The sequence below is a fragment of the Stutzerimonas stutzeri genome (genome assembly GCF_024448935.1).
GTDB classification, from domain to species: domain Bacteria; phylum Pseudomonadota; class Gammaproteobacteria; order Pseudomonadales; family Pseudomonadaceae; genus Stutzerimonas; species Stutzerimonas stutzeri_AO.
This window is the reverse complement of sequence record NZ_JAMOIE010000020.1, coordinates 1-56,330: the sequence shown is the minus strand read 5'-3', so window position 1 is coordinate 56,330 and position 56,330 is coordinate 1. Positions and strand designations below refer to the sequence as shown.

The 56,330-nt window shown below is 60.2% G+C and carries 58 protein-coding genes and 1 pseudogene; 23 read left to right on the top strand and 36 right to left on the bottom strand.

What is annotated here, in order from left to right; translation table 11 throughout:
- The first annotated feature begins 31 nt into the window (after positions 1 to 31).
- Complete coding sequence (gene cmoA / locus NA637_RS08425) at positions 32 to 775, top strand: carboxy-S-adenosyl-L-methionine synthase CmoA (protein WP_256071845.1); 744 nt, start codon at positions 32 to 34, stop codon at positions 773 to 775.
- Positions 772 to 1,734 (top strand): tRNA 5-methoxyuridine(34)/uridine 5-oxyacetic acid(34) synthase CmoB, encoded by a 963-nt coding sequence (gene cmoB, locus NA637_RS08420; protein ID WP_256071844.1) that lies wholly within the window; start codon positions 772 to 774, stop codon positions 1,732 to 1,734. Before cmoA ends, cmoB begins: the two co-directional genes overlap by 4 nt.
- On the opposite strand, the gene NA637_RS08415 is transcribed toward cmoB, so the two are convergent.
- Positions 1,731 to 1,940, bottom strand: coding sequence for a hypothetical protein (locus NA637_RS08415; protein WP_256071843.1), 210 nt, complete (start codon positions 1,938 to 1,940; stop codon positions 1,731 to 1,733). The two genes, cmoB and NA637_RS08415, sit on opposite strands and share 4 nt — an antisense overlap.
- 203 nt (positions 1,941 to 2,143) lie before the next feature.
- Here NA637_RS08415 and NA637_RS08410 point away from each other — a divergent pair, with 203 nt between their 5' ends.
- Both NA637_RS08410 and NA637_RS08405 read left to right on the top strand, forming a co-directional pair.
- On the top strand, positions 2,144 to 2,470 hold the full coding sequence (locus NA637_RS08410; protein ID WP_256071842.1) for a hypothetical protein: 327 nt from the start codon (positions 2,144 to 2,146) through the stop codon (positions 2,468 to 2,470).
- A 17-nt stretch (positions 2,471 to 2,487) separates the two neighbouring features.
- Entirely contained in the window at positions 2,488 to 2,697 is a 210-nt protein-coding gene (locus tag NA637_RS08405) for a DUF2905 domain-containing protein (RefSeq protein WP_256071841.1), read from the top strand.
- 41 nt (positions 2,698 to 2,738) lie between these two features.
- Here NA637_RS08405 and pdxJ read toward each other — a convergent pair whose 3' ends face one another.
- The 11 genes from pdxJ to rpoE form a co-directional block, all read right to left on the bottom strand.
- A complete protein-coding gene (pdxJ, locus tag NA637_RS08400; RefSeq protein ID WP_256071840.1) occupies positions 2,739 to 3,485 on the bottom strand; it encodes a pyridoxine 5'-phosphate synthase in 747 nt (248 codons plus the stop codon).
- Positions 3,478 to 4,170, bottom strand: coding sequence for a DNA repair protein RecO (recO, locus tag NA637_RS08395; RefSeq protein ID WP_256071839.1), 693 nt, complete (start codon positions 4,168 to 4,170; stop codon positions 3,478 to 3,480). Before recO ends, pdxJ begins: the two co-directional genes overlap by 8 nt.
- 87 nt (positions 4,171 to 4,257) lie before the next feature.
- Complete coding sequence (gene era, locus NA637_RS08390; protein WP_256071838.1) at positions 4,258 to 5,169, bottom strand: GTPase Era; 912 nt, start codon at positions 5,167 to 5,169, stop codon at positions 4,258 to 4,260.
- Positions 5,159 to 5,851, bottom strand: coding sequence for a ribonuclease III (gene rnc / locus NA637_RS08385; RefSeq protein WP_256071837.1), 693 nt, complete (start codon positions 5,849 to 5,851; stop codon positions 5,159 to 5,161). The genes era and rnc overlap by 11 nt, the downstream gene beginning before the upstream one ends.
- Entirely contained in the window at positions 5,848 to 6,225 is a 378-nt protein-coding gene (locus NA637_RS08380; protein WP_256071836.1) for a DUF4845 domain-containing protein, read from the bottom strand. The genes rnc and NA637_RS08380 overlap by 4 nt, the downstream gene beginning before the upstream one ends.
- 89 nt (positions 6,226 to 6,314) lie before the next feature.
- Positions 6,315 to 7,169 (bottom strand): signal peptidase I, encoded by an 855-nt coding sequence (gene lepB, locus NA637_RS08375; RefSeq protein ID WP_256071835.1) that lies wholly within the window; start codon positions 7,167 to 7,169, stop codon positions 6,315 to 6,317.
- Between the two features lies 1 nt (position 7,170).
- The gene (gene lepA, locus NA637_RS08370) at positions 7,171 to 8,970 is read right to left on the bottom strand and encodes a translation elongation factor 4 (RefSeq protein WP_256071834.1); all 1,800 of its coding nucleotides are present in this window, start codon (positions 8,968 to 8,970) and stop codon (positions 7,171 to 7,173) included.
- 404 nt (positions 8,971 to 9,374) lie between these two features.
- Positions 9,375 to 9,824: a SoxR reducing system RseC family protein gene (locus NA637_RS08365; protein ID WP_256071833.1), complete on the bottom strand. Its 450-nt coding sequence runs from the start codon at positions 9,822 to 9,824 to the stop codon at positions 9,375 to 9,377.
- Entirely contained in the window at positions 9,821 to 10,813 is a 993-nt protein-coding gene (locus NA637_RS08360; protein WP_256071832.1) for a MucB/RseB C-terminal domain-containing protein, read from the bottom strand. Before NA637_RS08360 ends, NA637_RS08365 begins: the two co-directional genes overlap by 4 nt.
- A gap of 8 nt (positions 10,814 to 10,821) precedes the next feature.
- Positions 10,822 to 11,421: a sigma-E factor negative regulatory protein gene (locus NA637_RS08355; RefSeq protein WP_256071831.1), complete on the bottom strand. Its 600-nt coding sequence runs from the start codon at positions 11,419 to 11,421 to the stop codon at positions 10,822 to 10,824.
- Between the two features lie 31 nt (positions 11,422 to 11,452).
- Positions 11,453 to 12,034 (bottom strand): RNA polymerase sigma factor RpoE, encoded by a 582-nt coding sequence (gene rpoE / locus NA637_RS08350; protein WP_019342233.1) that lies wholly within the window; start codon positions 12,032 to 12,034, stop codon positions 11,453 to 11,455.
- Between the two features lie 348 nt (positions 12,035 to 12,382).
- Here rpoE and nadB point away from each other — a divergent pair, with 348 nt between their 5' ends.
- Positions 12,383 to 13,996, top strand: coding sequence for an L-aspartate oxidase (gene nadB, locus NA637_RS08345; RefSeq protein WP_256071830.1), 1,614 nt, complete (start codon positions 12,383 to 12,385; stop codon positions 13,994 to 13,996).
- Here the strand turns inward: nadB and NA637_RS08340 are convergent.
- The gene (locus NA637_RS08340; protein WP_336605496.1) at positions 13,965 to 14,420 is read right to left on the bottom strand and encodes a protein YgfX; all 456 of its coding nucleotides are present in this window, start codon (positions 14,418 to 14,420) and stop codon (positions 13,965 to 13,967) included. The genes nadB and NA637_RS08340 overlap by 32 nt on opposite strands.
- The gene (locus tag NA637_RS08335) at positions 14,404 to 14,658 is read right to left on the bottom strand and encodes a succinate dehydrogenase assembly factor 2 (protein ID WP_045429345.1); all 255 of its coding nucleotides are present in this window, start codon (positions 14,656 to 14,658) and stop codon (positions 14,404 to 14,406) included. Before NA637_RS08335 ends, NA637_RS08340 begins: the two co-directional genes overlap by 17 nt.
- A 153-nt stretch (positions 14,659 to 14,811) precedes the next feature.
- On the opposite strand from NA637_RS08335, the gene NA637_RS08330 reads away from it, so the two are divergent.
- The 3 genes from NA637_RS08330 to NA637_RS08320 all read left to right on the top strand — a co-directional run bounded on the left by NA637_RS08330 (position 14,812) and on the right by NA637_RS08320 (position 17,348).
- Entirely contained in the window at positions 14,812 to 15,759 is a 948-nt protein-coding gene (locus NA637_RS08330; protein ID WP_256071828.1) for a YgfZ/GcvT domain-containing protein, read from the top strand.
- Between the two features lie 45 nt (positions 15,760 to 15,804).
- Entirely contained in the window at positions 15,805 to 16,641 is an 837-nt protein-coding gene (locus NA637_RS08325; protein WP_256071827.1) for an HDOD domain-containing protein, read from the top strand.
- Positions 16,642 to 16,835: 194 nt separating this feature from the next.
- On the top strand, positions 16,836 to 17,348 hold the full coding sequence (locus tag NA637_RS08320) for a DUF4142 domain-containing protein (protein ID WP_256071826.1): 513 nt from the start codon (positions 16,836 to 16,838) through the stop codon (positions 17,346 to 17,348).
- A 38-nt stretch (positions 17,349 to 17,386) separates the two neighbouring features.
- Here NA637_RS08320 and ung read toward each other — a convergent pair whose 3' ends face one another.
- Positions 17,387 to 18,082, bottom strand: a complete 696-nt coding sequence (gene ung, locus NA637_RS08315) for a uracil-DNA glycosylase (protein WP_256071825.1) — start codon at positions 18,080 to 18,082, stop codon at positions 17,387 to 17,389.
- A gap of 224 nt (positions 18,083 to 18,306) precedes the next feature.
- Between ung and NA637_RS08310 the strand changes: the two are divergent.
- The 10 genes and pseudogenes from NA637_RS08310 (at position 18,307) to NA637_RS08265 (ending at position 28,465) form a co-directional block, all read left to right on the top strand.
- A pseudogene (locus tag NA637_RS08310) lies at positions 18,307 to 19,551 on the top strand (ABC transporter substrate-binding protein).
- Between the two features lie 262 nt (positions 19,552 to 19,813).
- Complete coding sequence (locus NA637_RS08305) at positions 19,814 to 20,632, top strand: enoyl-CoA hydratase (protein WP_256071824.1); 819 nt, start codon at positions 19,814 to 19,816, stop codon at positions 20,630 to 20,632.
- Positions 20,633 to 21,403: 771 nt separating this feature from the next.
- The gene (gene rsxA, locus NA637_RS08300) at positions 21,404 to 21,988 is read left to right on the top strand and encodes an electron transport complex subunit RsxA (RefSeq protein ID WP_019342223.1); all 585 of its coding nucleotides are present in this window, start codon (positions 21,404 to 21,406) and stop codon (positions 21,986 to 21,988) included.
- Complete coding sequence (gene rsxB, locus NA637_RS08295; RefSeq protein ID WP_256071823.1) at positions 21,985 to 22,560, top strand: electron transport complex subunit RsxB; 576 nt, start codon at positions 21,985 to 21,987, stop codon at positions 22,558 to 22,560. The genes rsxA and rsxB overlap by 4 nt, the downstream gene beginning before the upstream one ends.
- The gene (gene rsxC / locus NA637_RS08290) at positions 22,557 to 24,842 is read left to right on the top strand and encodes an electron transport complex subunit RsxC (RefSeq protein WP_256071822.1); all 2,286 of its coding nucleotides are present in this window, start codon (positions 22,557 to 22,559) and stop codon (positions 24,840 to 24,842) included. The genes rsxB and rsxC overlap by 4 nt, the downstream gene beginning before the upstream one ends.
- 84 nt (positions 24,843 to 24,926) lie before the next feature.
- On the top strand, positions 24,927 to 25,955 hold the full coding sequence (locus NA637_RS08285) for an RnfABCDGE type electron transport complex subunit D (RefSeq protein ID WP_256071821.1): 1,029 nt from the start codon (positions 24,927 to 24,929) through the stop codon (positions 25,953 to 25,955).
- Between the two features lies 1 nt (position 25,956).
- A complete protein-coding gene (gene rsxG, locus NA637_RS08280; RefSeq protein ID WP_256071820.1) occupies positions 25,957 to 26,724 on the top strand; it encodes an electron transport complex subunit RsxG in 768 nt (255 codons plus the stop codon).
- On the top strand, positions 26,721 to 27,434 hold the full coding sequence (locus NA637_RS08275; protein WP_256071819.1) for an electron transport complex subunit E: 714 nt from the start codon (positions 26,721 to 26,723) through the stop codon (positions 27,432 to 27,434). The genes rsxG and NA637_RS08275 overlap by 4 nt, the downstream gene beginning before the upstream one ends.
- A 103-nt stretch (positions 27,435 to 27,537) precedes the next feature.
- The gene (nth, locus tag NA637_RS08270; RefSeq protein ID WP_256071818.1) at positions 27,538 to 28,176 is read left to right on the top strand and encodes an endonuclease III; all 639 of its coding nucleotides are present in this window, start codon (positions 27,538 to 27,540) and stop codon (positions 28,174 to 28,176) included.
- Positions 28,177 to 28,285: 109 nt separating this feature from the next.
- Positions 28,286 to 28,465 carry a PA3496 family putative envelope integrity protein gene (locus tag NA637_RS08265; protein ID WP_256071817.1) on the top strand — a complete coding sequence of 60 codons (180 nt, stop codon included), beginning with the start codon at positions 28,286 to 28,288 and terminating at the stop codon, positions 28,463 to 28,465.
- Positions 28,466 to 28,665: 200 nt separating this feature from the next.
- Here NA637_RS08265 and gloA read toward each other — a convergent pair whose 3' ends face one another.
- The 3 genes from gloA to NA637_RS08250 all read right to left on the bottom strand — a co-directional run bounded on the left by gloA (position 28,666) and on the right by NA637_RS08250 (position 31,401).
- Positions 28,666 to 29,058, bottom strand: a complete 393-nt coding sequence (gene gloA, locus NA637_RS08260) for a lactoylglutathione lyase (RefSeq protein ID WP_045429378.1) — start codon at positions 29,056 to 29,058, stop codon at positions 28,666 to 28,668.
- 141 nt (positions 29,059 to 29,199) lie between these two features.
- Positions 29,200 to 30,417, bottom strand: a complete 1,218-nt coding sequence (locus NA637_RS08255; protein WP_256071816.1) for an argininosuccinate synthase — start codon at positions 30,415 to 30,417, stop codon at positions 29,200 to 29,202.
- Between the two features lie 87 nt (positions 30,418 to 30,504).
- A complete protein-coding gene (locus tag NA637_RS08250; RefSeq protein WP_256071815.1) occupies positions 30,505 to 31,401 on the bottom strand; it encodes a flagellar protein MotY in 897 nt (298 codons plus the stop codon).
- Between the two features lie 183 nt (positions 31,402 to 31,584).
- On the opposite strand from NA637_RS08250, the gene pyrC reads away from it, so the two are divergent.
- On the top strand, positions 31,585 to 32,628 hold the full coding sequence (pyrC, locus tag NA637_RS08245) for a dihydroorotase (protein ID WP_256071814.1): 1,044 nt from the start codon (positions 31,585 to 31,587) through the stop codon (positions 32,626 to 32,628).
- Positions 32,625 to 33,299: a ribonuclease T gene (gene rnt / locus NA637_RS08240; RefSeq protein ID WP_256071813.1), complete on the top strand. Its 675-nt coding sequence runs from the start codon at positions 32,625 to 32,627 to the stop codon at positions 33,297 to 33,299. Before pyrC ends, rnt begins: the two co-directional genes overlap by 4 nt.
- Positions 33,300 to 33,384: 85 nt before the next feature.
- Here the strand turns inward: rnt and NA637_RS08235 are convergent, their stop codons facing one another.
- The 8 genes from NA637_RS08235 to NA637_RS08200 form a co-directional block, all read right to left on the bottom strand.
- Positions 33,385 to 36,384, bottom strand: a complete 3,000-nt coding sequence (locus tag NA637_RS08235) for an FAD-binding and (Fe-S)-binding domain-containing protein (protein ID WP_256071812.1) — start codon at positions 36,382 to 36,384, stop codon at positions 33,385 to 33,387.
- Positions 36,385 to 36,420: 36 nt separating this feature from the next.
- Positions 36,421 to 37,629, bottom strand: a complete 1,209-nt coding sequence (locus tag NA637_RS08230; RefSeq protein ID WP_256071811.1) for a pyridoxal-phosphate-dependent aminotransferase family protein — start codon at positions 37,627 to 37,629, stop codon at positions 36,421 to 36,423.
- 69 nt (positions 37,630 to 37,698) lie between these two features.
- On the bottom strand, positions 37,699 to 38,886 hold the full coding sequence (locus NA637_RS08225; RefSeq protein WP_256071810.1) for a CaiB/BaiF CoA transferase family protein: 1,188 nt from the start codon (positions 38,884 to 38,886) through the stop codon (positions 37,699 to 37,701).
- Between the two features lie 32 nt (positions 38,887 to 38,918).
- The gene (locus tag NA637_RS08220; protein ID WP_256071809.1) at positions 38,919 to 39,713 is read right to left on the bottom strand and encodes an enoyl-CoA hydratase/isomerase family protein; all 795 of its coding nucleotides are present in this window, start codon (positions 39,711 to 39,713) and stop codon (positions 38,919 to 38,921) included.
- A 54-nt stretch (positions 39,714 to 39,767) separates the two neighbouring features.
- Positions 39,768 to 41,054, bottom strand: coding sequence for a TRAP transporter large permease (locus tag NA637_RS08215; RefSeq protein WP_256071808.1), 1,287 nt, complete (start codon positions 41,052 to 41,054; stop codon positions 39,768 to 39,770).
- Between the two features lie 49 nt (positions 41,055 to 41,103).
- Positions 41,104 to 41,637 (bottom strand): TRAP transporter small permease, encoded by a 534-nt coding sequence (locus tag NA637_RS08210; protein ID WP_256071807.1) that lies wholly within the window; start codon positions 41,635 to 41,637, stop codon positions 41,104 to 41,106.
- A 75-nt stretch (positions 41,638 to 41,712) separates the two neighbouring features.
- Positions 41,713 to 42,690, bottom strand: coding sequence for a TRAP transporter substrate-binding protein (locus tag NA637_RS08205; protein ID WP_256071806.1), 978 nt, complete (start codon positions 42,688 to 42,690; stop codon positions 41,713 to 41,715).
- Positions 42,691 to 43,153: 463 nt separating this feature from the next.
- Entirely contained in the window at positions 43,154 to 43,615 is a 462-nt protein-coding gene (locus tag NA637_RS08200) for a GlcG/HbpS family heme-binding protein (protein WP_256071805.1), read from the bottom strand.
- Between the two features lie 204 nt (positions 43,616 to 43,819).
- On the opposite strand from NA637_RS08200, the gene NA637_RS08195 reads away from it, so the two are divergent.
- On the top strand, positions 43,820 to 44,539 hold the full coding sequence (locus NA637_RS08195) for a GntR family transcriptional regulator (protein WP_256071804.1): 720 nt from the start codon (positions 43,820 to 43,822) through the stop codon (positions 44,537 to 44,539).
- 121 nt (positions 44,540 to 44,660) lie between these two features.
- Here the strand turns inward: NA637_RS08195 and thrC are convergent, their stop codons facing one another.
- The 10 genes from thrC to ffh form a co-directional block, all read right to left on the bottom strand.
- Positions 44,661 to 46,070 (bottom strand): threonine synthase, encoded by a 1,410-nt coding sequence (gene thrC, locus NA637_RS08190; protein WP_256071803.1) that lies wholly within the window; start codon positions 46,068 to 46,070, stop codon positions 44,661 to 44,663.
- A gap of 95 nt (positions 46,071 to 46,165) precedes the next feature.
- Positions 46,166 to 47,470 carry a homoserine dehydrogenase gene (locus tag NA637_RS08185; protein WP_256071802.1) on the bottom strand — a complete coding sequence of 435 codons (1,305 nt, stop codon included), beginning with the start codon at positions 47,468 to 47,470 and terminating at the stop codon, positions 46,166 to 46,168.
- A gap of 115 nt (positions 47,471 to 47,585) precedes the next feature.
- Positions 47,586 to 48,083, bottom strand: a complete 498-nt coding sequence (locus tag NA637_RS08180) for a GFA family protein (protein WP_064481717.1) — start codon at positions 48,081 to 48,083, stop codon at positions 47,586 to 47,588.
- A gap of 108 nt (positions 48,084 to 48,191) precedes the next feature.
- Entirely contained in the window at positions 48,192 to 48,917 is a 726-nt protein-coding gene (locus tag NA637_RS08175) for a disulfide isomerase DsbC N-terminal domain-containing protein (protein WP_256071801.1), read from the bottom strand.
- Between the two features lie 128 nt (positions 48,918 to 49,045).
- The gene (gene xerD / locus NA637_RS08170) at positions 49,046 to 49,942 is read right to left on the bottom strand and encodes a site-specific tyrosine recombinase XerD (protein ID WP_256071800.1); all 897 of its coding nucleotides are present in this window, start codon (positions 49,940 to 49,942) and stop codon (positions 49,046 to 49,048) included.
- A gap of 249 nt (positions 49,943 to 50,191) precedes the next feature.
- Positions 50,192 to 50,542: a 50S ribosomal protein L19 gene (rplS, locus tag NA637_RS08165; RefSeq protein WP_021208319.1), complete on the bottom strand. Its 351-nt coding sequence runs from the start codon at positions 50,540 to 50,542 to the stop codon at positions 50,192 to 50,194.
- A 44-nt stretch (positions 50,543 to 50,586) separates the two neighbouring features.
- The gene (gene trmD / locus NA637_RS08160) at positions 50,587 to 51,363 is read right to left on the bottom strand and encodes a tRNA (guanosine(37)-N1)-methyltransferase TrmD (protein WP_256452112.1); all 777 of its coding nucleotides are present in this window, start codon (positions 51,361 to 51,363) and stop codon (positions 50,587 to 50,589) included.
- Positions 51,345 to 51,881, bottom strand: a complete 537-nt coding sequence (rimM, locus tag NA637_RS08155; RefSeq protein WP_256071799.1) for a ribosome maturation factor RimM — start codon at positions 51,879 to 51,881, stop codon at positions 51,345 to 51,347. Before rimM ends, trmD begins: the two co-directional genes overlap by 19 nt.
- Before the next feature lie 5 nt (positions 51,882 to 51,886).
- Complete coding sequence (gene rpsP / locus NA637_RS08150) at positions 51,887 to 52,138, bottom strand: 30S ribosomal protein S16 (protein WP_045429408.1); 252 nt, start codon at positions 52,136 to 52,138, stop codon at positions 51,887 to 51,889.
- A 181-nt stretch (positions 52,139 to 52,319) separates the two neighbouring features.
- Positions 52,320 to 53,699 carry a signal recognition particle protein gene (ffh, locus tag NA637_RS08145; protein ID WP_256071798.1) on the bottom strand — a complete coding sequence of 460 codons (1,380 nt, stop codon included), beginning with the start codon at positions 53,697 to 53,699 and terminating at the stop codon, positions 52,320 to 52,322.
- 240 nt (positions 53,700 to 53,939) lie between these two features.
- On the opposite strand from ffh, the gene NA637_RS08140 reads away from it, so the two are divergent.
- On the top strand, positions 53,940 to 54,740 hold the full coding sequence (locus NA637_RS08140; RefSeq protein WP_256071797.1) for a cytochrome C assembly family protein: 801 nt from the start codon (positions 53,940 to 53,942) through the stop codon (positions 54,738 to 54,740).
- Between the two features lie 275 nt (positions 54,741 to 55,015).
- Positions 55,016 to 56,299 (top strand): HlyC/CorC family transporter, encoded by a 1,284-nt coding sequence (locus tag NA637_RS08135; RefSeq protein WP_256071796.1) that lies wholly within the window; start codon positions 55,016 to 55,018, stop codon positions 56,297 to 56,299.
- Positions 56,300 to 56,330: the final 31 nt, after the last annotated feature.

The following is a 56,330-nucleotide window of genomic DNA, read 5'->3' as shown; positions in this document are numbered from 1 at the left end:
CCCCTGTTTTCCAGCCTGCCCAGACACCGCCGTGAGCCACGAACCCGATCGCCTGTTCGCCAGGCCCCTCGCCCAACCCCAGGACTTCGTCTTCAACGAGGACGTCGTGCGGGTCTTTCCCGACATGATCAAACGCTCGGTTCCGGGCTATCCCGCCATCGTCGAGAACATCGGCGTGCTGGCCGCGCAGTTCGCCCAGCCGAACACCTGCCTCTATGACCTGGGATCTTCGCTGGGCGCGGTGACGCAAGCGTTGCGCCGGCACGTCAAGGCGGATAATTGCCAGGTGATCGCCGTCGATAACTCTACTGCCATGGTCGAGCGCTGCCGTGAATACCTGCATGGGCAGGACTCGATGTTTCAGGAGCTGCTCCCGGTTGAGGTGATCGAAGCCGACGTGCTTGCCCTGCAGTTCCAGCCCGCCTCGCTGATCGCACTGAACTTCACGCTGCAGTTCATCCCCCCTGAGCAGCGGCCCGCTCTGCTAGGCGCCATCCGCCAGGCGCTGGTACCCGGGGGCGCGCTGATTCTGTCGGAAAAGCTGCGCTTCGAAGACGAGCAGGAGCATGACCTGCTGACCGACCTGCATGTCGCCTTCAAGCGCGCCAACGGCTACAGCGAACTGGAAATCGCGCAGAAACGCAGCGCCATCGAGAACGTGATGAAGCCCGACAGCCTGGACACCCACCGTCAGCGCTTGCTGGAGGCCGGATTCACCAAGGTGGTGCCCTGGTTTCAATGCCTGAACTTCGCCTCGTTGATCGCGCTGCCATGAACCTTGACCTGACACCCCTCGCCTGGCGCCTGGCCGGCACCCCACTGGCCGCCTGGGCCAACGGCCTGCAGGCACAACTCGATGCCAAACTGGCCATCGGCCACGGTGACTTGCCGCGCTGGCGTCGCGCCGTCGATGCGCTGCCTGCTATCAAGCCCACCGCCGTCGAACTGCAAGCGACGTTTCGCCTGGAAGCGGAGTGCGACGAGGACACCCGTGCGGCTACCCAAGACGCCTTGTTCGGCCTGTCGCCCTGGCGCAAGGGACCCTTCGACGTGTTCGGCGTGCATGTCGATACCGAATGGCGCTCGGATTGGAAGTGGCAGCGGGTTTCGCCGCATTTGGCTTTGACTGGCAAGCGCATCCTCGACGTCGGCTGCGGCAACGGCTATTACATGTGGCGCATGCTCGGCGCCGGTGCCGACTCGGTTGTCGGCATCGACCCGAACTGGCTGTTCTTCTGCCAGTTTCACGCGATGAAGCGCTACCTGGAGGAACTACCGGTCTGGCATCTGCCCATGGCGCTGGAGGAGTTGCCGCCCAAGCTCGAGGGCTTCGACACTGTCTTTTCCATGGGCGTGCTCTACCACCGACGCTCACCGGTCGATCACCTGCTGGACCTGAAGGACTGCCTGATCAAGGGCGGTCAGCTGGTCCTGGAAACCTTGGTGATCGAGGGCAACGAACACACCGCCCTGGTCCCGGAAGACCGCTACGCGCAGATGCGCAATGTCTGGTTCCTGCCCTCGGTGGCGGCGCTGGAGTGCTGGCTGCGGCGCGCTGGCTTGGTTGACGTGCGCTGCCTGGATGTCAGCATCACCAGCATCCAGGAGCAGCGCAGCACCGACTGGATGCGCTATCAGTCGCTGCCGGAGTTCCTGGACCCGCAGGATCACAGCAAGACCATCGAAGGCCTGCCCGCGCCGATGCGCGCCGTGTTGATCGCGCGCAAACCCTAACGCTGGACGCGCGCACAACGCTGTTCTTCAACCAGCTGACGCAGCGACGCCTGTGCTTGCTCCATCAAACGCGGGCGGCTCCAATCACGCATCCGCAATTGCCGGTCGCTGAGCGTGAGTAGCCGCCGATCAAGGCGACGCCTGCGCCAGGCCGCAAACCAGTCGAGCGCCAACTCTTGCAGTCCGATGGGCCACATGGCCGGCATATGGACATCCGGCCTCGCGGGCCCTTGCCGCAGACCTTTTGTGCATCTGTCAGTCGTCTGTCCGAACGCTTCATTGCGCCCCCTGACGTGCAAGGTGCGTCGGCGCAGCCAGTGCCTGCCGACCGATATGGCCGGTGAAGTGAGACTGAGCGCGCTTGACGATTCCAACAAACGACTAAGATAGAACGACCCGTTAAACGAAATTGAAGCCCAGCCAATGCCCGGAATGCCCGGAATACCCGAACAGCTTCCCCCAGTCGGCGATGCCGCTATCGGAAATCGATGTGCTCCGCCTCTTTGCTTACCCCAGCGAGCAGTGCGCGGGTCAGGAAGCCGTGATGATCGCCGATCCAGTGGTTGCGCCCTATCCCTTGAGCCTGGTCAAGCCACCGCTCAAATGCATGGACGAAAGCGAAAATCTACCGTTGTTGGGTGTGTACCGGATCAAGCTCTTGTGCGCCCCCGGCTGCAGTGAGCCCCTACAGGTCCTGGCACGGCACGTCGTGGCAGCTTTTGCCGCTTATCACTGAGCAGAACAGGAGGCAATATGGCGAAATGGTTGATCGTCGCAGGGCTGCTCCTGCTTCTGCTCGGCGTGGTGCTTCACTACGCGCCGGGACTGTTGAGCTGGTTCGGCAAATTGCCCGGCGATATTCGTATCGAGTCGCAGCGCAGCAGAACCTTCATCCCCATCACCTCGATGATCATCCTGAGCGTGGTGCTGACGGTTCTGCTGAATATCTTCTTCCGACGCTGACCAGCGAAAGCAGTCTGTAGCAAGCGCAACCGCCCAGCGCGTCAGCCGCGCGCCGCAGCGGTGAGAATAAGATGCTTCATTTCCTTGACGGCCTGTTTGAAGCCAACAAACAGCGCGTGAGCAACAATCGCATGACCAATGTTCAGCTCATTGACGCCGCGGATCGCCGCGATCGCCTCGGCATTATGGTAATGGAGGCCATGGCCGGCGTTGACGATCAATCCATGGCTCAGACCTGACTCGACGCCATCACGAATCCGCGCCAGCTCGCAGGCCCGCTCGGCTACGCCGTGCGCATCGGCATAGCGCCCGGTGTGCAACTCGATGGCCGGCGCGCCAACCCGCGCCGCGGCTTCGACCTGCCGCGGGTCAGCATCGATGAACAACGACACTTCCGCGCCGCAGGCGGCCAGACGCACGACCGCATCGCGAATGCGCGATTCTTGGCCGGCCACATCCAGGCCGCCTTCGGTGGTTAGCTCCTGGCGCGTCTCTGGCACCAGACAAACGTGTTCCGGACGCAGTTGTTCGGCGAAGGTCAGCATTGCGGCGGTCAGGCCCATCTCGAAATTCATTCGGGTCTGCAGCGCATCTTTCATCATCAGCACGTCACGCTCCTGAATGTGCCGACGATCGTCGCGCAGGTGTACCGTGATGCCATCGGCCCCCGCCTCCTCCGCATCTAACGCGGCCTTGACCGGGTCCGGGTAACGGGTGCCACGCGCCTGGCGCAGGGTGGCGACATGATCGACATTGACGCCGAGCAGGATTCGATTGGCTTCAGTCACGCGGGACCTCCTTGATGTTCATGAACAGCTCGCGGCTAACCAGTGGCCGGCCGCCCAGATGCGGTGCCAACGCCTGCCGCATTAAACGCTTTGCGGCGGCCAGGGCCCCCGGCACACTCCAGTCGGCCTCAGCCATCGCCAGGAGTTCCGCACCGTTGAACAGCCCGGGCTGAAACTGACCAACCGGCTCCAGTCCGGTCTCGGGCAACAAGCGATAAAGCCCGCCGCCATGGATAGGCTGGTCAGCGATATCCCGATCCAGCGCAAAGCCGTAGCCGAGTTCGGTCAGCAATCGCCATTCGAAAGAACGCAGGATCGGCTCCAGCGGCCGCTTGTCTGCCAGGGCGGGTAAGGTCGCGGCGTAATGGTCGAACATGATGGGATGGGCATCCTCGGCCGGTAGCAGCCGGATCAGCAGCTCGTTCAGGTACAGGCCACCGAAGAGCGCATTGCCGTCGAGCCAGAAAGCCAAACCCGCGCTCTCCAATCGCCCGACGCTCTTCAGATCACCGCGCCCGCGAAACTCGACCTCCAGCGGTACGAATGGCCGGGCCAGGGTACCCGCCTTGCCGCGCGCACCACGCAGCACTGCCCGCAGCCGCCCCTCGGGGGTGAAGAAATCCACAAGCGCGCTGCTTTCACGATAGGGCCGGCTGTGCAGCACAAAGGCGGTTTGAGCGGTCATGGGATGCAAGTCGTGGGCAGAGACAAATGGAATGCCTTTGCCCGACCGCCAAGGCCGCGGCAGTCGGGCCGAGTCGCGAGCTTAGCGTCAGCTGTAGCCGAGCGAGTGCAGTGCGCGCTCGTCGTCGGACCAACCGCTCTTTACCTTCACCCAGAGGTTAAGCATGACCTTGGAGTCAAACAGCACTTCCATGTCCTTGCGCGCCTCCTGACCGATGCGCTTGATGCGCTCGCCCTTGTCGCCAATGATGATCTTCTTCTGGCCGTCGCGCTCGACCAGGATCAGCGCATGGATATGCAGCACATGACCCTGCTGCTTGAAGTCTTCAATCTCGACAGTGATCTGATAGGGCACCTCGGCACCGAGCTGGCGCATGATCTTCTCGCGCACCAGCTCCGCCGCCAGGAAACGGCTGCTGCGGTCGGTGATCTGGTCCTCGGGAAAGAAATGCTCGCCCTCAGGCAGGTGCGAGGCAACCAGCTTCTCGAACACATCGAGATTCTGCCCGTGCTGGGCGGAGATCGGTACGATTTCAGCGTCAGGAAGCTGCTGAGCCAACCATTGGAAATGTGGCAGCAATTCGCCTTTGTCCTCGACGCGATCAGTCTTGTTGACCGCCACGATGACCGGACCTTCGACATACCGGACACGCTCGAGCACCAGCTGATCCTCTTCGGTCCAGCGCGTGCGATCGACAACGAAGACGACCACGTCGACGTCCTTCAAGGCTGAAGAGGCGGTGCGGTTCATATAACGGTTGAGTGCCGTCTCACCATTCTTGTGCAGGCCAGGCGTGTCGACATAGACCGCCTGAACGGTGCCCTCGGTCTTGATCCCGAGCATATTGTGCCGTGTCGTCTGTGGCTTGCGCGAAGTGATCGCGAGCTTCTGTCCCAAGACGTGATTGAGGAGGGTTGACTTGCCCACATTGGGCCTTCCGACTATGGCAACATAGCCGCAGCGGCTGACGTCTGGGCCTTCGACTCGTTCAGCAGTCATTACCGTTCTCCACGCCGAGCGCTATCAATGCCGAGGCAGCGGCAACCTGTTCGGCAATACGCCGGCTAGCGCCCTGCCCTTGAGGCTTCTCATTGAGCAACGATACCTGGCACTCGACGAAGAACGTCCGGCAATGCGGTTCGCCCTGAATCGCAACCACTTCGTACTTCGGTAGTTCGCATGCCCGCGATTGCAGAAATTCCTGCAGGCGAGTCTTTGGATCCTTGTTCGTATCAACCAGCGTAAGCCCTTCCAGCTCGTTGGCAAGCCAAGCCAGCACGCGGTCACGCGCCGCCTCCATGCCAGCATCAAGATATATGGCGCCAATCAAGGCTTCGAGCGTATCAGCAAGGATCGATTCACGGCGAAAGCCACCGCTTTTCAACTCGCCGGAACCAAGCCGCAGGTATTCTCCGAGCTCGAACCCACGTGCGAGCACGGCAAGCGTTTCGCCTTTAACCAGTCGCGCGCGCAGCCGAGACAGTTGCCCTTCCTTGGCTTGCGGAAAGTGGTTGAACAACGCCTCGCCGGCGATAAAGTTGAGGATGGCATCGCCAAGAAACTCCAGACGCTCGTTATTGCGTCCGGCATAGCTGCGATGTGTCAGAGCCAGGAGCATCAGCTCCTGGTCCTTGAATTGATATCCGAGCCTGCGCTCGAGACGGGCTAACGAAGTGCTCACGGCATCCTTAGGCGATATTCTTTATCGAAGTTCGCCACCAGATCGAGATTGCGGATCAGGGGCTCGCGTTTTTCATAGTCCAAGTCAACCTTGAACTGGTTATTTTCAATCACGACCTTCATCGCCTCTTCGAGGTTCAGGTCGCGAATGCCATTGACGTCCATGCCCTTGCGCACATGGCTATAAAAATCTCTCACGGTGCGGATGTCGGCCGCCTTGTCACTTTCAACCCCAGAGATGATCTTGTCCATGGACATATAGTCAAAATAATGTGGCAGCATCTTGAATGCGGTACTGGCAAAAAACGCCACCAACGCCAGCACCATGATCCAGCTCAGCATGGACAGGCCTTTTTGCGAACGAGCGAAACTCATGTCGACCTCTCTGTCGTACGTTACCCGCGGATTGGGGCTGTCCAAATATAGCGGGCCGGCTCGCCGGAACCGGGCCCTGATTCACAGACTCAGTGAATCAATCCTACCCGCGAAAAATGCGGCAGGTGACTGAACTTCGGATCAGGCCAGCTCATCCATACGGCGAAGGCTTTGCCGACGATATTGCGGTCTGGAACCATGCCGGCCAGTTCGGCTGGAATCGCCGCATCGTGCCAATAGCGGCTGTCGTTGGAATTGTCGCGATTATCGCCCATCATGAAGTAATGGCCTTGCGGAACGCGCCACTCGTGGCTGGCCTCAATCCGATAGCGGGCCATTTCCTTGCGAATAAGGTGCTCCACCTCATCGAGCTTCTCTTGGTAAAGCTTCGCGCTGCCCAAGCTGCCAGGTTCTTCACCGATCAGTATTTCAGGAACCAACTCTCCATTAATGCTCAAACGCTTGTCGCTGCTGTAGCGGATTACGTCGCCAGGCAGGCCTATAACACGCTTGATGTAGTTAATGTTGGGATCGCTGGGATATCTAAACACCATTACCTCCCCACGTTTCGGATCACTGACATCAATGATCTTGGTATCGACCACGGGTAGCCGAATACCATAGGCGAATTTGTTTACCAGAATGAAATCGCCGACCTCGAGCGTCGGAATCATGGAACCGGATGGAATCTGGAATGGTTCGATAAGAAACGAGCGCAGCACCAGGACGATCGCAAGAACCGGGAAAAAGGACTTGCCGTACTCAATAAGAACCGGCTCCTTGTTCAACGCGTCCAGCGTCGATTGATCAGGCTCCCCGGCCTGGCCCTCATAGTTGGCTATCGCAGCCCGGCGACGTGGCGCGAAGATCAGTAGGTCGAGTAGCGCCAAAAATCCACATACCGCAACGGCGATGACCAGCAACAGCGGGAAATTGATCGACATATCAGCTATCTACCTTGAGCACGGCGAGGAAGGCTTCCTGCGGAATCTCAACGTTGCCGACCTGCTTCATCCGCTTCTTACCGGCCTTCTGCTTTTCAAGAAGTTTGCGTTTACGACTTACGTCACCGCCGTAGCACTTCGCCAGAACGTTCTTGCGCAACGCTTTCACAGTGCTTCGCGCGACGACCTGACCGCCCAGCGCAGCCTGGATGGCGACGTCGAACATCTGCCTGGGGATGAGCTCCTTCATCTTCTCGACCAGGATCCGCCCTTTGTAATGCGCATTGTCGCGGTGCACGATCAACGCTAACGCGTCGACCTTGTCGCCGTTGATCAGGATATCCAGGCGGGTGAGATTGGCGGACTGGAAGCATTCGAAGCTGTAATCCAGCGAGGCATAGCCCCGGCTGACCGATTTGAGGCGGTCGAAGAAGTCGAGCACCACTTCGCTCATGGGCAGGTCATAGCGCACCTGGACCTGCGTTCCAAGAAACTGAAGGTCACGCTGAACACCACGCTTTTCCACGCAAAGCGTAATAACGCTGCCCAAATGCTCCTGGGGTACCAGAATATTGGCCCGCACAATGGGTTCACGCATATCTTCAATCGAGGAAAGATCGGGCAGCTTGGACGGGCTATCGACATAGATAGTCTCGCCGTTTTTCAATAACAGCTCATAGACCACAGTCGGCGCCGTGGTGATCAGATCCAGGTCATATTCACGTTCGAGGCGCTCCTGGATGATCTCCATATGCAGCATGCCGAGGAAGCCGATGCGGAAGCCGAATCCAAGCGCATCCGAGCTTTCCGGCTCGTATTGCAGCGCGGCATCGTTGAGCGTCAGCTTTTGCAACGCCTCACGGAAGTCTTCGAAATCGTCCGAGCTTACCGGAAACAGACCCGCATAGACCTGCGGCTTGACCCGTTTGAAACCGGGCAACATTTCAACGTCAGGCGTATTCGAGAGTGTCAGGGTGTCACCAACCGGAGCACCGTGGATGTCCTTGATGCCGGCAATAATAAAGCCGACCTCGCCAGCCTTGAGGTCGGCCGTACTCGTGTGTTTCGGGTTGAACACACCCACGCTGTCGACCTGGTGTACCTTGCCGGTGGACTTGACCAGGACCTTGTCGCCCTTTTTGATCCGACCATGGCGAACGCGCACCAGCGAGACGACACCGAGGTAGTTGTCGAACCATGAGTCGATAATCAGCGCCTGCAGAGGCGCATCGATTTCTCCCGTCGGAGCGGGAATCACAGACACCAGACGCTCAAGTACATCGTCTACACCCATGCCGCTCTTGGCGCTACACGTCACAGCATCGGTCGCATCGATCCCGATAATATGCTCGATTTCGCCCTTGACCTTATCGGGGTCGGCCTGCGGCAAATCCATCTTGTTCAGCACGGGCATTACTTCCAAGCCCTGCTCGATGGCCGTATAGCAGTTGGCTACCGATTGCGCTTCAACGCCCTGCCCAGCATCGACCACCAGCAACGCACCTTCGCAGGCGGCGAGCGAGCGGCTGACCTCGTAGGTAAAATCTACGTGACCTGGGGTGTCGATGAAGTTCAGCTGATAGGTCTTGCCGTCCTTCGCCTTGTAGTACAGCGTGACGCTGTGCGCCTTGATGGTGATGCCCCGTTCACGCTCGAGGTCCATCGAATCCAGCACCTGGGCGTTCATCTCACGCTCAGTCAAACCGCCACACATCTGAATGAAACGGTCGGCCAGGGTCGACTTGCCATGATCGATGTGCGCGATGATAGAAAAATTGCGGATATGACTCAGGTCGCTCACAGCTCAACACTCTAATACGTCGCGAGCCGATTGCCCGCCGAAAATAGCCGCAAAGTGTACCTGATAGGTCTATTCAGTGCCACGCCGGAGCCCGGGACGAGCGTGATCAACCTTCCGCCACTGCAACGCGAACACCACTGCTGCCAGGCCCGCTGCAAGAAAAGCAGCCAGAGAGCCGCCTTTTTGAAGTCGGAACACACTGTTCGGCGAGCTTGAAGATAACGGAATTTGCCCCTCATCGCGCAATATGCGCTGTGAAACTGAACGGTTTCACCGGAACTGCCATCACCTGACCTGAGGCTGTGGCAGAACCCATCACTTGGCTGGCCAGTGGGCTGATCGTGCCAGCGGGGCGTAGCCTGTTATGCCGACAGCCCGCTTGCGAGACGGAATAAACCGCCCGACTACCCAGCCTTGGCTGCCAAAGCCGCACGCAACACGACCGGCTGCAACGCCGGATCGATCGAGGCTTGCTGGCTACGCTCGCGTACCACGAGCCAGGCCACCAGAAAGCCGCCTAGCCCAGCAAGCATCACGTACGGCTCGGTAGCCGAAAGCAGGGAAGCGACGATCGCAAAGATGAACAGCATGATCAGCGGAAAAAGATAGACAAGCACGGCGCCGTGTAGCAACACGCTTTCACGGATACCGACCACAACGGTATCCCCTACGCTAAGCCTGAGATCACACAACGCCAGTATCAAACCGCGGCGTTCGCCAATACCAAGCCGATCAACCAGGCCCTGTCCACAGCCACTCCTCACGGAACAACCGGAACAGGTGCTACTGCGCTCCGTCTCAACCCAAACAGCACCGGGCGCCAACGCAACTACGCGACCTGTCTCCTCGATCATGGCGACGCCTGATCAGCCCCGGCGCGCATGGACAATGCAATTCGCTCCGCCGTGCCTAGAGGAATTTCCCCAATCACAGCAACCATGACATCGCCTCCAGCCGTAGAAATACGCTTCGAGACAGCCACCGTCGGCCCCATTTGGCTGCGCGCATCTTCCACTACAGCACCGTCCAACGGCTCGATAAATACCGATACGCGAGCGATGCCATCACTATAGGACAACCAAGTGACCGACTCTTTTGAAGCGGGGCTCGGACGCACACCTGAATCCTCTTTTGAAGCGGGGCTCGGACGCACACCTGAATCGATCAACTGAAACCCATCCGGCAACCAATCAGAGCGCCATTTCGTTGATGCAGATTCTTTTTGCTCGACTTGCTCGACAGCAAGCGAGACCGGTTTGCAATCCGCCCCCCCTTCCAGCTCTGCTGGCTCCGCTGAACCTGGCGCGAAATGTGTGAACTGAAAGCGCTCAAGCAGTTGCCCGCTTTCATCAAGCAACAACGATTTAAGCGGCAGGGATGTCTCTCTATCGAGATGCAGCTCGAAGCCATAGCGGTGCTGGTCCCGAGGACGCACCGCCAGCGCAATCGTGGGCCGCCCCGCGACCCGGGACTCGCCGATGACCTGAAAACTGTACCACTTGGATAGCGTCTCCGGCTCCAGAGGCTGCCGGCGCCAAGGCGTGGCGTCCCGCACTTGGGTCGCCATGTTCTCGCTCGCACACCGAATCTTTCCGTTGGCGATCACCACCTCTGCAGCGGGACCGTCCAGCTGCAACAGCCGCTCACGCGACTGTTGACCATCCACCAACTGCCAGACAGCATGACTGGAAAAGCTTCCGTTGCGCTCATAGACGAACGTGCCTTGATAGCTTTGCGTTTTCTCCGCATCTGCAAGTCGCTGCATCAGGAGATCGGCCTCAACAGCGAAGGCCGGCATCGATAGCCAGCCTCCGAGCACCACAAACAGCGGTATCACACGCATCTGGTTCCTTAACGATCTTCCATGCTGGCAGCACGAGCGTAGGGCAGCGCACTTTCCGAACCGCTAGCGAAAGCGGCCTGCTGAGCGTGCTGACGAACATAAGCCGGCAACCTCTTTTCAAGCCAACTGTCAGGCGAATCTTCCGCCCCCGTCACTTGGGCACCGGGAGCAACCGTACCCTCACTATAGCCTGCCAGCACGGCTGGCCCCTGGCTAGCTTGCGGTACTGCGATGCTAGGTTGCGCAGCCTGCTGAGCAACCTGCGGTCCGGCAACTTCGCTCTGATTGTACAGGCGCACACCTGCCAACACAGCGACCGTGACCGATGCCGCGACAGCAAGACGACCGACATTACGCCAAGCGAAGCGCTGTGGCTTAACCGCGGTGATTTCAGGCTCCTCAGCCACCGCCGCCGACACTGCCGACGCAATATCCAGACGAGGCTCGATCAGCTCCTTGTGCATTGCGGCACGGGCGATCTGATAACGCGACCAGGTTGATCGCATTTCACTGTCGCCCTCTGCGGCGAGCACTCGACGTAATTCCAACTCGTCCGCTTCGTTATCCATCACCGCGGACAGCGATTCATGCAGGGCTTCACGACTCATGGCGGTTCCTCTCTTGGCTATCGCCGCTGTCTCAGGATTCATGCAACAAGGGTTGCAATGCTTTATCGATGGCTTCCCGCGCCCGGAATATCCGTGAGCGCACCGTACCCACCGGACACTGCATGACGTTTGCAATGTCTTCATAACTCAGACCATCGAATTCACGCAGTGTTAGAGCAGTACGCAAATCTTCTGGAAGTTGTTGGATGGTTCTATGAACCGTGTCTTCTATTTCATCCCTGAGAAGCGCACGCTCCGGCGACTCGATATCCTTGAGCGCGTGATCTCCCTCATAGAATTCGGCATCCTCGGAACTGACATCGCTGTCAGGCGGCCTTCTACCTCGAGCCACCAAATGATTCTTTGCCGTGTTAATGGCAATGCGGTACAGCCACGTATAAAAAGCACTGTCGCCGCGAAAATTCGCAAGTGCACGGTAGGCTTTAATGAAGGCTTCTTGCGCCACATCCTGAGCTTCGTGAGAATCATGTACAAAGCGCACGATCAACCCTAGGATCTTGTGCTGATATTTCAATACCAGCAAATCGAAAGCCCGTTTATCTCCTCGCTGCACTCGCTCGACCAGTTGCTGGTCCTGCTCCTGGGTTAGCATGAACACCCCTCCATGAAGGGGTGCTGCGCTCGCCTACGAGCTGACCTGCCAGAATAGACCCGGGCTTTACACAAAAGTTCTCCCCCTCCAAACAAGCATTCCTGCAACACATCTGACGGCATTGGCGAGCAACGCCTCACAACGAACCGTTCCGATGGCGCCACCCCGATGCCCACAGCAAAAGCCCGCCGCCCACCGAACGATGGCCAGCCGGACTGCAGCCACAACTGTCTATAGAGCCAGGCCTGCAAGAAAAGTTCCAAAGCATCACACCAAGTCCAACAAGGCCCGCTATTTTGCAGGGAGACGCACCTATATACTAGGGCTCGCCTCAACGTGAGATTCGAAATGAGCCGACATTATCAATACGATGTTCTTGTCATAGGCAGCGGCGCAGCCGGCTTGACCCTAGCGCTCAACCTGCCGCCCTCGCTCCGGGTTGCGGTACTGAGCAAGGGCGACCTGGCCAATGGCTCCACGTATCGTGCTCAAGGCGGTGTGGCCGCAGTGCTGGACACCACCGACACAATCGAATCCCATGTCGCAGACACGCTCGTTGCCGGCGGCGGGCTATGCAAGGAAGAAGCGGTACGCTTTACCGTGGAACACAGCCGCGAAGCCATCCAATGGCTGATCGAGCAAGGTGTCCCCTTTACCCGGGACGGCGCCGAGCGCGAAGCCGACGGCTTCGAATACCACCTGACGCGGGAAGGCGGACACAGCCACAGACGCATCATTCATGCTGCCGATGCAACCGGCGCCGCGATTTTCAACACCCTGCTTTCCCGCGCTCATGATCGGGAAAACATCGATCTGTTGCATCAGCGCGTTGCCGTAGACCTGATCACCGAACGCAAGCTTGGCTTGAGCGGTAAGCGCTGCCTTGGCGCTTACGTGCTGGATCGAACCAACGGAGAAGTGGACACCTTCCAGGCAAAATTCACCGTACTCGCGACGGGTGGCGCCGCAAAGGTATACCTATATACCAGCAACCCCGACGGAGCATGCGGCGACGGCATCGCGATGGCGTGGCGCGCGGGATGCAGAGTGGGCAATCTGGAGTTCAACCAATTTCATCCAACCTGCCTGTACCATCCAAAAGCCAAGAGCTTTCTGATTACCGAGGCATTGCGCGGCGAGGGCGCCGTGCTGAGACTGCCCAGCGGCGAACGCTTCATGCCACGCTTCGACCCGCGCGCGGAACTGGCGCCCCGCGACATCGTAGCCCGTGCGATCGATCACGAAATGAAGCGCCTCGGCATCGACTGCGTCTATCTGGATATCAGCGACAAGCCTACCGAATTCATCAAAGCGCATTTTCCGACCGTTTATGAGCGCTGCCTGGAATTCGGTATCGACATTACCTGCGAGCCGATCCCGGTGGTGCCGGCGGCCCACTATACCTGCGGCGGAGTGCTGGTCAATCAGACTGGTAGAACCGACATACCAGGACTGTATGCGATTGGTGAAACCAGCTTCACCGGCTTGCACGGCGCCAACCGCATGGCCAGCAATTCGCTGCTGGAGTGTTTTGTTTACGCTCGCGCCGCTGCCCGAGACATGCTTCGCGAACTACCCGGCGTCACCACTCCCATCGCCTTACCGACGTGGGACGCAACTCAAGTGACCGACTCGGACGAAGACGTCATCATTGCGCACAATTGGGACGAGCTTCGGCGGTTCATGTGGAACTACGTAGGCATCGTTCGTACCACCAAGCGACTGATGCGCGCGCAACACCGGGTTCGCTTGCTGCTTGGAGAAATCGATGAGTTCTACAGTAATTACAAAGTCAGCCGGGACCTCATCGAGCTGCGGAATCTAGCAACGGTTGCAGAGCTGATGATCGGTTCGGCCATGCACCGCAAGGAAAGCCGAGGCCTGCATTTCACGCTGGACTACCCTGACCAGCTGCCCGAAGCGACGGACACTATCCTGGCACCGCCCACCTACGACGACTGAACTTCAACCTGAGCCGCAAACGCCGGTGCTGCTCCGCCGCCATTACCCCTTGCGGAATGCAAAGTCCTCGGGCGAACCAGTCACCTGGCTGCTTGAATCGCAACACTACGATCAGCGGCAGCGCGATGCTGTCCGGCAGCAACTGCACGGGCTCCCAACCCCTCTCCCGACTCCAGAGCGACCACCCCCTTTGATCATGGCGCAGACCAAGCCAGGAACAACGACGACAAAACAAGAGGCGAGACGGTATCGCCCAGGCAGCGTGCAACACGCAAAGCAGCCACCCGAACATGCGCAACCAGAATGGTACAGGCAGCATCAATAGCGCGATTATGGCCAGCAACAGCATCACCAGATACATGGCTAACAGCGGGCCAGACGCCCGCCAGCGGCATTCGAATGCCTGGCTACTTTGGCTGGACACGATCAAGAATCATACGGACCATGCAGCGTAGATCCTCGTCGTCGGGCACGGCGCGCTCCATGAACCAGCCAAACATGTCCTGATCCTCACAGCTCAGCAGCTTGCGGTAGCGGCGCTGGTCTTCTTCATCGAGCTGCGGATAGACCTCCTTGACGAAAGGCACCAGCAGTACATCCAGTTCGAGCATGCCGCGGCGGCTCTGCCAGAACAAACGATTGAGTTCGGATTGTTCGACCATGCAAATGCTCCTGAGTTGAAGCTCGGCATTATAGCGACTGCCGTGAACGGGCGGCACAGCATTAGCAGGCCCACGGAGTGGCAACAGGTGCACACTGTATTTCGCCAATCGCCTGTTATGATGCCGATCCGGATTTCTCCACGGCGACTCGTCATGACTGACACTGCTTTTTTCTGCGTTCTGTCGCATGAAGGCATCCTGGCCGTACGCGGCGCGGATGCGAGCAAATTTCTGCAAGGGCAACTGACCTGCAACCTCAATTACCTCGATGACCAGCATTCGAGCCTCGGTGCACGCTGCACACCCAAGGGACGAATGCAGTCCAGCTTCCGCATCTTGCCGGAGGGCGACGGCTACCTGCTGGCGATGGATCGCGAGCTGGTCCAGCCACAACTCGCCGACCTCGCAAAGTTCGCTGCCTTCTCGAAGTCCAAACTGCATGACGAGAGCGCTGAATGGGTTCGCTTCGGGCTGAGCGGGGGTGATGGCGCTCTTGTCAGTCTCGGCCTGGATCTTCCCCAGACGGCCGACGTCACGGTCGCCGCGCATGGATTGATCGCCGTGCGCCTGAACGATGGCCGCGCCGAACTCTGGACCCATGCGAAAGACGCCGGGACCACCCGGCTCCGACTGGCGGCCCAGCTTCCCGAAGCCTCCATCGATCGCTGGCAGCTCGCTCAGATTCGCGCCGGCATGGGTCAGGTAGTTGCGGCCACTCGCGAGCTGTTCATCCCGCAGATGATCAACCTTCAGGCATTAGGCGGCGTCAGTTTCAAGAAAGGCTGTTATACCGGCCAGGAAATCGTCGCGCGAATGCAATACCTCGGCAAACTGAAGCGCCACCTGCATCGCCTTGCCGCGCAAGAAAACGACGCAGAAGTGCCGGCTCCAGGGCTTGAAGTTTACTCACCGGTGCATGGTTCAAGCGTAGGTGAAGTCGTCATGGCAGCAAGCGCCGAGGGCGCTCTGGAGCTGCTAGCCGTGCTGCAGGAAGATGCCGCGGCGGATGGCCGACTATTTCTCGGCTCCCCGGACGGCCCTCCACTGACTCTGCTGCAGTTGCCCTATACGCTAGACGCGGACCGTGAAATCCAGCGCTAGCCATTGCCAGCCACATTCCACACCGGATTACGAGTAAGGAAAGACATGAGCACTCTTGCCGACAAGGTCCAGCAGGCACTTACACAGGCGATCGAAAACGACGAACTGGTCCTGCCGACGCTTCCGGAAGTTGCATTGCGCGTGCGAGAAGCTGCGGAGGATCCGGACGTAAGCATTCCGACACTGGCCAAGGTGATCGGCAATGACACTGCGCTCACTGCACGCATCATTAAGATAGTAAACAGCCCGTTGCTGCGTACCAACAGGGAAATAAACGACCTGCAGATGGCGATCAGCCGCCTCGGCATCAACTACACGTCGAACCTGGCGACCGGCCTGGCGATGGAGCAGATGTTCCAAGCGACTACGGACGTTGTGGATCGCAAGATGCGTGAGGTCTGGAACAAGAGCACCGAAATCGCCGCTATCAGCCACGTGCTCTGCCGTAACTTCACACGCCTCCCTGCCGACCAGGCGATGTTGGCTGGCCTGGTTCACCAGATCGGAGTCCTGCCGATCCTGACCTACGCAGAAGAGCACAGCGCCCTGCTCAGCGATTCGATCAGCCTCAACCATGTTATCGATCGGATTCATCCCGTTATCGGGGAAAAGATTCTTCGTGCCTGGGAATTCCCCGAGCCGATCGCCACGGTCCCCGCGCAGTACCTTGATTTTTCCCGAACCTCAACCAAGGTAGATTACGTCGACATTGTCCAGGTAGCGACGCTGCAGAGCTACATCGGCACCTCGCACCCATTTACGCAGCTCGACTGGAACCAGATTCCCGCATTCGCCAAGCTCGGTCTGGATCCCGGTACATTGTTGCAAGAGGACGAGGATCTCTCAGCTGCGATGGATGCCGCGATGAGCATGCTTCAGTGAATAGCGCGCGGGTGCCGCCCGGCACCTGCTCTTGCTGGTCTCCGCTAACGTAGCCTCCACCGACCGCTCGCCTGGCGCAAGGAACCGCTACCGCCGCTCCTAGTCATTAAATAGACGGCGCTCTTGCCGCATCTTGCTTGCGCTCTGGCCTATGCCTCGGCGCTACGAGCTTGTCAGGTTGAAGGAGACTACTAATGCAACGCACGACCAAGACGTTCTTTTCCGGTACCGCAGCGCTGCTTTTCAGCGTGGCTGCAAATTTCGCCCTCGCCGCAGAGGGTGAAAACTTCGTAGACGAAGCATCGGCAAAAGGCATCGCCGAAATCGAAGCCGCCAAACTGGCCATGAGCGAAAGCAAGTCTGAGGACGTCAGGACCTTCGCCCAGAAAATGATCGACGATCACACCAAGTCGAACCAGAAACTCGCTGCGCTAGCCCGCCAGCACGAAGACCTGGAAATGTCTGACGATGCCACATTGATGGACCAGGCAAAGGCCATGATTCTTGAACTGCGCGAAGGCGAAAATTTCGATGAGGCCTATGCCAACAATCAGGTCGTAGCTCATGAGCAAACCATCGAGCTTTACCGTGAATACGCCAAAAACGGCGAGAACCCCGAGCTCAAGAAATACGCCGAGTCGACTCTGAACACACTGGAGCAGCACCTGAACAAGGCTCAGGAGCTGGCCTCAAAGCACGGCGAATAACAGTAAACCGATCCTGTCGGCGGCGCCTTGAGCGCCGCTCAGACTGGCTCCGGCAACGTCCAATCAATTGGCTCCAAGCCCCGCTGCCTGAGAAATTGATTGGCCCGGCTGAAATGGCCGTTACCGATGAATCCCCGATGCGCCGAGAGCGGCGAGGGATGGACTGACTTCAGCAACAGATGCCGGGTCGGATCAATCAGCTTCGCTTTGCTCTGGGCGTGGGCGCCCCACAGCAAGAAAACCACGTCCGACCGCTTTTCGCTTATCACTTCGATGATCCGATCGGTCAGGCGCTGCCAGCCCATCTTCGCGTGCGATCCGGCCACTCCCTGTTCCACGGTCAATGAGGTGTTGAGCATCAGCACGCCTTGATCCGCCCAATGCTGAAGGCAGCCGTGGCTGGGTATGTCCAGATTCAGATCACGCTTGAGTTCCTTGAAGATGTTCTGCAAGGACGGCGGCGGCGCGACGCCTGGCTGCACTGAAAAACATAACCCGTGCGCCTGACCGGCGCCGTGATAGGGGTCCTGCCCCAGAATCACAACGCGAACACGCTCCAACGGAGTCGAATTCAAAGCCTGGAAAATCATGGGGCCCGGCGGATAGATCACCTTTCCAGCCACCTTCTCACGACGCAGAAACTCTCCCAGCTGCTTCATATACGGCTGCTCGAACTCATCCTGCAGAGCCGCTTTCCAGCTGTTTTCAAGTTTGACGCGATCATCTGGATTCATGGCGTTGCCCTGACCTGCCGAGGCGCCAAACCCTAAGCAAAGGTTCCGGTAGAGTCAATGCGTCCACCGGAACCGGCTCATACCGCCAATCAGGCTCAGAAACGTCGGCTACCTCACAGCTACGCGAAAGAGTGGCCAACTGCGACCAATGAGTGCGTGACGTATAGCCGCAGCGCGCAGTAAAAAAGCCTCTCGCCAATAAAAAATACAACAAGGAATCTGCAATGAAACGGACTACGCTCCTTGCTCTAGGGCTGGGGTTCTGTCTGGCAGTTGAAGCTGCCGATCCGATCACCCTCGGCCTCAACTACCCTCGCACCGGCAGCTACAAAGAAGAAGGGCTTTCGCAGATGCGTGGGGCCCTCTTGGCGGTCGACGAAATCAACGCCAGAGGCGGCGTACTGGGCAGGCCGCTCCAGCTAGCCACCCGCAACTCCGCATCAAGACCCGAAAAAGCCGTTGCCAATGTCGACAAGCTGGCCGATGAGGACGCCGTCATGCTGTTCGGTGGCGCCTCCAGCGCGGTCGCCATCGCCGCGGGCAAGCGCGCCAAGGAGCGCGGGTTGCTCTATTTCGGCACCCTTACTTATTCCAATGACACCACGGGCAAGGATGCCCATCGCTACATGTTTCGCGAATGCAACAACGCCTGGATGAGCGCGCAGGTGCTGGGCCAGTATCTGAACAAGCATTTGCCGAACAGACGCTACTTCTACATCACCTCTGATTACACCTGGGGCCATACCAGCGAAAGCTCGCTACGTCAGGCCACCGGCACGCAGAACAGCAGTCAGCACGCCGGCATCAAAACAGCCTTTCCCGGCGCCCGCCTCTCCGACTATCGTGAAGCCCTGACCCGGGTCGCCAGTAGCGACACCGACGTCCTGGTGCTGGTGCTGTTCGGCGAAGACCTGGTCCGTGCGATGCGGATCGCCGACGAGCTCGGCCTGAACAAGAGCATGCAGGTCGCGGTCCCCAACCTGACGCTAAGCATGGTTGAAACAGCCGGTCCTGACATCATGCGGGGCGTATTGGGTACCGAGCCCTGGACCTGGCGCGTACCGGAACTGGAAGGCTCAGTCGCCGGCAGACAGTTTGTGCAGAACTACGACGAGCGATACCAGACCCATCCGTCGAGTTCGGCTGCCTCCGCCTACAGCATCGTCTATCAGTGGGCCGACGCGGCGACGCGTGCCCGCAGCCTCGACAGCGAGCGGATCATCGCAGCGCTCGAGGGTCATCGCTACAGCTTGCTCAAGGGCGAACAAGAGTGGCGCTCCTTCGATCACCAGAACGTGCAGACGGTATAGGCGGTGAAGGTCAAGCCTCGCGAAGAGGTGCTCAAGGACCGCTTCAAACAGGACTACTTCGAGATCGTCCACCGTCTCACCGGCGAGCAGGCTGCCCCGTCGCTTGCCGAATGGCAGGTTGAGCGCCGGGCCGGCGGACAGGCTCCGGCCCTCCAGTAACCAGGCAAAAGGAGCGGTTTGGCAAAGCCAGGCCGCTCCAGACCTCGTCGCGCGCACCTCTCTCGCTTTGCGCCGCATCAACGATATCCTGCTCGCGGATCGGTGGCTGTCACGCCGCCCCAACGCCTCGCCAGGTCGAAACGATTGCAACTAGACTTGGCCTGAGGACCGACCTGTTGCCGTTTGGCCTGTAGTACATGCCCGTTCAGGCATCAGACAGACGAGTCGCAGGCATTCGATATCGACGAGGATGACCATCACCATGAGCAATGCAGTCGAACCCTACAAGTCCGGATTTTTTGACCTGACGCACAAGCTAACCGTGGAAAAACATGGGCATACCGCGCTGATCACTATCAACCATCCCCCCGCCAATACCTGGGACCGTGAGTCGCTGATCGGCCTCAAGCAAGTCGTCGAGCATCTGAACCATGACGACGAGGTCTATGCACTGGTGATCACCGGCCAGGGCGAAAAATTCTTCAGCGCTGGCGCCGACCTCAAGCTCTTTGCCGATGGCGATCGCACCCGCGCACGGGAGATGGCGAAGCGTTTTGGCGAAGCCTTCGAGGCCCTTCGCAGCTTCCGTGGAGTATCCATAGCTGCCATCAACGGCTTCGCGCTTGGCGGCGGTCTGGAATGTGCATTGGCATGCGACATCCGTATCGTTGAACAACAAGCTCAACTGGGGCTACCGGAAGCATCGGTTGGCCTGTTGCCCTGCGCGGGTGGTACGCAGGCACTCGCATGGCTAGTGGGTGAAGGCTGGGCGAAGCGGATGATACTCTGCGGTGAACGCGTCACGGCGGACACGGCTCTGCGTATCGGCCTGGTAGAGCAGGTGGTGGAATCCGGGGAGGCGCGTGGGCACGCACTGCTGCTGGCCTCCCGTGTGGCGCGTCAGAGCCCGGTTGCCGTTCGCGCCATTAAACCCCTGATTGACTCGATGCACAGTCGCGGCCCAGCACACTTCGCAGCCGCAGAACGTGAAGCCTTTATCGATCTGTTCGAAGCCGACGACACGCTCGAAGGGGTCAATGCGTTTCTGGAAAAACGTGATCCTCGCTGGAGAAACCGCTGACCTCGAGCTAATGACACAGATGCAGCTTGAAGGCGACTAGTCAGCAAGTCTCGACCAGCGCCGCGTGTGACGGTCAGCGCAGCGGCAGCGTGCTTATCAGCGGCGGTAATGTCGACCGTTGAAATTGCGCCGCTGATGCATCCGGAAGTCGCGCCCATCGCGGACCAGTGGTGGCCGGCCAAGATTTCGCAGGTGATCACGCTTCCAACGCGATGGGCTATCGAACCTGGACCGCCGCTCATCTTTCCACCGCTGCGGCTGGCGGATCTCGCTCCGTCGCCCATCATCCCAGCGGTGCCGATCCAACCCGCGGTGCCGATCGTAGTATTGCGGCGGAAGCTGCCCCTGGTAGCGAGGCGGCAGGTTCTGGGGATATTGCCTGTGTTGAGGGTATGGACTGCGCGGGTCGTACTGATATGCGCGATTTTCGACGCGATAACTGCCGCCATCAGGTCGATAGACCCACACGCCGCCCCGAGACTCAGCACATGCTTGGGCGCCTAAACCGAGCCCCAGCAGCAAAACCGCTATTCGCATCTTCATCAAGCACCTCCATGGACCGCCCCGCCTGGGAGTTGCGGCCTCAATTGATCAGACCACAGCAAATGTTAGGCTGGCATCCAAACGGTTGGTTGATGCATTTCCATATGTGTCACCGAACCGGGGGCAGAGTCGAAGCCACATCACGCCGCGGCCTTGTACGGCTGCCGCCGCTTCCCGATAATAGCGGCCTTTTAGCCTCGGCTCATGCAGAGCGCACAGGAATCCGCGATGACCGAACTCGCTCTGATCATGGTTAGCGCCATTCTGGTCAATAACTTCGTACTGGTGCAGTTTCTCGGTCTGTGTCCGTTCATGGGTGTTTCGAAGAAAATCGAAACGGCCATTGGTCTTTCGCTGGCCACGACCTTCGTGCTGACCTTGGCAGCCATGTGCAGTTACATCGTTCAGCAGTACGTCCTGAAGCCGCTGGACCTGGAGTTCCTCCGAACCATCAGCTTCATCCTGGTGATCGCCGTGGTGGTGCAGTTCACCGAGATGGTGGTGAACAAGACCAGTCCTCTGCTGTATCGCGTGCTGGGCATCTTCCTGCCGTTGATCACCACCAACTGCATCGTGCTCGGGGTCGCGCTGCTGAATGCCAACAAATCCGAGTTCACCTTTCTAACCGCTACGGCGAACGGATTTGCCGCAGGCCTGGGTTTTTCGCTGGTATTGGTACTGTTTGCGGCCATGCGTGAGCGCATCGCCATTGCCGACGTACCCAGGTCGTTCCAGGGCGCAGCCATCGGCATGGTCACGGCTGGGTTGATGTCGCTGGCGTTCATGGGCTTCAGTGGGTTGATCAAGCTATGAGTCTGGTCGTGATTGCCGTACTCGCGCTGCTGGCGCTGTGCCTGGTGTGCGGCGCCATTCTCGGTTTCGCCGCGGTGCGTTTTCGCGTCGAGGGGGATCCGATTGCCGAGCAGATCAACGCGCTGTTGCCGCAGACGCAGTGCGGCCAGTGCGGCTATCCAGGCTGCAAGCCTTACGCCGAGGCGATTGCAGGCGGCGACAAGATCAACAAGTGCCCACCCGGTGGCGAATCGACCATCCAGGCCTTGGCCGACCTGCTCGATGTCGAGCCCGAACCGCTGGATGCCGTTGAAGGCGAGGTGCCGCCACGCATCGCCTATATCCGCGAAGCCGAGTGCATCGGCTGCACCAAGTGCATCCAGGCCTGCCCGGTGGATGCCATCGTCGGCGCCGCCAAACAGATGCATACGGTCATCGTCTCCGAATGCACCGGCTGCGATCTCTGCGTGGAGCCCTGCCCGGTGGATTGCATCGACATGATTGAACTGGGCAGCAACCTGCAGCGTTGGAAGTGGGACCAACCCTTGATGCCAGGCCAACTGATAGCCAGGGATCGGGAGCAGGCCGCATGACCTCGCAGAACCTCTGGAATATGCCTGGCGGCATACAGCCGCCGGAGCGCAAGGACCTATCCAACCGCACGCCGATCCAGCTGCCGCCGCTCCCTGCGCGGCTGGTTGTTCCGCTGGCCCAGCACATCGGTGCGCCTGCCGAGCCATGCGTTGTGCTGGGTGAGCGTGTGCTCAAGGGGCAGAAGATCGCCGAGGCCGCTGGCTTCGTCAGTGTGCCGGTACATGCCCCTACGTCCGGCACAGTGAGTGTCATAGGTCCCCAGCCCTACCCTCACGTGTCGGGAATGCTCAGCGCTGCCATTGCGATCGACAGCGATGGTCATGACGAATGGATCGAACTGCAGCCGCAACCGGACTACCGGACAATGCCGCCCGACCAGCTGCTGGAGCAAATCCGTCAAGCAGGCGTCAGTGGGCTTGGGGGCGCTGGCTTCCCTACGGCCGTCAAGCTGAACCGCCCGCCCCCCGGAAAGACTCGTGCTCTGATCATCAATGGCACCGAATGCGAGCCCTATCTCACGGCCGACGACACGTTGATGCGGGAGAAAGCCCATGAGCTTGTCACGGGGATCGAGATACTCGTTCACCTGATCCAGCCGGAGCTGGTCCTAATCGGCATCGAAGACAACAAGCCCGAGGCGATCGAAGCCGTGCGCGTAGCGGTTGGCGAGCGCGATTTTCGGATCAAGGCGCTCCCCAGCAAGTACCCCTCGGGTGGCGAAAAGCAGCTGATACAGGTTCTGACCGGCGAAGAGGTGCCCAGCGGTGGCTTGCCGGCCGACATCGGCATGCTCTGCCAGAACGTCGGCACCTGCGTGGCCATTCATGATGCCGTGCTGTTAGGCAAGCCACTCATCTCGCGCGTCACCACCCTTACCGGCGAAGCGTTGGCACGCCCCATGAACGTCGAGGCGTTGATCGGCACGCCAGTGGCCGACCTGCTGGCCTTCGCCGGTCTCGACCCTGCCCGGCTCAACCGGCTGATCATGGGCGGACCGATGATGGGCTTCACCCTGCCGTCGGTGGACGTGCCAGTGATCAAGACCACCAACTGCTTGCTCGCCAGCACGCTTGCGGAGCTGCCTCCGCCACCACCAGCGCTGCCATGCATTCGCTGCGGCGAGTGTGCAGAGGTCTGCCCGGCGAGTCTGTTACCGCAACAGCTGCATTTCTTCGCGCTGGGCCAGGAGCATCAGCAGCTCAAAGCCTACAACCTGTTCGACTGCATCGAGTGTGGCGCCTGTGCCTACGTCTGCCCGTCGAGTATCCCGCTGGTGCAGTACTACCGCGCCGCCAAGGGCGAAATCCGCGAACTGCAGCAGAAGCAACAGAAAGCCGAACACTCCAAGCAGCGCTTCGAGCTGCGCCAGGAGCGTCTGCGCCGTGCCGAAGAGCAGAAGGAGGCCGACCGCAAGGCCCGCGCCGAACGCGCTGCAAAGGCCAAGGCAGCGCAGACCGAGGCCAACACCGTACCGAATCAGGACGATCCCGTCGCGCGCGTCCAGGCGCAGAAAGCGGGCCTGTCCGAACAGCAGAAGAAGCTCAAGATCGAAGCCAGCATGGTGCAGGTCGCGCTAAAAAAAGCTGAAAAGCAGCTCATCATTCACGCAACGCCCGAACTGGAAGCGCAGGTTGCCGAGTTACGCACCGCGGCTGCCAGCGCGCAGAAGGCCCTGAACGAAGCCGCCCGGGCGACCGACAGTCCCGTCGCAGCATCGCCGGTCAACGACGAGGCGGCCAAAAAAGCCAAGATCGAAGCCGCAATGTTGCGAGCACAGGTCCGCAAGCTGGAGAAAATCGAAACCAGAGATGCCGAGCAGGAGGCAGAGCTGAGCCGCTTGCGATCGCAGCTGGCCGAGGCCGAAGCCGCGCTTGAACCGGCAACGCAAAACACGCCGGCCGCCAAAACCAAGACGCCCGGCGAAGAGGCGCTGAAGAAAGCCAAGATCGAGTTGGCGATGAAACGCGCCGAGCTCAAGAAAGCCGAACAAGCCGGCGCCGAAGAGGCGCAGTTGAGCAAGCTGCGCGATGGGCTGGCCAGCGCGGAACACGCGCTTCATGACGCGGAAGCGCAGTCCGGCAAACCAGCACCCGCATTGGTACGCACAGACAAGCAACCGATAGATGACCAGACTCGCGCATTCAAGACAGAAGTTGCGTTTGCGCGGGCCGATTTGCGCAAGCTCGAGCGCGACGACAACAGTGAAGCCGAGGCCGTCGAACGCGCCCGAGCACGTTTGAGCGAAGCCGAGCAAAAACTACAGGAACACACCCAATCGTAAGGAACAACGCCGTCGGCGCTGTTTTCGGGATCGCAACGATCAGCACCTGATCAGGATTCCTTTCGAACGTCTACCGGAGAGCCAATGGCCCTGCCCCGAATCACCTCGCCGCACACCACGGGGAGCAACCGCACTCAGCGCGTCATGTTGCTGGTCCTGGCGGCAACCCTGCCCGGCGTGATCGCGCTGACTTGGCTGTATGGCGCCGGAACGCTGATTAACCTGATCTGGGCCAGCGCTGTCGCGCTCGGCAGTGAAGCACTGATACTTCGGCTGAGGCAACGTCCGGTGCAGTTCTTCCTGCGCGACGGCAGCGCATTGGTTACGGCAGTCCTGCTAGCGCTGGCATTGCCGCCGTACTCACCCTGGTGGCTGACATTGATCGCCACCGGCAGCGCCATCGTACTCGGCAAGCAGCTCTACGGCGGCCTTGGGCAGAACCCCTTCAACCCGGCGATGATCGGCTATGTGGTGGTACTGGTCTCCTTTCCTGTGGAAATGACGACCTGGCCTGTGCCCCATACGGTCGGGCTGAGCGCCGGCCTGCAACACATCCTCGGCATCGCCTCGCTGCCGGACGGCTGGACACAAGCCACCGCGCTCGATGTGTTCAAGGTCAACAAGAGTCTTACTGTGGATGAGCTCTGGGCCAACCCCGCGTTCGGCCACTTCGGCGGCATTGGCTCGGAAGTGATCAATCTCGCATTTCTTGCCGGCGGGCTGTTCCTCTTGCACAAACGCTTATTCACCTGGCATGCGCCTATTGGCATGCTTGCCGCGCTGGCAATCATGAGCCTCCTGTTCTGGAACGGGTCAGGCTCCGATAGCCATGGTTCACCGCTGTTCCACCTGCTCAGCGGCGCCACCATGCTCGGGGCCTTCTTCATCGTCACCGATCCGGTGAGCAGCGCCACCAGCAACCAGGGGCGACTGATTTTCGGCGCTGGCGTCGGCATTCTCGTTTATGTCATTCGCGCCTGGGGCGGCTATCCGGACGCAGTGGCCTTCGCCGTGCTGCTGATGAACCTGTCGGCTCCGACCATCGATTACTACACCCGTCCGCGCACCTATGGCCACCGCAAGGCCGAGCGCGGCTTCAAGCTGGGCGAATGACATGATCATCCCTGAACTCAGTCGCTCGATGCTTAAGAACAGCCTGGTGCTGGGGCTGTTCGCCATTTTCACCGTTGGCGGCGTGACGCTGCTGCAGCAGTTCACTGCAGAACGCATCCAAGCCTCGGAGCGCGCCGCGCAATTACGCGCCCTTAACCAGATTCTTCCGAAAAACACCTACGACAATCAGTTGCTCGATAGCAGCGTCGAGCTACAGGATCCGCTGCTCGGCACGCGGCAGGCCATGCCGGCCTATATCGCAACGAAGAACGGCCAGCCAAGCGCGGTGATCCTTCAAGCCATTGCACCGGATGGTTACAGCGGTGCGATCCACCTGCTCATAGGTGTGCAGGCCGACGGGCGGATTGCCGGCGTGCGCGTGGTCGCGCATCGGGAAACACCCGGTCTGGGGGACAAGGTCGAGCTGGCCAAGAGCCCCTGGATACGCAGTTTCGAAAACCGCTCGCTGAGCAACCCGGAGGCCTCCGGCTGGGCCGTCAAGAAGGATCGTGGCGAGTTCGATCAATTCGCCGGGGCCACCATCACCCCGCGTGCCGTGGTCGGCGCGGTCCATCGGGCCCTGCAGTATTTCGCGACTCACAAGCAGCAGCTGCTCGCCACCGATACGGCTCCGATAGCAGCCGAGGCAGCGCTTGAAAACGAGGTCGAGCCCGACGAGGTGGCTACACATTCACGGGCCGGCGCCGCCGCGACCCGCGATATATTGCCGATCAACGATCCGCACACCGAGCAGGACCGAGGCCAATGAGCAATCCAAGCTACCGCGAACTGAGTATCAACGGCCTGTGGAAGAACAATCCGGCGCTCGTCCAGCTCCTAGGGCTGTGCCCGCTGCTCGGCGTGAGCAACTCGGCGGTCAATGCGCTCGGGCTCGGGCTCGCCACTGCCCTGGTATTGATCTGCTCGAATGTCGGCGTATCGCTGGTACGTGGCGTAGTCAACACCGCGGTGCGGCTGCCCGCCTTCGTGATGATCATCGCGGCATTGACGACCTGCATCGAGCTGCTCATGCAGGCCTATACCTACGAGCTTTATCAGATACTCGGCATCTTCATCCCGCTGATCACGACAAACTGCGTCATTCTCGGCCGTGCCGACGGTTTTGCCGCCAAACACAACCCGTTGATTGCAGGCTTTGACGGCTTGTTGATGGGCCTCGGGTTCGCACTGGTGCTGGTGGCGCTGGGCGGCCTGCGCGAGCTGGTGGGCACCGGCGCGGTGTTCGCCGACATGCAGCTATTGTTCGGCCCGATTGCGGCCGACTGGCAATTGACACTGGTCAGTGACTACAAGGGCTTCCTGTTGGCCATCCTGCCCCCCGGCGCCTTCATCGTGCTCGGCCTGCTGATCGCCCTGAAAAATCGTATCGACGAGCATTTCACTGAGCGCGCCGGGGCGACGCAGCCAGATGCGCCTGGCCAGAGCCGCCGTGTGCGAGTCACTGGGGTGATTGATTGAAGCTGCAAGCCTCTCAAGCGGCAAGTAGAAGCAGCGTGAAGCCATCGTTATTGCGCCCAAGCTTGTGGCTTGAAGCTGGAAGCTGGAAGCTTGGAACTGCCTTATGAATGCTGAAAAACGCCGGGAGATATTTCGCCGGTTTCATGAAGACAATCCGGAGCCAAAGACCGAGCTCGCCTACAGCACGCCGTTCGAGCTGTTGATAGCCGTGATTCTTTCGGCGCAGGCCACTGATGTCGGCGTCAACAAAGCAACAGCCAAGCTCTACCCGGTCGCCAACACCCCCGAAGCCATCCATGCGCTTGGCTATGAAGGTCTGTGCAGCTATATCAAGACCATCGGTCTCTACCCGAGCAAGGCGAAGAACATACTCGAGACCTGCCGCATCCTCATCGAGCAACACGACAGCCAGGTTCCGGACAATCGCGAGGCCCTCGAGGCGCTACCGGGTGTCGGGCGCAAGACGGCCAATGTCGTGCTCAATACGGCGTTTCGCCAGTTCACCATGGCGGTCGACACTCACATTTTTCGCGTCGCCAACCGCACCAATATTGCCCCGGGCAGGAACGTGCTGGAGGTCGAGCGCAAGCTGGTCAAATTCGTGCCGAAGGATTACCTGCTCGACGCCCATCACTGGCTGATCCTGCACGGGCGCTACGTCTGCAAGGCGCGCAAGCCACAATGTGGCAGTTGCCGGATCGAGGATCTCTGCGAGTACAAGCACAAGACGTCGGACCATTGAGCGGCCAATGGGAATACCTATCGCACGATTGAAAAAATCTTTTTTACGGCCTCCTCTTTTGTCGCTATAAGGTGCGCCAACAGCGCGCCCAAGCCGGGGAGTGAGACAAGTGTCCGAGAAAGAAGAGATCCAGATCGAAGATGACTTCGTCGCGGATGACGAAGACGATAGTGCAGAGGCGCCAGTCGAAGTCGCCAAGACCAACCTGACCAAGCGTCGGATCATCGACAACCTGCTCGAAGAGCGCCGGCTGCAGAAGCAGCTCAACGAGTTCGACTTCGATCTATAAGCGAGCAGGAGGCGGGATTGCTCCCGCCGTACCCCTCACACCACCGTACGTACGGCTCCGTATACCGGGTGTATAGAGGACTTTCACCTCCGAGTCGCCCGCTTGACCACCACAGCCAAGCCAGTTGCGCTTACGCGCAACGCGCCATGCCTGGCGCACAACAAAAAAGCCCCGTGATTGGGGCTTTTGTGGCGTCGCTGCTAGTCCCGGCGCGACGGAGAGAGCAGCTCGACCTTGTAGCCGTCCGGATCTTCAATAAACGCAAGAATGCTGGTGCCATGCTTCATTGGCCCCGGCTCGCGGGTGATCTTGCCGCCTCGGCTGCGAATGTCCTCGCAGGCCTTGTACACGTCTTCAACCTCCAGCGCGATATGGCCATAACCGTCGCCCAGGTCATATTTTTCAACGTCCCAGTTGTGGGTCAGTTCCAGCACGCTGTTATGCGCTTCGTCGCCATAACCGACGAACGCCAGGGTGAACTTGCCTTCCGGATAATCCTTACGTCGCAGCAGGGTCATGCCCAGCACTTCGGTATAGAAGGCGATGGATCGCTCCATGTCGCCGACTCGCAGCATGGTGTGCAGCAGTCTCATGATGTCTCTCCTGATCAGCGGGGCGAAAAGCATAACCCCGGCTCGCGGCCGGGGTTTTCAAGCTTCAAGCTTCAAGCTTCAAGCTTCTAGACTCAAGACTCAAGACTCAAGCAGCGCGAGACTCGCTTTGCGGCTTGCGGCTTAGAGCGGGCTGCGGCCCTTGCCGGCGGCGATGCGCATGCGCAGCGCATTGAGCTTGATGAAACCGCCCGCGTCGGCCTGGTCGTAGGCGCCCGCATCGTCTTCGAAGGTGGCGATGTTGGCGTCGAACAGCGAGTCGTCCGACTTGCGGCCGGTGACGATGACGTTGCCCTTGTAGAGTTTCAGACGCACCACACCGTTCACATTGACCTGCGACGCGTCGATCATCTGCTGCAGCATGCTGCGCTCAGGGCTCCACCAGTAGCCGTTGTAGATCAGGCTGGCGTACTTGGGCATCAGCTCGTCTTTCAGGTGAGCCACTTCACGGTCGAGGGTAATCGACTCGATGGCCCGATGCCCCTTGAGCATGATGGTGCCACCGGGGGTCTCGTAGCAGCCGCGCGATTTCATGCCGACATAACGGTTCTCGACGATATCCAGACGCCCAATGCCGTTCTCACCGCCGATGCGGTTCAACTCGGCCAGCACCTGGGCCGGAGACATGTCCTTGCCGTCGATGGCGACAATATCGCCCTTGCGGTAGGTCAGTTCAATGTAGGTCGGGGTATCCGGTGCGGTCTCAGGCGAACGCGTCCAGCGCCACATGTCTTCTTCGTGCTCGGCCCAGGTGTCTTCCAGCACGCCGCCCTCATAGGAGATGTGCAGCAGGTTGGCGTCCATGGAATACGGTGACTTCTTCTTGCCGTGGCGCTCGATCGGGATGGCATGCTTCTCGGCATAATCCATCAGCTTCTCGCGCGAGAGCAGGTCCCACTCGCGCCACGGAGCGATGACCTTGACGCCCGGTTTGAGTGCGTAGGCGCCCAGTTCGAAACGGACCTGGTCGTTGCCCTTTCCGGTGGCGCCGTGGGAGATGGCATCGGCGCCGGTTTCGTTGGCGATCTCGATCAGGCGCTTGGCGATCAGCGGACGGGCGATGGAGGTACCCAGCAGGTACTCGCCTTCGTAAACGGTGTTGGCGCGGAACATCGGGAAGACGAAGTCGCGGACGAACTCTTCGCGCAAATCGTCGATGTAGATTTCCTTGACGCCCAGAGCCTGCGCCTTGGTGCGCGCCGGTTCGACTTCTTCGCCCTGGCCGAGGTCGGCGGTGAAGGTCACCACTTCACAGTTATAGGTGTCTTGCAGCCACTTGAGGATCACCGAGGTGTCCAGGCCACCGGAATACGCCAGGACCACCTTCTTTACGTCGGCCATTGCCATCCACTCCCGGGATTGTAAGGAAAGCGGGGATTCTACTGGTCGCGACGTTTGTTTTACAGGGGCGCATGCGACCCCTCGGCATCAGGTCGACGGTGTACCGCCCTCTGCTGCGGCAGTGGTGGTCGCCGGCCCGCGCTCCAAGCGCAGGGTCACCCGCCGATTCTTGGCCCGGTTGGCCTCGCTGCTGTTGGGCACGACGGGATAGCGTTCGCCGTGAAAGCGCAGCGTGATGTGTTCCTTCGGCACGCCGTTGGCGACGAGGTACTCCTCGACCGCCAATGCACGGCGACGGGACAGGTCGCGGTTGGTCAAACGGTTGCCACTGTTGTCGGAATGACCGTCGAGTTGTATTCGGTTGACAGTCGGGTCGGCCTTGAGAAACTGCAGAAGGATGTCGAGCTTGGCCCGGGCCAAGGCATCGAGCGCTACATCACCGGTGGGGAACCCGACTTGCGACTGGCGAATCTGATCGAAATTCACCGGCAACAGCTTCGCTGTACAGGCGCGGAAGTCCTCGTAAGCCTTGCCGAAACGAGCCGGCAGCAACCGCACCTCCAGCGCTTCGCCCCCTTGCCGCGTGCGGTGGCGCACCACTGGGCTGCGCCCTTCGAGCAAGCCGCTGAGCAGCCGACCCGCCTGCCGCTGCGAGCTTTTGAAGGGTACGTCTTCGCCGCCAGCCACCGCGACAAAACCCAGATTGATATCGCTGCGCTCTGGCTGCCAGGGCGCGGCCGCTGCGAGCAGGGTCGCCGAACCGTTACTTAGCCAGCGATCAGCGGATTGCAAACGGAAGGTTGCCTGTTCGCCAGCCCGGCGCACGAACGCTCCCGCGCCGAAGCCCGCCACCGGTTGCGTCAGTCGGCATTCGAACTGATCACCTTCTACCTGCCACTGCGCTCGTTCCAGACGTGTCTGGAACGTGAGTGCATTGGCCGGGGAGATCAGCAGGCAGCTGAGAATCAGAAGACGCAAGCGCACGTAAGGCTTCCCGTTGAACAACATTCAAACGGGATATCGGTGCAAGGCGCAAAAACTTGAACCGGACAGGGGACCACAAGCCCGCTTCGTCGCTACTCGTTTCGGCCGGAAGACCCGCCTGCGGCGATTTTTTCACGCGTTTCCGGTAGCATTCCCGCACGTTTTACCCGCCTGGAAATCTGCATGTCCGACCGACTGACATTACTGCGCCCCGACGATTGGCACATTCACCTGCGCGACGGCGCAGCGCTGCCACATACCGTGGCGGACGCCGCACGCCAGTTCGCACGCGCGATCATCATGCCGAACCTTGTACCACCAGTTCGCAACGCGAGCGAGGCGGACGCTTACCGCCAACGGATTCTTGCCGCCCGGCCGGCCAGGAACGGCTTCGAGCCGCTGATGGTGCTCTACCTCACCGACGGCACACAGCCCGACGACATACGCGCCGCCAAAGCCAGCGGCTATGTTTATGCGGCCAAGCTGTATCCAGCCGGTGCCACGACCAACTCAGCATCCGGCGTCACCCGCATCGACAATATCTTCCCGCTGTTGGAAACCATGGCCGAAGTCGGCCTGCCGCTGCTGGTCCACGGCGAAGTGACGCGCGCCGAGATCGACATCTTCGATCGCGAGAAATACTTCATCGACGAACAGCTGAGCCGGGTGACCGAGCGCTTCCCCACGCTCAAGGTGGTGTTCGAACACATCACCACCCGCGACGCGGTGCAGTTCGTCGAGGCGTCCGGCAGCAACGTCGGCGCCACCATCACGGCCCACCACCTGCTCTACAACCGCAACCACATGCTGGTGGGCGGCATCCGCCCGCACTTCTTCTGTCTGCCGATACTCAAACGCAACACCCATCAGGAAGCCTTGCTCGATGCGGCGACCAGCGGCAGTCCGAAGTTCTTCCTCGGCACCGACTCGGCACCGCATGCTCAGCACGCCAAGGAAAATGCCTGCGGTTGCGCCGGCTGTTATACGGCGTTCGCGGCAATCGAGTTCTATGCCGAAGCGTTCGAACAGCGCAATGCGCTGGACAAACTAGAGGCGTTTGCCAGCCACTTCGGCGCCGACTTCTATGGCCTGCCGCGCAATACCGAGCAGATCGCCCTGGTACGCGAACCCTGGAGCGTGCCGGCCGATCTGCCGTTCGGCGAGCATAACGTGGTGCCCTTGCGCGCCGGCGAGACCCTGCAATGGCGGCTGGAGACAAGCGCATGAGCGAAGAGCAGTTCGACGACGAGCTGGAAGGCAACCAACCAGGCAAGCCGCGCTCGCCGATGGCAAGGCGCTTCCGTGGCTTTCTGCCGGTCGTGGTGGACGTCGAGTGCGGCGGCTTCAACTGCGCCACCGACGCCTTGCTGGAAATCGCCGCGGTGACCATTGGCATGGATGAGCAGGGCATGCTCTACCCGCAGGAAACGCTGTTCTTCCGCGTGGAGCCCTTCGCTGGCGCCAATATCGAAGCTGCCGCGCTGGAGTTCACCGGCATCAAGCTGGACCACCCGCTGCGGATGGCAGTACCCGAATCACAGGCGCTGAACGAGATCATCCGCAGTGTGCGCAAGGCGGTGAAATCAGCCGGCTGCAAGCGCGCCATTCTGGTTGGTCACAACAGCAGCTTCGATCTTGGCTTCCTCAACGCGGCCATGGTGCGCTGCGGCATCAAGCGCAACCCCTTCCACCCGTTCTCCAGCTTCGACACCGCCACCCTCGCCGGCCTCGCCTATGGCCAGACCGTTCTGGCCAAGGCCTGCCAGGCGGCCGGCATCGATTTCGACGGGCGTGAAGCGCATTCGGCGCGCTACGATACCGAGAAGACCGCCGAGCTGTTCTGCGGCATCGTCAATCGCTGGAGAGAAATGGGCGGTTGGGAAGAGTTCGACGAGTGAGCAGCCGGGCCACCGGCTGACCGCCCAGAGCAGTACATCTGGCAAACCCGTGCCGATAGCGCGCGGGATCGCCCGCGCTGATACATCACGCCAACGCCCGTTCCAGCACCCTCGCCACATGCAAGGCATCACGCTGGGCCCCGTCATGGATCTGGTGACGACAACTGGTGCCGTCGGCGACTATCAAATCCTCGGCTTGAGCCTTGCGAACCGCGGGCAGCAATGCCAGTTCGGCCATCTGCATCGAAGCATCGTAGTGCTCGTGCTCGTAGCCGAAACTGCCGGCCATCCCGCAGCAGGAGGTTTCGACGGTTCTGACCTCCAGATCCGGTATCCAGCGCAGCACCTGCTCCACCGGTCGTAGCGCATTGAACGCCTTCTGATGACAATGGCCGTGCAACAGCGCGCGCGGCGCGTCCAGTCCCTTGAGTTTGAGCTGGAGATTACCGGCAGCCTGCTCCCTGACCAGAAACTCCTCGAACAGCAAGGACGCCTCGGACAACGCCTTGGCCTGCTCGCCATAGCCGTAGCGCAGGAATTCGTCGCGCAGGGTCAGCAGGCACGAGGGTTCAAGCCCGACGATGCTCACGCCACGTTCGACGAACGGCAGCAGATAGTCGAGCGTGCGTCGGGCTTCCGCCTTGGCCTTGTCGACCTGCCCCGAGGCCAGGTAGGTGCGTCCGCAGCACAGCGGCCGCTCCTGTGGTGCCTGGTTGAAGTGGACCCGATACCCGGACGCCTCGAGTACACGACAGGCGGCTCGCGCGTTCTCCGGCTCCATGTAGTTGTTGAAGGTGTCGACGAACAGCAGGACCTCCTGGGTATGCGTCGAACGGCTTGCCGGAGCAGTCGCCAGGAAATTGCCAGCGAAGCGCGGCAACGCACGCTGTCCGGCCAACCCGAGCGCGCGCTTGATCCATCGCGACAGCAGCGGCATACGCTCGACCAGATCAGTCACCCCGGCCAGGTGGCGGGCATACGGCGCATAGCGCGGCATTTCCGCAACCATCCGCTCACGCAGTGGTGTCGGATGATTTTTCGCCCAGGCGGCACGGGCCTCGATCTTCATCTTGGCCATGTCGACGCCGGTCGGGCATTCACGTTTGCAGCCCTTGCAGGAGACGCACAGATCGAGCGCAGCCTTGACGTCCTCGCTGGCCAGCCCATCAGGGCCCAGCTGGCCCGATAGCGCCAGTCGCAACGTGTTGGCGCGCCCGCGGGTCAGGTGCTGCTCGTCGCGTGTCGCTCGGTAGCTGGGGCACATGGTGCCGGCGTCGAACTTGCGACAGTGGCCGTTGTTATTGCACATCTCCACGGCGCCAATCAGCCCACCGGTCGGATCGGCGCCGCTGCCGGGCGCACTCTGCTTGCCGGTCAGCGGATCGCGCAGCACGTTCCATTCCGACCAGTCGAGCACCGGCGCCATCGGGATCGGCTGATAGGTCTTGGGGAAGCGGAAATAACTGTGATCATCCATGCGCGGGGGATCGACGATCTTGCCGGGATTGAGCAGATTTTCCGGATCGAACAGCTGTTTGACCTCCTTGAATGCGGCATTGAGCTGCGGGCCGAACTGCCAGGCCACCCATTCCCCGCGGCACAGGCCGTCCCCATGCTCGCCGGAAAAGGCCCCCTTGTAGGCACGCACCAGCGCCGATGCTTCTTCGGCGATGGCGCGCATCTTGTGCGCGCCATCGCGGCGCATGTCGAGAATCGGCCGTACGTGCAAGGTGCCAACACTGGCGTGGGCGTACCAGGTGCCCTCGGTGCCATGTTTGTGGAACACCTCGGTGAGCTTGGCGGTGTATTCGGCCAGGTGCTCCAGCGGCACGGCACAGTCTTCGATGAAGGACACCGGCTTGCCGTCACCCTTCATGCTCATCATGATGTTCAGACCGGCCTTGCGCACGTTCCACAGCGCCGTCTGCTCCGCCGTCTCGGTCATCTTGACCACACTGCCAGGCAGCCCAAGATCGGCCATCAGCTCACTCAGCCGGCCGAGCCGCTCCTGCAGACCGGCGACCTCCTCGCCCGCGAATTCAACCAGCAACAATGCCTGTGGCTGGCCGAGCAATGCCTTCTCGATCACTGGCTTGAAGGCCGGGTTTTCCATCGACAGGTCGATCATCGTCCGATCGACCAGCTCGACCGCTGTCGGGTCGAGCGTGACGATGTGCCGGGTCAGGTCCATGGTCTGGTAGAAGGTCGGGAAGTTCACCACGGCCAGCACCTTGTGCTGGGGCAGCGGTGCCAGTTTGAGCTTGATCCGGCGGGTCACCGCGAGCGTGCCTTCCGAGCCGATCAGCAGATGGGCCAGGTTGACCCGGCCGCCCGCGTCGTAGGGAAGCGGGCTCTGGCAGTCGAACAGGTCGAGGTTATAACCGCCCACGCGGCGCAGCACCTTCGGGTAGTGCTCGCGGATATGGGCATTCTCGCGCTCGGCGATACGCTGCACTGCCTGGGCGATCTCGCGTACCCGATCCCCCTGTGCCAGGTCCTGGAGCAGACCGAAGCGAGCCTCCTTGCCATCGGCCAGCAACGTATCGATAGCCAATACGTTGTGCACCATGTTGCCGTAGCGAATGGAGCGCGAGCCGCAGGAGTTGTTACCGGCCATGCCGCCCAGGGTGCATTGAGCCGAGGTCGACACGTCCACCGGAAACCACAACCCATGTGGCTTGAGCCAGCGATTCAGCTCATCGAGCACGACCCCTGGCTCGACCACCAGGGTCAGGGCATCTTCATCGAACTCGACGATCTGGTTCAGCCAACGACTGGTATCGACCACCAGTGCGTCTCCCACCGTCTGCCCGCATTGACTGGTGCCGCCGCCGCGCGCCAGCAGCGGCACCTTGGCATCCCGGGCGATATCCAATGCGACCTGCAAATCATGCTGATGGCGCGGAATCACCACACCGACCGGCGTGATCTGGTAGATCGAAGCGTCCGTCGCGTAGCGACCACGTGACGCCGGATCAAACAGTACGTCGCCGGCGATCTCGCGCCGCAAGCGCTCAGCCAAGGCCGAAGAGCGCTCCGATGACACCTTGCTCGCCGTTATTCCGGGTTCGGTAAACGAAGTCATCACGACCTCCCATGTCTGCCATCAAAAGGGGGAATGTCAGTGCGACTCGTCCAGCGGGCTCGCTGCGAAGTAGTCCAGTGCGGCGAGTACGCCGCTGTCCTTGAGCGACACGCCGGACATCTTCAGGCCGGCCTCGCAACCGCCAAGGGTGGCGATCAGGGTGAGGTCATTGCAGTCACCGAGATGGCCAATGCGAAACATCTTGCCCTTCGCCTTGCCCAGCCCGGTGCCCAATGAGAGGTCGAAACGGCGATAGATCAGGCTGCGAACTTCGTCAGCGTCAACCCCTTCGGGCATTACCACACCGGTCAGTACGGGCGAATAGACGCTTGGCTCCTGACACTGCACCTCCAGGCCCCAGGCCTCGACGGCCTGGCGAACCCCGGACGCCCAGCGCTGGTGGCGCGCAAAGACATGATCGAGGCCCTCCGTCAGCAGCATGTCGAGCGCTTCGTTCAGCCCGTACAGCAGATTGGTATTGGGCGTGTACGGCCAGTACCCGCTGCGGTTGAGTTCAAGTATCTCGTCCCATGCCCAGAAGCTCTTCGGCAGCTGCGCGAGGCGGCTGGCCTCGATCGCCTTCTCCGATACCGCGTTGAAACTGATGCCCGGCGGCAGCATCAGGCCCTTCTGCGAACCGGAAATGGTCACGTCCACGCCCCAGGCGTCGTGCTGATAATCGGCGCAGGCCAGGCCGGAAATCGTGTCGACCAGCAGCAGTGCCGGATGCTTGGCCGCATCGATGGCACGGCGCACCGCCGCGATATCGCTGGTCACGCCGGTGGACGTCTCGTTGTGCACCACGCAGACGGCCTTGATCGTGTTGCCGCTGTCTTCCTTCAAGCGCCGCTCGATCATTTCGGCCTGCACGCCACGGCGCCAGCCGTCATAACCCGGCAGCCCGATAAACTCCGGTTCCAGCCCCAACCGCCGCGCCATTTTTTCCCATAGGGTGGCAAAGTGGCCGGTTTCGAACATGAGTACCCGGTCGCCTGCCGACAGCGTATTGACCAGCGCCGCTTCCCACGCCCCGGTACCGGACGCGGGGTAAATGACCACCGGCTGCTGGGTCTTGAACACCTGACGGATCTTGCTCAATAGTTCGCGACCCAGGGCACCGAATTCGGGCCCGCGGTGATCAATCGTGGGTAGGCTCATGGCGCGAAGAATGCGATCAGGCACCGGCGAAGGTCCGGGAATCTGCAGGAAATGGCGGCCGGACGGGTGGAAATCGAGCTTCAGCATGAGGTTCTCCAGTGCGCTTGTTCTTGTATTTTGAGTTTTGAATTCAAAAGCACATCCAGCAAATAACCGCTAGCGGATGCAGCCCTCACTCCGCAAATTACGGATGTCTTCGTCGGTCATGCCGATGCCGTGCAGCACCTCGTCGGTATGCTCGGCAAACAACGGTGCCGGGCGGCGTATCTGCAAAGGTGTCCGGGAAAACTTGGTGGGAAAGCCGACCGTTTTCATCTCACCGATTACCGGGTGGCTGACTTCCTGGACCATGCCGCGTGCCAGGTAGTGTTCGTCATGCATGGCCTGGGCAAAGTCATTGATCGGCCCGGCGGGCACGCCGGCCGTATCGCATAGTTCGAGCCAGTGTTTTATCGGTTGTTGGGACAGAATCTCTTCGAGTATGCCTTCGAGCGCTTCCACATTGCGCGCGCGGTCGCTATTGGTGACGAAGCGCTCATCGCCGAGCAGGTCCTCACGCTTGATCACCTCAAGACAGAGGCGCTCCCAGGTTCGCTGATTGGCGCAACCCAGCATCAGGTAGCCGTCCTGCGCCTTGACTGCCTGGTACGGCGCCGAAACGCGGTGGCGTGAGCCGGTGGGTTGCGGCACGGTGCCATCGGCGAAATAGGCGGCCGCCTCCCAGGCAAACCAGGGTAGCCCGCATTCGGTGATGGCGATGTCTATATGCTGGCCTTCACCGGTGTTCTGCTTGTGGATGTAGGCGGCGAGAATCGAATAGATCGCAGTGATGCCGGCGCCAATATCGTAAACAGCGATGCCGGTCTTCAGCGGTCGCTTGCCGGGCTCGCCGGTCATCGACATCAGACCGCTCATGCCTTGGGCGACGAGATCGAAACCGCCCTTGCTGCGGGAGGGACCGGTCTGGCCGTAGCCTGAGATCGAGCAGTAGATGATGCTGGGGTTGAACGCGCGGATCGTCTCGTAGTCGATCTGCAACGATTCCGTTACACCGGGTCGGTAGTTTTCCACGATGACGTCGGCGTCAATCGCCAGACGATAGAAAATATCCCTGGCCCTCTGATTTTTGAGATCCAGGGAGATGCTTTTCTTGTTCCGGTTGATCTGAAAGAAGCAGGTGGACTCGCCGTTGACGTAAGGTCCCATTTGCCGGCTGTCGTCACCGCCATTGGCTTTCTCGACCTTGATGACTTCGGCTCCGAGATCGCCCAACACCATGGTGCAATAGGGGCCCGCCATGATTTGCGAGATATCCAGGATTTTCACGTTGCTGAGTGGAAGCATGCTTGGTTCTCCAGCACTGGGATCGGCGAAAGCTATTCACCGGTCCATTCGAACGGGGTCTTGCTGACGAACTTGTCGACTGCTGCCTTGAAGTCACGGCTGCCGTAACAGGCCCGTATCCAGTCATCGCTGGCGTCCGCCGGCGTGCGTCGGTGCGCCAGTACTCGGTTGATGGTCTCCTTGGCCGCCTGCACGGTCAGCGGCGCGCGACCGGCGAACGCCTGCGCCTTGCGGGCGATCTCCGCGCGGATGACGTCGGGCTCGAAAATCTCGCTGACCAGGCCAGCCGATCGCGCCTCCGGTGCCTCAATCAGTTCGGCCGCCATCAGCACCTCCTTCGTACGGGGTACGCCGAGCAGGTCCATGAGACGCGACACGTTAGTCACCGAAAGGCAGTTGCCAAGCGTCTCGGCGATCGGCACCCCAAACTTCAACGACGGCGTGCAGTAGCGAAAATCGCACGCCAGCGCGATGGCCGCGCCGCCGCCGACACAGAAGCCCTCCAGCAGGGCGATGGTCGGCTTGCGCAGGTTCTCCAGCCCAGCGATGACACTGTCGATGCGCCGCTCGTAGTTCACCCCCGCCTCGCCGTCTTCGAAATCAGCGAATTGCTTGATGTCGGTGCCGGCAACGAAGGCCTTGCCACCACAACCGTGAAACACCACGGCGACGACCCGGGGATCGGCCTCCAGTTCGCGACACAAGCGCTCCAGCGAGTCGTACATGGTCCAGGTCATCGCGTTGCGGCTCTGCGGCCGGTTGAAGCCGACCCAGGCGACGCCTTGATCGATTCGGCAGTCGACCTGCCCCTGAGGCACATCACTCATCTTTGTTTCCTCTTGCTCGATGCCGCTCGCTGGCGACGAACATCAGTTCGCCGCTCAGGCGCCATATATCAGGTTCACCAGCGCCAGGGCGAAGGCCGGGACATAGGTGTTGATCAACAGGATTGCGAAGAGCACTCCGAGGAACCACAGGTTGGTGCGCGAGGTTGCCCAGATATCAGACTTGGCGATCGAGCAGGACGCAATCAGCACGCTGGCAACCGGCGGCGTCTGCTGGCCGATGGCCAGGTTGAGCGTGACGATCAGGCCGAAATGGATCGGATCGATGCCGACCGCCAGCACCAGTGGCAGCACGATCGGGACGACCAGAATGATCGCCGCAGCGGAGTGCAGGAAGACGCCTAGGATCAGGAAGATGATGTTAAGCAGCGCCAGGATCACGTATTTGTTGCTGGTCATATCGCTGATGGAGGCGGCTAGTTGCTGCGGCAGTTGTGTTTCGGTCAGGTAGAGCCCCACCACCGCGGAGCTCGCTACCAACAGCATCACCACCGCGGTTTGCACGCCGGCGTCCAGGCACGCCTTGTAAAAGGTGCGCAGGGTGAACTCGCGGTAGACGAAGGCGCTGATGAAGATCGCCACCACCACAGCCAGCGCCGCGCCTTCGGTGGCCGTGACGACGCCGCCGAAAATCCCGCCAAGGATGATCACCGGAATCGACAGCGCCCAGATCGCACCCTTGAACGCCTCCCACAACCGCTTGGCCTGGAAGGCCCCTTCCGATGGAAAATCGTTTTTCCTGGCCAGGTAGTAACACATCGCCGCCAGGCCCATGGCACCGAGTAATCCGGGGAAAATGCCGGCGACAAACATCTTTACGACGGATTCTCCCGACATCACGGCGTAGAGAATCATCGGAATCGACGGCGGCAGGATGATCGCCAGGCTGGCCGCCGAGGAGGACAGCGCCGCCGAGAATTCCTTGGAGTAGCCCTTGCTGGTCATCGCCGGGATCATGATGCTCCCGATGGCCGATACCCCGGCCACAGCCGAACCGGAAATCTCCGCGAAGAAGATCGAGGCGCCGATGGTCACCATCGACAAGCCGCCCTTGACGAACCCAAGCATCGCCGAGGCCAAGTCGATCAGGCGCCTCGAGATGCTTGAGGCATTCATGATCGCGCCAGCCAGGATGAACAGCGGGATGGCAATCAACGGAAAGCTGGTTGTGCCGTCGTACATCACCATGCCGATGTTGGGCAGGGCCAGTGCGCCATAGCTGGAGAAGATCGCCACCGCGCCGACGATGCCCAGCGAGATGGCGACCGGGACATTGATCAGGATGAGAACTATCAGTCCCAGAAACATATACGCAATTGTCATCTTATCACCCCCGAACGCCATGCCGAACGCCCGCTCTTAATTGCCCCGGTCATGCCTTGACGGGCTTGACGCCCGCTTCTGCCAGTTCGTGATCGACGAACCCATCACCCTTCGCGCTTTCGATCACTTCAGGCAATCGCAAGATCTCCGCAATGATGAAAAGTACCGAACCAATTGGCAGCACCGATTGCGTCAATTGCAGCGAAACGTTGGTCAGGCTGACCAACGATGACCCTTCCAGGATCAGCACGACTTGCATGCCGGTGTAGGCCAGCAGTACGAAGAAGCCGATCGTGATCGCCTCGGCGAGCAGAGCGATTGGCAAGCGCAGCCTTGGGGAGAAGTAATTGACTACGGATGGGCAGCCGATATGAGCTCCTTTTGCCGCGGCCAGCGCCGCGCCGTAGTAAGTGAGCCAAGCCAGACCAACCGACGCCACCTCGTCGTACCAGCTGAACGGTGAACCGGCCAGCCGTGATGCGAAGCCGACTGTGACGACAAGCGTCAAGGCAATCACGTTGGCCACCACTATGATTTCCAGCAGTTTGGAAAAGCCCTTTCTGAAAGCGGTGAAGGAATCCATCGGCTCTCTCCAGTCAGCCTGACGCACCGGATGCTCAGGCATTGGTCAATGCGATCTGTGCAAACACGAACACGGCTACATCTGGCGAAGCTGTTCGACCGTTTCGAGCATTGCCTGCCCGCCTTCGACCTCGTTGGCAAACTTGGCGTAGATAGCCTTGGAACCGTCGATGAAGGCCTGCTGGTCGACCTTGTTCACCTCCATGCCTGCCTGCTCCATTTTTTTCACAAGGCTCTCGTCGAGCTTCGCGCCCTGTTCCAGCGAATAGGGCTCGACTTCCAAAGCTGCTTCGCTGAGCACCTTCCTCACGTCCTCCGGAAAACGTTTCCAACTGGCGCCGGCGACGACGAACGCTGGGGTGTAGACATGGTTGGAAAGAGAGAGGTATTTCTGAACTTCATGGAAGCGCTGGGAATAGATTTGCACCAGCGGATTCTCTTGACCGTCCATGGCGCCGGTCTGTAGCGCCACGAAGGCTTCGGAAAGCGCCATCGGGGCGGGGTTGGCGCCGTAGCTCTTGAACATCTCGACACGCCAGATGCCGTTGGGCGTGCGCAGCTTCAGCCCTTTGAGGTCGGCCGGCACGACAATGGGCCGAGTATTGTTGGTAATCTGCCTGACACCGTTCTCCCACACGCCGATGATGCGGTAGCCCTTGTCTTCGGCGGCCTTGTACATCACGTCGCGCACCAGTTCGTCACGCACCCGCTTCATGTGTTCTCGGTCGCTGATCAGGTACGGCATCTCGAACAGCGAAAACTCGGGCGCCACGCTGCTCATCACCGTCGACGGCAGGGCCAGGTCCAGGGAGCCCAGTTTGAGCTTGTTGAGCATCTGCGAGTCGCTGCCCAGTTGGCTGGAACCATAGGTCACGACCTTGGCTTTGCCCTTGAGCTTTTCATTGGCGGTTTCGGCGAACTTATTAGCGGTGATTTCGAACAAGGACCCCGGCCCACCCACATGGCCGAACTTGATCTGCAGCTCAGCCGCCTGGGCTGCAGATGTGGCTAGACCGAACAGGGATGCGATCAAGGCTGTCTTCAAGACTTTCATGCTGACCTCCACTCTTGTTTTTATCGAGGCGTACCGCAAAAACCTTTCTTCACAGTCGGCACTGACCATGCTCCGACTGCAGCGCCGGCAGCGGTTGAAACCGGCTAACGGATGCGAGCAATAAAAATGAATTCATTATTCATAACCCGAACCAGACGTTAGACCAGCTTTTTGCAGGGCGCCAGAAATGACACAGAAAAATTGCCACCGCCCGTCCTCTCCCCTCCGGGGAGGACGGATGCAGGCAAAAGAATCTGGGCAAGGCGCCACCGGCGGTCCGCCGTCAGGGACCGGGCAGGAGGGTCGTTGCAGAAATGAGTCAGGCAGGACGGCTGAGCACAAGCGGGCCCCGGTGAAGTGAGCGACTGGCGCCGCACCAGAGCAAACCGATAGCCAAACGCAAGCATGGCCGGCGAGAGGGAATTGGTGGCAGCGTGGGCCACCAATCGCTTGGAGGCAAGAGTCAGGCGGGAACGATACCGGCGCGCAGTCCAGCCGCTTCGATGCCTACCACAGCAACCCGCTCGTCTTCATCGGAGGACGCGCCACTGGCGCCTACGGCGCCGATCACTTCGTCATCGTTCGAGAGAATCAGCACTCCGCCCGGTACCGGAACGAAATGACCATCGGAAGCTGCCGCCACCGCGGCCAGAAAGGCCGGACGCGATTCGTTTCGCTCACCGACCGTGCGGCTGGATACGCCGTTGCCTAGTGCAGCGAAGGCCTTGCCCCTGGCAACCGGAAAGCGCAACGGGGCGCAGCCATCTTCGCGTTCGGCGGCGATCAGGTTGCCGCCTGCGTCCATGACGAAAAGGGTCAGCGGTTCCATGTTCTGGGCTCTTGCCTCGGCGAACGCAGCATCGATAATTTGCCGAGCTCGCGCGCGTGAAATGACTACGCTCGAACGGTAGACCTTGCCAGCCATGTGATTTTCCTCCGATAGCCCGGTGCGAAACCAGGCGAAACTGATCAGAACACTTTTGCGAAACAACGGGACGAGGCCAGAGTCTGGCGAGACGCCGATGCATCACCCACTTTATTGTTCTCGTACGTTTAGCTTATGTCGCGTTTTTGACTTATTTTGTATTCTTAATTCAAAACGTTAGCAGACCTTTCGCTGATATCAATAATGAACATGATTCATCCGTGCCGCTCCGGCATGGTCGCATTCATCCAGGAAAAACAGCCTTTGGAAAAGATTCAGCACAAGATTCTTTATCAGGAAGCCGCCAACCGAATCCGTGAGCTGATCGAGCACGGAACGCTGGTTGCAGGCGAAAAGATCTCCGAAAAACAGCTTTGCGAAACATTCGGTATTTCCAGGACACCACTTCGCGAGGCGCTGAAAGTTCTGACTTCGGAAGGACTGGTGGAAATTCTGCCGAATCGGGGCGCGCGAGTGAGTCGCCTGTCACTGAGCGACGTGACGCACACCTACGATGTCATGGCAGCCCTGGAGGGACTGGCCGGCGAAACAGCCTGCTCTCGCCTGAACGATGAAGAGCTGGTGAGCATCGGCGCGCTTCACCAGAAGCTGGTCGAGCACTATGCACGTAAGGAGCTACAGGCCTATTTCACCGTAAATCAGCAGATACACGAAAAGATACTGCTGGCTTCGGGAAACCCGATCCTGCTTGAGATGTACAACAACCTCAGCCAGCGAGTGAAAAGAATCCGCTACTCCATGGAAATGAACCAGGACTTCTGGCGCAAGGCGATGAATGATCACGAGGAAATGATCGAAGCGCTACGGGAACGAGATGGTAACCGCTTGGGCAATATCCTCAGAGGCCACCTCAGCCACAAGCTGGAAGCGGTCAATCTTGAAGGCGCCATCGTAGCAGACTGAGCCGCGGCCCCCTCTACGCGTCGATTGTGCGCTTCTCAGGCAAGAGCCGCCGAGGCTCGCGGTTCGATACCAGTGGTAGAACTACGCTTGGCCAGGGTCAGACCAAGCGGATTCCGTTTGCTTACAACGGCTTGCCACGATTGCCGTGCTCACCGACGAAGGCCTGCATGGCCTTGAGGTCGTTGGCCAGCACCGTGCAACGCTCCGGCCGCGCGAACAGATCGGCGAGATGAGCCGGCAGCTCCAACGCCTTGCCGACGCCCGCCTTCTCGACCGCTTCGGGAAATTTCACCGGATGGGCAGTCGCCAGCGTCACCATCGGCGTCGACAGGCTGCGCCGGCACTCACGCGCGGCATGGACACCGATCGCCGTGTGCGGATCGAGCAGCTCGCCGGTGGCGGCGAAGACGTCGGCGATGGTCTTGCAGGTCTGCTCGTCATCCACGGCCAGCGAGTCGAACAGCTTGCGCGCTTCGGTCCAGCGCTCCTCTTCCACCGACAACCTGCCACTGGCCTTGAACGCGTTCATCAATTCGGCCACGGCGGCGCCGTTACGACCGTGCAGATCGAACAGCAGACGCTCGAAATTCGACGACACCATGATGTCCATCGAAGGCGACAGCGACGGGTGCAGCGTGTCCTTGTCGTAGCGGTTGCCACTCATGAAGCGATGCAGGATGTCGTTGCGGTTGGTGGCGACCACCAGCTGGCTGATCGGCAGCCCCATGTTGCGCGCCAGGTAGCCCGCGAAAATGTCCCCAAAATTGCCCGTCGGTACGGAAAACGCCACCGAACGGGCCGGGCCGCCCAACTGCAGCGCAGCATGGAAGTAGTAGACGATCTGGGCCATGATCCGCGCCCAGTTGATCGAGTTGACCGCCACCAGCCGCGTGCCCTTGAGGAAGCCCTGATCAGCGAAGCTATCCTTGACCATCTCCTGGCAATCGTCGAAGTTTCCCTCGATGGCGATGTTGTGGATGTTATCGCCGAAGATGGTGGTCATCTGCCGACGCTGTACTTCCGACACCCGGTTGTGCGGGTGCAGGATAAAGATATCGACGTTATCGCAGCGGCGGCAGCCTTCGATTGCTGCCGAGCCGGTATCGCCGGACGTCGCACCGATGATCACCACGCGCTCACCGCGCTTGGCCAGCACGTAGTCAAGAAGTCGACCCAGCAGCTGCAAAGCGAAGTCCTTGAACGCCAGGGTCGGGCCATGGAAGAGCTCGAGCACCCACTCGTTGCTGTCCAGCTGACGCAGCGGCGCCACGGCGCTGTGAGCAAACACGCCGTAGGTGTCCTGCAGAATCTGCTTGAAGTCAGCGTCCGGGATGCTGCCGGTCACGAACGGCCGCATCACCTTGAACGCCAGCTCGTGGTACGGCAGACCAGACCAGGACGCGATCTCTTCGACGGTGAAGCGCGGCAGGTTTTCCGGAACGTATAGACCGCCATCGCTGGCCAGTCCGGCAAGCAGCACGTCTTCGAAATTCAGGGCCGGCGCCTGGCCACGGGTACTGATGTAGCGCATATCGTCAAACCTTCGGTCTGAGCGGCAACCCGCAAGCTGCAAGCTGCACGTGTTTGCCCACTTGCAACTTGTGGCTCGCAGCTTGCCGCTGCTTTTTAGTTGAGTTGTTCCACCCGGATCCGCACCACGTTGCCCGCCACGTCGGCAAGTGCTTCGAGTGCGGCGATGGCATCGTCGACCCTCTGCTCGACCACACGATGCGTGACCAGGATGACCGGCACCAGCCCGTCTTGCTCCTCGGCTTCCTTCTGCATGATCGATTCGATATTGATTCCACGCTCCGACAGGATAGTGGCGACCTGAGCCAGTACGCCCGGACGGTCTTTGGCCTGGATGCGCAAGTAATAGGCGCTTTCGCAAGCGCCGATCGGCAGAATTGGATGAGCAGAGAGGCAGTCCGGCTGAAAAGCCAGGTGCGGAACCCGATTGTTCGGGTCCGTCGTGAGCGCACGGGCCACATCCACGAGGTCCGCCACCACAGCCGAAGCCGTCGGCTCCATGCCTGCACCCGCACCGTAATAAAGCGTGGAGCCGACGGCGTCACCGTTGACCATGACCGCATTCATCACGCCATTGACGTTGGCAATCAGGCGGTCCGCCGGGATCAGCGTCGGGTGCACACGCAGCTCGATACCCGAAGCAGTGCTGCGGGCGACGCCCAGATGTTTGATGCGGTAGCCCAGCGCCTCGGCGTAATTGACGTCAGCGGTGGTCAGCCGGGATATGCCTTCGGTGTAGGCCTTGTCGAATTGCAGCGGTACGCCGAAAGCGATGGAGGCGAGGATGGTCAGCTTGTGCGCGGCGTCTATGCCTTCAATGTCGAAGGTCGGATCGGTCTCGGCGTAGCCAAGCTCCTGAGCCTCCTTCAGCACGTCCTCGAAGGCACGTCCCTTCTCCCGCATCTCGGTGAGGATGAAGTTACCGGTTCCGTTGATTATCCCCGCGAGCCAGTTGATCTGGTTGCCGGCCAGCCCCTCGCGAATGGCCTTGATGATCGGGATACCGCCGGCAACCGAGGCTTCGAAGGCGACGATAACGCCCTTCTCCCGCGCCCTGGCGAAGATCTCATTGCCGTGCACCGCGATCAGCGCCTTGTTGGCCGTAACCACGTGCTTGCCGTTATCGATGGCTTTGAGCACCAGCTCGCGGGCCAAGGTGTACCCACCGATCAGTTCGACCACAATGTCGATCTCAGGGTTGTTGGCGACATCGAATATATCGCCAGTAATCGGGGTATCACCGGTGTTGCACCTGGGGTTCGCATGACGAGCCGCAATCTGCGCGACCTCAATTCCGCGCCCTGCACGACGCGCGATTTCCGCAGCGTTGCGCTCGAGCACGTTGAAGGTACCGCCACCGACGGTTCCCAGCCCACAGATGCCAACTTTCACCGGTTTCAAGTTGCACTCCCCATTGCCAACGAACGGCCCCTGCACGGCGGCCGAACAAAAGAGTCGCACATTACGAAGCGCACGAGCTTTAGTCAAATCGGCAGCGGCCAGGAAGAGCCTGCTGCTAGCCGGGCTTGCTCTGCAACCCCAGGCGCTGGTGCCACTGAGCGAGGGATTCATCCGGATACTCATCGAAGCAGCGATCATCAGGGCCCAACTGGGGCTCTACCCATGATGCCTTTGAAGCCAGCATGAGATGTGTCGACTCTGGCGGGCTTGGCAGCTCGCTATCGATTGCCGACGCATGCGGGTGCACGAGATCCGGCCAATTCGGGTCCCACAACCACAGTGCGCTGCCGCACAGCTTGCAGAAGTGACGCTGGCCATCGCTAATACGCACCGCGCCCGTTTCAGCATCGACCATCCTGGCTTGGTAGATACTGAGGTTCTCGCGACCCTCGACCGTCAGCGTCCGATGATCTCCGCCCAGGTTGATCGCATAACCACCCGCCCCGGCCGTTTTGCGACAGATCGAACAGTAACAGCGCATGAACGGATAGGGCTCGGCCGATTCCAGAGAAAAACGAACGGCCTGGCAATGACAGGAACCTTCTAGCTTCATTTTGTCGCCTCCTCGATATGCGTTTTGGCTTTGAACACGAGGGGCGGAACAGTTCAGCCGCGGGCCAAACGGGCAGCCTCTTCGTGACTGAAGGCGCCGCCCCGGCGACTACCTGGCGTTCAGGGCCAGTTCGGCGAGCTGCGGAGCCGGCTGATAACCGGGGATGATCTGCCCGTTTGCGAGAATGATTGCCGGAGTGCCCTGAACACCGATCAGCTGGCCTAACTCGTATTGCTCAGCGACCGGGTTCTCGCAGCTCGTGACGGGCACCTCTTCGCGCGCCTTGGCCTTGTTCATCGCTGCCTGCCGATCCTTGGCACACCATACGCTGGTCAGCGTGTTGGCTCCGTGGCTGCCCATACCCTGCCGTGGAAAGGCCATATAGCGAACCTCGACGCCAAGACGGTTCAGCTCGGGCACTTCGCTGTGCAGCTTCTGGCAGTAGCCGCAGTCGGTGTCGGTAAACACGGTGATATGGGTCTTCGGTCTTTCAGGCGAGAAAACCACCATCTTGCTGGTAGGAATCGCGTCAATTGTCTTCGCGACAGACCTGCTCCGGGCTTGCTCGGTCAGGTTCGTCGCCTGGCCGTCCTTGAACTGATACATATCGCCCTGAATCAGGAACTGACCGTCAGCGCTCGCGTAGAGCTGATGCCCACCCTTGAGCTGAACCTGATACACACCGTTCATGGGGCTTTCCGCAATTGCCTCGATGGGCATATCGGGCTGGAGTGCATTAAGCGACTCACGGATCGCCTGTTCAGCGTCAGCGGCCAGGACAACGGCACTGGCGAAACCGAGGGCTACGGCAGTGAAGATACGATTCACGCGCATGAAATCTCCTGGCGACTTGGATCGAGGGAAGGCCGGCAGATTACCATAGCCCCTGTCATCCAGTGCAGCCGACGGGCCTCCGCTCATTGGCTTTTGTGGCCTGCAGCGCAGCTTCTAACGCCATCCGTTCAACCACGCGGATGATGCTGCGCGTGGAGTTCCTGCAGCCGCGCGCGAGCGATGTGCGTGTAGATCTGCGTAGTGGACAGATCACTGTGACCGAGCAGCATTTGCACGGTTCGAAGATCCGCCCCATGGTTGAGCAAGTGCGTAGCAAATGCATGACGCAGCGTGTGCGGCGAGATCGATGCCGCTATTCCTGCCTGCCGGGCATGCAGCTTGATTCGATGCCAGAACGTCTGCCTTGTCATCTGATCGCCACGCCGGCTCGGAAACACCACATCGCTGGCCTTGCCGGCGAGCAGCGTGTCGCGAGCATCGCGAAGATAGCGCACCACCCAGTGCAGGGACTCCTCGCCCAACGGCACCAGACGCTCCTTGTTACCCTTACCGAAAGTGCGCAGGACACCCTGCCTAAGATTGATCTGCTCAAGACCGAGGCCGACCAGTTCCGTGACGCGCAAGCCGGTCGCGTAAAGGACTTCCAGCATCGCCCGGTCACGCAACCCCAGCGGATCGCCGACATCCGGCGCAGACAACAGCGCCTCCACATCCGCCTCGGATAACGCCTTGGGTAGTGGTCGTCCCCACTGCGGCAGATCGACTCGCAGCGTTGGATCGACCGTGATCACGCCTTCGCGCAGCAGGAAGCGATAAAACCCGCGAAGCCCTGACAACAGCCGCGCGGTAGAACGCGCCTTGTAGTTGTTGGCCAGACGCCAGGCAAGGTGGTCGAGGACCATTTCCCGGCCCGCGTCGCTCAGGCGGACGCCGCGCTCGTCAAGCCAGCCGTTGAACAGCGCCAGATCACTGCGATAGGCCTCGCGGGTATTGTCCGATAGTCCTTTCTCGAGCCAGAGGGCGTCTAGGAAGCGGTCGATCACGGGATCATCGAGTGCGGGCATTAAACAATCATCGGCCGGTGAAAGCGCATTAGTGTTCCATAGCCGCATCCGCCCCGCCAGGCTCTGCCCTTGCAGATCGCTGACGATGGATTGGCAAGAAAGCCTGGGGAGAACTCGCCCACAGGCACCTGGTCGTGACGCTGTACGCCTGGCTGAGCGAATATCGAGTAACGGTATTCAATTCATCGGCAAATAATCAAGGCTAAAAAAAACAGCCCGCAGGCTGCTTTTTTCTTAAGGACGCTTTCCTCAGGAAAGCTTTTCCTTGATGCGGGCTGCCTTGCCGGACAACGCGCGGAGGTAGTACAGCTTGGCTTTGCGGACATCGCCACGGCGCTTGACGCTGAGGCTGTCGACCATCGGGCTGTAATACTGGAACGTACGCTCAACACCAACACCGTTGGAAATCTTGCGAACGGTGAATGCGCTGTTCAGGCCGCGGTTACGCTTGCCGATCACGACACCTTCGAAGGCCTGCAGACGCTCACGCTCGCCTTCCTTCACCTTCACCTGAACGACTACGGTGTCACCGGGGGCGAACGGCGGCAGTTCTTTGGTCATCTGCTCGGCTTCGAGCGCCTGGATAATCTTGTTGGTCATGCTGTGCTCCTAAGACAGGCCGTCATGGCGTGCCATCGATACGTTTAACTATCGTCCCGCTGACGGATGTATTCCGTCAGCAGCTTTTGTTCTTCCCCAGAAAGCGAGCGGCTATCCAGAAGATCAGCGCGGCGTTCCCAGGTCCTTCCGAGGGACTGCTGCAAACGCCAGCGCCGGATGTGTTCGTGGTTGCCGCTGAGCAGCACCTCAGGAACACGTTTATCCGCATACACCTCCGGTCGCGTGTAATGCGGGCAGTCGAGCAGGCCATCAGTAAACGAATCCTCCTCGGCCGAATCAGCATGACCCAATGCCCCAGGGAGCAGACGGGTCACTGCATCGATCAGCACCATGGCCGGTAATTCACCACCGGACAGCACGTAATCACCAATCGACCATTCTTCATCCACATGCGCTTCGATGAAACGCTCATCGATGCCTTCGTAGCGGCCAGCGATGAGGATAAGTCCACTCTCGTTCGCGAGATCACGAACATCAGCCTGTTTCAGCTGACGCCCCTGCGGCGACAGGTATATCACCTTCGCCTTTTCCCCAGCGGCCTGCCTGGCATCGGCCAGTGCGAGCTCCAAGGGCTTGATCTTCATCACCATGCCGGGGCCACCCCCAAAAGGGCGATCGTCGACTGTCTGATGGCGATCTTCCGTATAGCTCCGGGGATTCCAGCATTGCAGCTGCAATAGCCCCTGCTTCACCGCACGACTGGTGATGCCGTATTCACCGATAGCAGCGAACATATCGGGGAACAGAGTAATCACATCGACACGCAAGCTGGACATGTTGCTCAGAAGTCCGCGTCCCATTCGACACGCATCTCGCCTGCGTCCAGATCGACCTTCAACACACAGGGGTCGGTATAGGGCAGCAAGCGCTCGCGATCATCCAGACTGCCATCGAACGGCTTGACCACCAGCACATCGTTGGCGCCGGTTTCGAGCAGATGATCAACCCGACCGAGCACTTGCCCGAGCTGGTTGATGACCGTCAGGCCCTGAAGCTGGAACCAGTAATAGTCCTCACCGGTCAACGGAGGCAATTCGCTGCGGGGGATGCAGATCTCGAAATCGGCGTAGGTACGCGCCTCTTCACGATCCGCCAGCCCCTTCAGCGTCGCCACCAGGATCTTGCCTTGCAGGCGACCCTTGACCAGCTCAACCTGCTTGACTTCTTCGCCTCGCCTCAGCGTCCAGCGACGATAGTCCAACAGATTGTCAATCGGATCGGTAAAGGAGTAGATCTTTACGTCACCACGTACGCCATGCACCGAAACGATCTTGCCGATAACGATCAGGTCTTCGGCCGGGGCTGACGTGACGTTCATGTGTTTCAGGCAGCAGCCTTGCCAGCTTCCTTCAGCAGCTGAGCAACACGCTCAGACGGCTGTGCGCCCTGGCTCAACCAATAGGCAGCACGCTCCTGGTTTACAGAGAGCTTCACTTCCGCACCCGAGGCGATCGGATTGAAGAAACCGATACGCTCAACGAAGCGACCATCGCGCGGGTTGCGGCTGTTGGTCACGGTCAGGTGGTAGAAAGGGCGCTTCTTGGAGCCGCCACGGGCGAGACGAATAGTTACCATGTGAACATCGTTCCTGTAGTCGGTACAGCAAATCTGAATGCAGGGCTCAAGGCCCGAAAGGCCGCGCATTTTACGAGTAAAAGCGGCAAGCTTCAAGCCGCAAGCTACAAGTAAATGCAAATCCCGAACGAGCCAGATCATTTTCACCTGCGGCTTGCCGCTTGAGTCCTGCAGCTGCGGCTCAAAACTTGGGCATTCCTCCGCCGCCTGGAAACATGCCGCCCATGCCGCGCATCATCTTGGCCATGCCGCCTTTGCCGCTGACCTTTTTCATCATTTTCTGCATCTGCTTGTGCTGCTTGATCAGACGGCCAATATCTTGCACTTGCGTGCCGGAACCCATGGCGATGCGCCGCTTGCGCGAACCGCTGATGATGTCCGGGTTGCGCCGCTCAACAGGCGTCATCGAGTTGATGATGGCCTCCATCTGCTTGAATTGCTTCTCCGCTGCGCCCTGCGCATTGCCCATTTGCGACAGATTCACACCGCCGATCGATGGCAGCTTATCCATCAAGCCGCCCAGGCCACCCATGTTTTTCATTTGCTGAAGCTGATCGCGGAAATCTTCCAGATCAAAACCTTTGCCCTTCTTCAGCTTCTTGGTGAGCTTCTCGGCCTTTTCCCGATCGAGCGTTTGCTCAGCCTGCTCGATCAGGCTGAGCACATCGCCCATACCGAGGATGCGCGAAGCGATCCGGTCCGGGTGAAACGGCTCGAGCGCATCGCTTTTTTCGCCCATGCCAAGAAACTTGATCGGCTTGCCGGTGACATGGCGCACCGACAGGGCAGCGCCGCCGCGCGCATCCCCGTCGACCTTGGTCAGCACCACGCCGGTCAATGGCAGCGCTTCGCCGAACGCCTTGGCGGTGTTGGCCGCATCCTGGCCGGTCATGGCATCGACCACGAACAGCGTCTCGGCCGGGCTGATCGCCGCATGAACGGCCTGGATCTCGGCCATCATCTCGGCATCGATGGCCAGCCGACCGGCCGTATCGACGAGCACCACATCGATGTATTTGAGCTTGGCTTCGCGGATGGCCGCCTGAGCGATCTCGACCGGCTTCTGGCTGGTATCGGAGGGAAAGAAGGTCACCCCCACTTCCGCAGCCAGCATCTCCAGCTGTTTGATTGCTGCCGGGCGATAGACGTCCGCTGAAACCACCAGTACCGACTTCTTCTTGCGCTCTTTGAGGAACCTTGCCAGTTTGCCGACCGTGGTCGTCTTACCCGCACCCTGGAGGCCGGCCATCAGCACTACCGCGGGCGGCACCACACTAAGGTCGAGGTCTTCGTTGGCCGCGCCCATCAGCTCTTCGAGCTCTGCGCGTACGATCTTCACGAAGGCCTGGCCGGGCGTCAGGCTCTTGGAGACCTCCGTACCGACAGCCCTGTCCCTGACCCTGGCGACGAACTCCTTGACCACGGGCAGCGCAACGTCGGCCTCGAGCAGCGCCATACGCACTTCGCGCAGGGTGTCCTTGATATTGTCCTCGGTCAGTTTGGCCTTGCCGGTAACATGGCGAAGCGTCTGCGAGAGGCGGTCGGTTAGGTTTTCAAACATGTGCCGTTTTCCACCCTGGGTGTGGTTAAGGCGCCGATTATAGAAGCTGCATGCCCCAGACCGGTACCCCGCCGCCGGTGCTTTTCATCGAGCAGGACAAATCCATACCTGTCAGGGGCACCGCCACCTGTCGGTTGTCCCATCGACCCGCACCCCGGCAGTACCGGCAGCCAACCCTGCACTTTTGCGCACCCGGTGTTTATGCCACACTCAGCGCCTTTCGAGCCTATTAACAGACCTATGCACCCTCTGCTCCCGAGCCTAGCTGCCGCCTGCCTCTATGCTGGCGTCACCGGATACCAGGGCTTGCGCCTGGCGCAACGCACCGTGCCGGACAAGCGTCTGCTTCTTATCCTGGGCGCCTTGGCGCTCATTGCACACGGGGTGAGCCTATTCATCCAGTTGTTGTCACCGAGCGGCCTGCATCTGGACTTCTTCACCGCCTCGAGCCTGATCGCTGCGGCCGTGATTCTGCTGATCCTGCTCGCGCTTTACCGGATGCCTGTCGAAAATCTGCTGCTGCTGCTCTTCCCCCTCGGCGGCCTGACTGTGCTGTTCGCCCAGTTTGCACCGTCCGGCACGGCACCCGCCATCACCGAGCAGCCGGGGATACTGGCGCACATCCTGTTTTCCATCCTTGCTTACGGGATGCTTACGATCGCTGTGTTTCAATCGTTGCTGTTGCTGCTGCAGGATCATCATCTCAAGCACAAGCACCCGTCCGGCCTGATCAAGAACTTCCCTCCACTGCAAACCATGGAGAGCCTGCTGTTCGGCTTCCTGCTCGCCGGCTGGCTACTGTTGTCGGCATCGCTCATTTCCGGCTGGATCTTCCTCGAAAACCTGTTTGCCCAGCATCTGGTACACAAAACGCTGCTTTCGGTAACCGCCTGGGTGGTCTTCGGCCTGCTGCTATGGGGACGTCAACAGCTAGGCTGGCGCGGCTACAAGGCCATCCGCTGGACGCTGGCAGGCTTCTGCCTGTTGATGCTGGCCTACTTCGGCAGCAAGCTGGTCCGCGAATTCATTCTGCACATCTAGGGTCTGTTGACGTTTCGTCGCGGCCGCGACGGAGACCCGTTTGACGCAGAACAAGGCGCGAGGAGTGTGGTTTGGTTATTCCCAATGAGCGACGAGTAACGCAGTGCTGCGCCAAACGGGGCCCGTCCCTACGGGTTGCGCGTCAAATGGCGCCAGACGGCGTTGCGGGACTTGGAAAGGGAATGACCATTCCCTGCGTCCCGCGCCTTGCCTGGCGCCATTTGACGCGGCAACGCAGCTCGCTGCGAAACATCAACAGACCCTAGGACCACCACGTGGAACATCTACACCCCGGCTTTCTGCTCGGCATGCTGGTCTTTCTGCTTCTGTGCTCGGCATTCTTTTCCAGTTCCGAAACCGGGATGCTCAGTCTCAACCGCTACCGCCTGCGCCACCAGGCCAAGGAAGGGCACCGCGGGGCAAAACGCGCCAGCGCCCTGCTTGAGCGGCCGGACCGGCTGCTCGGGACCATTCTGGTCGGCAACAACTTCGTCAACATCCTCGCCTCATCGATCGCCACGGTGCTGGCCATCAAGCTGTGGGGCGAAGCCGGCATCGCGATCGCCACCATCGGCCTGACCATCCTCCTGCTCATATTCGGAGAGATAACGCCGAAGACGCTCGCCGCCCTGCGACCTGAAGCAGTTGCCTACCCGGTCAGTCTCCCGCTGCTGATGCTGCAAAAGGTCCTGTATCCGCTGGTGGCGTTGCTCAACTGGATCAGCAACGGATTGCTCAGGCTGCTCGGTGTCGACCTGTCCAACAAAGGTAGCGACAGCCTGTCCACGGAAGAACTGCGCAGCGTGGTCCGTGAATCGGGAAGTGACATGCCGATGAAACGGCAAAGCATGCTGCTCGGCATCCTCGACCTGGAACGGGTGACGGTCGACGACATCATGATTCCGCGTAACGAGGTCGCCGGCATAGACCTGGAAGATGACCTTGAAACCATCGTGACTCAATTGCGCACGACACCTCATACCCGCCTTCCGGTGTTTCGCAAGGACATCAACCAGATCGAAGGCATCGTACACATGCGCCAGATCGCGCGCCTGCTCAGCCATGATCAGCTGACCCGAGAAAGCCTGCTGGACGCATGCAACGACCCTTACTTCATTCCGGAGAACACCTCCCTCTCGACCCAATTGGTCAACTTCCAGAAGCAAAAACGCCGGATCGGCATCGTCGTCGACGAATATGGTGATGTGCTGGGAATCGTGACCCTGGAAGACATTCTCGAAGAGATCGTCGGCGAGTTCAGCAACCAGGACGCGCTGCGCAGCCCGGACATACACCCGCAAGACGACGGCACCCTGGTCATCGACGGCGCCGCCTACTTGCGTGAAGTCAACCGCGCCCTGGGTTGGCAGCTACCCTGCGACGGGCCCAAGACGCTCAACGGGTTGATTACCGAAGCACTCGAACACATCCCGGATAGCGGGATATGCCTGCAAATCAACCAGTATCGACTCGAGATCCTGCAGGCCGCCGACAACCGCGTCAAAAGCGTGCGTGCATGGGTAATCGAGGCGCCAGAGGAATCAAAAAGCAACCCTTGATAACCGGCGTCTCAATGGCGAGCCAGGGTAG

Coding starts and splice junctions, on each gene's coding strand:
- cmoB (WP_256071844.1), top strand. CDS start 772: ATGAACCTTGACCTGACACCCCTCGCCTGGCGCCTGGCCGGCACCCCA.
- NA637_RS08415 (WP_256071843.1), bottom strand. CDS start 1,940: ATGCCGGCCATGTGGCCCATCGGACTGCAAGAGTTGGCGCTCGACTGG.
- NA637_RS08405 (WP_256071841.1), top strand. CDS start 2,488: ATGGCGAAATGGTTGATCGTCGCAGGGCTGCTCCTGCTTCTGCTCGGC.
- recO (WP_256071839.1), bottom strand. CDS start 4,170: ATGACCGCTCAAACCGCCTTTGTGCTGCACAGCCGGCCCTATCGTGAA.
- era (WP_256071838.1), bottom strand. CDS start 5,169: ATGACTGCTGAACGAGTCGAAGGCCCAGACGTCAGCCGCTGCGGCTAT.
- NA637_RS08380 (WP_256071836.1), bottom strand. CDS start 6,225: ATGAGTTTCGCTCGTTCGCAAAAAGGCCTGTCCATGCTGAGCTGGATC.
- lepB (WP_256071835.1), bottom strand. CDS start 7,169: ATGTCGATCAATTTCCCGCTGTTGCTGGTCATCGCCGTTGCGGTATGT.
- NA637_RS08365 (WP_256071833.1), bottom strand. CDS start 9,824: ATGATCGAGGAGACAGGTCGCGTAGTTGCGTTGGCGCCCGGTGCTGTT.
- NA637_RS08360 (WP_256071832.1), bottom strand. CDS start 10,813: ATGCGTGTGATACCGCTGTTTGTGGTGCTCGGAGGCTGGCTATCGATG.
- NA637_RS08355 (WP_256071831.1), bottom strand. CDS start 11,421: ATGAGTCGTGAAGCCCTGCATGAATCGCTGTCCGCGGTGATGGATAAC.
- rpoE (WP_019342233.1), bottom strand. CDS start 12,034: ATGCTAACCCAGGAGCAGGACCAGCAACTGGTCGAGCGAGTGCAGCGA.
- nadB (WP_256071830.1), top strand. CDS start 12,383: ATGAGCCGACATTATCAATACGATGTTCTTGTCATAGGCAGCGGCGCA.
- NA637_RS08335 (WP_045429345.1), bottom strand. CDS start 14,658: ATGGTCGAACAATCCGAACTCAATCGTTTGTTCTGGCAGAGCCGCCGC.
- NA637_RS08330 (WP_256071828.1), top strand. CDS start 14,812: ATGACTGACACTGCTTTTTTCTGCGTTCTGTCGCATGAAGGCATCCTG.
- NA637_RS08325 (WP_256071827.1), top strand. CDS start 15,805: ATGAGCACTCTTGCCGACAAGGTCCAGCAGGCACTTACACAGGCGATC.
- NA637_RS08320 (WP_256071826.1), top strand. CDS start 16,836: ATGCAACGCACGACCAAGACGTTCTTTTCCGGTACCGCAGCGCTGCTT.
- ung (WP_256071825.1), bottom strand. CDS start 18,082: ATGAATCCAGATGATCGCGTCAAACTTGAAAACAGCTGGAAAGCGGCT.
- NA637_RS08305 (WP_256071824.1), top strand. CDS start 19,814: ATGAGCAATGCAGTCGAACCCTACAAGTCCGGATTTTTTGACCTGACG.
- rsxA (WP_019342223.1), top strand. CDS start 21,404: ATGACCGAACTCGCTCTGATCATGGTTAGCGCCATTCTGGTCAATAAC.
- rsxB (WP_256071823.1), top strand. CDS start 21,985: ATGAGTCTGGTCGTGATTGCCGTACTCGCGCTGCTGGCGCTGTGCCTG.
- rsxC (WP_256071822.1), top strand. CDS start 22,557: ATGACCTCGCAGAACCTCTGGAATATGCCTGGCGGCATACAGCCGCCG.
- NA637_RS08285 (WP_256071821.1), top strand. CDS start 24,927: ATGGCCCTGCCCCGAATCACCTCGCCGCACACCACGGGGAGCAACCGC.
- rsxG (WP_256071820.1), top strand. CDS start 25,957: ATGATCATCCCTGAACTCAGTCGCTCGATGCTTAAGAACAGCCTGGTG.
- NA637_RS08275 (WP_256071819.1), top strand. CDS start 26,721: ATGAGCAATCCAAGCTACCGCGAACTGAGTATCAACGGCCTGTGGAAG.
- nth (WP_256071818.1), top strand. CDS start 27,538: ATGAATGCTGAAAAACGCCGGGAGATATTTCGCCGGTTTCATGAAGAC.
- gloA (WP_045429378.1), bottom strand. CDS start 29,058: ATGAGACTGCTGCACACCATGCTGCGAGTCGGCGACATGGAGCGATCC.
- NA637_RS08255 (WP_256071816.1), bottom strand. CDS start 30,417: ATGGCCGACGTAAAGAAGGTGGTCCTGGCGTATTCCGGTGGCCTGGAC.
- pyrC (WP_256071814.1), top strand. CDS start 31,585: ATGTCCGACCGACTGACATTACTGCGCCCCGACGATTGGCACATTCAC.
- rnt (WP_256071813.1), top strand. CDS start 32,625: ATGAGCGAAGAGCAGTTCGACGACGAGCTGGAAGGCAACCAACCAGGC.
- NA637_RS08235 (WP_256071812.1), bottom strand. CDS start 36,384: ATGACTTCGTTTACCGAACCCGGAATAACGGCGAGCAAGGTGTCATCG.
- NA637_RS08230 (WP_256071811.1), bottom strand. CDS start 37,629: ATGCTGAAGCTCGATTTCCACCCGTCCGGCCGCCATTTCCTGCAGATT.
- NA637_RS08225 (WP_256071810.1), bottom strand. CDS start 38,886: ATGCTTCCACTCAGCAACGTGAAAATCCTGGATATCTCGCAAATCATG.
- NA637_RS08220 (WP_256071809.1), bottom strand. CDS start 39,713: ATGAGTGATGTGCCTCAGGGGCAGGTCGACTGCCGAATCGATCAAGGC.
- NA637_RS08215 (WP_256071808.1), bottom strand. CDS start 41,054: ATGACAATTGCGTATATGTTTCTGGGACTGATAGTTCTCATCCTGATC.
- NA637_RS08210 (WP_256071807.1), bottom strand. CDS start 41,637: ATGGATTCCTTCACCGCTTTCAGAAAGGGCTTTTCCAAACTGCTGGAA.
- NA637_RS08205 (WP_256071806.1), bottom strand. CDS start 42,690: ATGAAAGTCTTGAAGACAGCCTTGATCGCATCCCTGTTCGGTCTAGCC.
- NA637_RS08200 (WP_256071805.1), bottom strand. CDS start 43,615: ATGGCTGGCAAGGTCTACCGTTCGAGCGTAGTCATTTCACGCGCGCGA.
- NA637_RS08195 (WP_256071804.1), top strand. CDS start 43,820: ATGAACATGATTCATCCGTGCCGCTCCGGCATGGTCGCATTCATCCAG.
- thrC (WP_256071803.1), bottom strand. CDS start 46,070: ATGCGCTACATCAGTACCCGTGGCCAGGCGCCGGCCCTGAATTTCGAA.
- NA637_RS08180 (WP_064481717.1), bottom strand. CDS start 48,083: ATGAAGCTAGAAGGTTCCTGTCATTGCCAGGCCGTTCGTTTTTCTCTG.
- NA637_RS08175 (WP_256071801.1), bottom strand. CDS start 48,917: ATGCGCGTGAATCGTATCTTCACTGCCGTAGCCCTCGGTTTCGCCAGT.
- xerD (WP_256071800.1), bottom strand. CDS start 49,942: ATGCCCGCACTCGATGATCCCGTGATCGACCGCTTCCTAGACGCCCTC.
- rplS (WP_021208319.1), bottom strand. CDS start 50,542: ATGACCAACAAGATTATCCAGGCGCTCGAAGCCGAGCAGATGACCAAA.
- trmD (WP_256452112.1), bottom strand. CDS start 51,363: ATGGGACGCGGACTTCTGAGCAACATGTCCAGCTTGCGTGTCGATGTG.
- rimM (WP_256071799.1), bottom strand. CDS start 51,881: ATGAACGTCACGTCAGCCCCGGCCGAAGACCTGATCGTTATCGGCAAG.
- rpsP (WP_045429408.1), bottom strand. CDS start 52,138: ATGGTAACTATTCGTCTCGCCCGTGGCGGCTCCAAGAAGCGCCCTTTC.
- ffh (WP_256071798.1), bottom strand. CDS start 53,699: ATGTTTGAAAACCTAACCGACCGCCTCTCGCAGACGCTTCGCCATGTT.
- NA637_RS08140 (WP_256071797.1), top strand. CDS start 53,940: ATGCACCCTCTGCTCCCGAGCCTAGCTGCCGCCTGCCTCTATGCTGGC.